60 protein-coding genes, 4 tRNA genes and 1 other RNA gene (2 of these 65 cut by a window edge) are annotated in these 55,655 nt (G+C 63.3%); 31 read left to right on the top strand and 34 right to left on the bottom strand.

The features are described 5' to 3' along the window. Nucleotides 1-129: the 5' end (the start) of an NAD(+) kinase gene (locus DXY04_RS06430; RefSeq protein WP_006851915.1), read on the bottom strand. The gene continues 780 nt to the left of window position 1, outside the view; only the first 129 of its 909 coding nucleotides appear in the window; the start codon lies at nt 127-129; the stop codon falls past the left edge of the window. Nucleotides 130-209: 80 nt separating this feature from the next. After that, nucleotides 210-1,217 (bottom strand): phenylalanine--tRNA ligase subunit alpha, encoded by a 1,008-nt coding sequence (gene pheS, locus DXY04_RS06425; RefSeq protein ID WP_115081995.1) that lies wholly within the window; start codon nt 1,215-1,217, stop codon nt 210-212. 71 nt (nt 1,218-1,288) lie between these two features. Between pheS and surE the strand changes: the two genes are divergently transcribed. Next, on the top strand, nt 1,289-2,098 hold the full coding sequence (gene surE, locus DXY04_RS06420; RefSeq protein ID WP_115081994.1) for a 5'/3'-nucleotidase SurE: 810 nt from the start codon (nt 1,289-1,291) through the stop codon (nt 2,096-2,098). Here the strand turns inward: surE and DXY04_RS06415 are convergent. Further along, complete coding sequence (locus DXY04_RS06415) at nt 2,083-2,643, bottom strand: DUF3611 family protein (protein ID WP_115161450.1); 561 nt, start codon at nt 2,641-2,643, stop codon at nt 2,083-2,085. The two genes, surE and DXY04_RS06415, sit on opposite strands and share 16 nt — an antisense overlap. A gap of 54 nt (nt 2,644-2,697) precedes the next feature. On the opposite strand from DXY04_RS06415, the gene DXY04_RS06410 reads away from it, so the two are divergent. From DXY04_RS06410 to DXY04_RS12090, 5 genes are all read left to right on the top strand, one after another. Then, entirely contained in the window at nt 2,698-3,639 is a 942-nt protein-coding gene (locus DXY04_RS06410) for a bifunctional riboflavin kinase/FAD synthetase (RefSeq protein WP_115161449.1), read from the top strand. Between the two features lie 134 nt (nt 3,640-3,773). Then, nucleotides 3,774-4,832 carry a thiamine phosphate synthase gene (locus DXY04_RS06405; RefSeq protein ID WP_115161448.1) on the top strand — a complete coding sequence of 353 codons (1,059 nt, stop codon included), beginning with the start codon at nt 3,774-3,776 and terminating at the stop codon, nt 4,830-4,832. A gap of 3 nt (nt 4,833-4,835) precedes the next feature. Then, the gene (gene thiS / locus DXY04_RS06400) at nt 4,836-5,054 is read left to right on the top strand and encodes a sulfur carrier protein ThiS (protein WP_115161447.1); all 219 of its coding nucleotides are present in this window, start codon (nt 4,836-4,838) and stop codon (nt 5,052-5,054) included. Nucleotides 5,055-5,072: 18 nt separating this feature from the next. After that, nucleotides 5,073-6,017, top strand: coding sequence for a DUF1517 domain-containing protein (locus DXY04_RS06395; protein WP_115161446.1), 945 nt, complete (start codon nt 5,073-5,075; stop codon nt 6,015-6,017). Nucleotides 6,018-6,115: 98 nt separating this feature from the next. Then, nucleotides 6,116-6,274, top strand: coding sequence for a hypothetical protein (locus tag DXY04_RS12090; protein ID WP_170951347.1), 159 nt, complete (start codon nt 6,116-6,118; stop codon nt 6,272-6,274). A gap of 4 nt (nt 6,275-6,278) precedes the next feature. Here DXY04_RS12090 and larB read toward each other — a convergent pair whose 3' ends face one another. The 5 genes from larB to era all read right to left on the bottom strand — a co-directional run bounded on the left by larB (nt 6,279) and on the right by era (nt 10,040). Next, nucleotides 6,279-6,953: a nickel pincer cofactor biosynthesis protein LarB gene (gene larB, locus DXY04_RS06390; protein WP_115161445.1), complete on the bottom strand. Its 675-nt coding sequence runs from the start codon at nt 6,951-6,953 to the stop codon at nt 6,279-6,281. After that, the gene (locus DXY04_RS06385; RefSeq protein ID WP_371634524.1) at nt 6,950-7,303 is read right to left on the bottom strand and encodes a TIGR03792 family protein; all 354 of its coding nucleotides are present in this window, start codon (nt 7,301-7,303) and stop codon (nt 6,950-6,952) included. Before DXY04_RS06385 ends, larB begins: the two co-directional genes overlap by 4 nt. Nucleotides 7,304-7,393: 90 nt before the next feature. Beyond that, on the bottom strand, nt 7,394-8,599 hold the full coding sequence (gene trmD / locus DXY04_RS06380; RefSeq protein WP_115161443.1) for a tRNA (guanosine(37)-N1)-methyltransferase TrmD: 1,206 nt from the start codon (nt 8,597-8,599) through the stop codon (nt 7,394-7,396). A 6-nt stretch (nt 8,600-8,605) separates the two neighbouring features. Then, entirely contained in the window at nt 8,606-9,067 is a 462-nt protein-coding gene (locus tag DXY04_RS06375) for a phycobiliprotein lyase (RefSeq protein ID WP_115161442.1), read from the bottom strand. Nucleotides 9,068-9,104: 37 nt separating this feature from the next. Next, complete coding sequence (gene era, locus DXY04_RS06370; RefSeq protein WP_115161441.1) at nt 9,105-10,040, bottom strand: GTPase Era; 936 nt, start codon at nt 10,038-10,040, stop codon at nt 9,105-9,107. An 88-nt stretch (nt 10,041-10,128) separates the two neighbouring features. Between era and DXY04_RS06365 the strand changes: the two genes are divergently transcribed. Next, nucleotides 10,129-10,650 (top strand): hypothetical protein, encoded by a 522-nt coding sequence (locus DXY04_RS06365; protein ID WP_115161440.1) that lies wholly within the window; start codon nt 10,129-10,131, stop codon nt 10,648-10,650. A gap of 58 nt (nt 10,651-10,708) precedes the next feature. Here the strand turns inward: DXY04_RS06365 and DXY04_RS06360 are convergent, their stop codons facing one another. The 5 genes from DXY04_RS06360 to DXY04_RS06340 form a co-directional block, all read right to left on the bottom strand. Then, nucleotides 10,709-11,440, bottom strand: a complete 732-nt coding sequence (locus DXY04_RS06360) for a Bax inhibitor-1 family protein (RefSeq protein WP_114988417.1) — start codon at nt 11,438-11,440, stop codon at nt 10,709-10,711. A gap of 68 nt (nt 11,441-11,508) precedes the next feature. Then, nucleotides 11,509-12,504: a PhoH family protein gene (locus DXY04_RS06355; RefSeq protein ID WP_115161439.1), complete on the bottom strand. Its 996-nt coding sequence runs from the start codon at nt 12,502-12,504 to the stop codon at nt 11,509-11,511. Between the two features lie 8 nt (nt 12,505-12,512). Further along, entirely contained in the window at nt 12,513-12,923 is a 411-nt protein-coding gene (rpsP, locus tag DXY04_RS06350; protein ID WP_115161438.1) for a 30S ribosomal protein S16, read from the bottom strand. 79 nt (nt 12,924-13,002) lie between these two features. Continuing rightward, entirely contained in the window at nt 13,003-14,454 is a 1,452-nt protein-coding gene (gene ffh / locus DXY04_RS06345) for a signal recognition particle protein (RefSeq protein WP_115161437.1), read from the bottom strand. 68 nt (nt 14,455-14,522) lie between these two features. After that, the gene (locus tag DXY04_RS06340; protein WP_115161436.1) at nt 14,523-16,538 is read right to left on the bottom strand and encodes an ARC6/PARC6 family protein; all 2,016 of its coding nucleotides are present in this window, start codon (nt 16,536-16,538) and stop codon (nt 14,523-14,525) included. A 100-nt stretch (nt 16,539-16,638) separates the two neighbouring features. Between DXY04_RS06340 and pdhA the strand changes: the two genes are divergently transcribed. Next, nucleotides 16,639-17,724, top strand: coding sequence for a pyruvate dehydrogenase (acetyl-transferring) E1 component subunit alpha (gene pdhA, locus DXY04_RS06335; protein ID WP_114988422.1), 1,086 nt, complete (start codon nt 16,639-16,641; stop codon nt 17,722-17,724). A gap of 45 nt (nt 17,725-17,769) precedes the next feature. Here pdhA and DXY04_RS06330 read toward each other — a convergent pair whose 3' ends face one another. Continuing rightward, nucleotides 17,770-18,708: an RpoD/SigA family RNA polymerase sigma factor gene (locus DXY04_RS06330; RefSeq protein WP_114988423.1), complete on the bottom strand. Its 939-nt coding sequence runs from the start codon at nt 18,706-18,708 to the stop codon at nt 17,770-17,772. Nucleotides 18,709-18,887: 179 nt separating this feature from the next. Beyond that, on the bottom strand, nt 18,888-20,411 hold the full coding sequence (locus DXY04_RS06325) for an NAD(P)H-hydrate dehydratase (RefSeq protein ID WP_115161435.1): 1,524 nt from the start codon (nt 20,409-20,411) through the stop codon (nt 18,888-18,890). A 50-nt stretch (nt 20,412-20,461) separates the two neighbouring features. Between DXY04_RS06325 and mnmA the strand changes: the two genes are divergently transcribed. Next, nucleotides 20,462-21,613 (top strand): tRNA 2-thiouridine(34) synthase MnmA, encoded by a 1,152-nt coding sequence (mnmA, locus tag DXY04_RS06320; protein WP_115161434.1) that lies wholly within the window; start codon nt 20,462-20,464, stop codon nt 21,611-21,613. Here the strand turns inward: mnmA and DXY04_RS06315 are convergent. Then, nucleotides 21,565-22,980 (bottom strand): apolipoprotein N-acyltransferase, encoded by a 1,416-nt coding sequence (locus DXY04_RS06315; RefSeq protein ID WP_115161433.1) that lies wholly within the window; start codon nt 22,978-22,980, stop codon nt 21,565-21,567. The genes mnmA and DXY04_RS06315 overlap by 49 nt on opposite strands. A 53-nt stretch (nt 22,981-23,033) precedes the next feature. Here DXY04_RS06315 and DXY04_RS06310 point away from each other — a divergent pair, with 53 nt between their 5' ends. The 4 genes from DXY04_RS06310 to sodX are packed head-to-tail and all read left to right on the top strand — an operon-like array spanning nt 23,034 to nt 24,913. Continuing rightward, on the top strand, nt 23,034-23,363 hold the full coding sequence (locus tag DXY04_RS06310; RefSeq protein WP_006850663.1) for a phasin family protein: 330 nt from the start codon (nt 23,034-23,036) through the stop codon (nt 23,361-23,363). Between the two features lie 51 nt (nt 23,364-23,414). Then, a complete protein-coding gene (locus DXY04_RS06305) occupies nt 23,415-24,014 on the top strand; it encodes an FKBP-type peptidyl-prolyl cis-trans isomerase (protein ID WP_115161432.1) in 600 nt (199 codons plus the stop codon). Between the two features lie 42 nt (nt 24,015-24,056). Next, a complete protein-coding gene (gene sodN / locus DXY04_RS06300; protein WP_115161431.1) occupies nt 24,057-24,530 on the top strand; it encodes a superoxide dismutase, Ni in 474 nt (157 codons plus the stop codon). 50 nt (nt 24,531-24,580) lie between these two features. Next, nucleotides 24,581-24,913, top strand: a complete 333-nt coding sequence (sodX, locus tag DXY04_RS06295) for a nickel-type superoxide dismutase maturation protease (RefSeq protein ID WP_115161430.1) — start codon at nt 24,581-24,583, stop codon at nt 24,911-24,913. Here sodX and DXY04_RS06290 read toward each other — a convergent pair. The 6 genes from DXY04_RS06290 to DXY04_RS06265 all read right to left on the bottom strand — a co-directional run bounded on the left by DXY04_RS06290 (nt 24,896) and on the right by DXY04_RS06265 (nt 29,208). After that, nucleotides 24,896-25,564, bottom strand: a complete 669-nt coding sequence (locus DXY04_RS06290) for a hydantoin utilization protein A (protein WP_115161429.1) — start codon at nt 25,562-25,564, stop codon at nt 24,896-24,898. The genes sodX and DXY04_RS06290 overlap by 18 nt on opposite strands. Before the next feature lie 53 nt (nt 25,565-25,617). After that, on the bottom strand, nt 25,618-26,505 hold the full coding sequence (gene trpC, locus DXY04_RS06285; RefSeq protein ID WP_115161428.1) for an indole-3-glycerol phosphate synthase TrpC: 888 nt from the start codon (nt 26,503-26,505) through the stop codon (nt 25,618-25,620). 39 nt (nt 26,506-26,544) lie between these two features. Continuing rightward, nucleotides 26,545-27,987, bottom strand: a complete 1,443-nt coding sequence (gene lpdA / locus DXY04_RS06280) for a dihydrolipoyl dehydrogenase (protein ID WP_115161427.1) — start codon at nt 27,985-27,987, stop codon at nt 26,545-26,547. Then, the gene (locus tag DXY04_RS06275) at nt 27,984-28,817 is read right to left on the bottom strand and encodes an RNA methyltransferase (RefSeq protein WP_115161426.1); all 834 of its coding nucleotides are present in this window, start codon (nt 28,815-28,817) and stop codon (nt 27,984-27,986) included. The genes lpdA and DXY04_RS06275 overlap by 4 nt, the downstream gene beginning before the upstream one ends. A gap of 26 nt (nt 28,818-28,843) precedes the next feature. Next, nucleotides 28,844-29,092 (bottom strand): hypothetical protein, encoded by a 249-nt coding sequence (locus tag DXY04_RS06270; RefSeq protein ID WP_115161425.1) that lies wholly within the window; start codon nt 29,090-29,092, stop codon nt 28,844-28,846. A 32-nt stretch (nt 29,093-29,124) separates the two neighbouring features. Next, nucleotides 29,125-29,208, bottom strand: a tRNA-Leu gene (locus DXY04_RS06265). A 149-nt stretch (nt 29,209-29,357) separates the two neighbouring features. Between DXY04_RS06265 and murA the strand changes: the two genes are divergently transcribed. The 5 genes from murA to DXY04_RS06245 all read left to right on the top strand — a co-directional run bounded on the left by murA (nt 29,358) and on the right by DXY04_RS06245 (nt 33,727). Beyond that, complete coding sequence (gene murA, locus DXY04_RS06260) at nt 29,358-30,659, top strand: UDP-N-acetylglucosamine 1-carboxyvinyltransferase (protein WP_115161424.1); 1,302 nt, start codon at nt 29,358-29,360, stop codon at nt 30,657-30,659. 33 nt (nt 30,660-30,692) lie between these two features. Further along, a tRNA-Leu gene (locus DXY04_RS06255) sits at nt 30,693-30,775 on the top strand. Nucleotides 30,776-30,788: 13 nt separating this feature from the next. Next, complete coding sequence (locus DXY04_RS12315) at nt 30,789-31,970, top strand: aspartate aminotransferase family protein (protein WP_179948483.1); 1,182 nt, start codon at nt 30,789-30,791, stop codon at nt 31,968-31,970. After that, nucleotides 31,971-33,185, top strand: coding sequence for a folylpolyglutamate synthase/dihydrofolate synthase family protein (locus tag DXY04_RS12310; RefSeq protein ID WP_179948482.1), 1,215 nt, complete (start codon nt 31,971-31,973; stop codon nt 33,183-33,185). A gap of 68 nt (nt 33,186-33,253) precedes the next feature. After that, nucleotides 33,254-33,727 (top strand): pentapeptide repeat-containing protein, encoded by a 474-nt coding sequence (locus DXY04_RS06245; RefSeq protein ID WP_244278601.1) that lies wholly within the window; start codon nt 33,254-33,256, stop codon nt 33,725-33,727. A 3-nt stretch (nt 33,728-33,730) separates the two neighbouring features. Here the strand turns inward: DXY04_RS06245 and DXY04_RS06240 are convergent, their stop codons facing one another. Genes DXY04_RS06240 through DXY04_RS06230 form a run of 3 tightly spaced genes read right to left on the bottom strand, consistent with a single transcriptional unit; the run spans nt 33,731 to nt 36,765 of the window. Next, a complete protein-coding gene (locus tag DXY04_RS06240) occupies nt 33,731-35,080 on the bottom strand; it encodes an FAD-binding oxidoreductase (RefSeq protein ID WP_115161422.1) in 1,350 nt (449 codons plus the stop codon). 18 nt (nt 35,081-35,098) lie between these two features. Continuing rightward, nucleotides 35,099-36,376, bottom strand: coding sequence for an amidohydrolase family protein (locus DXY04_RS06235; protein ID WP_115161421.1), 1,278 nt, complete (start codon nt 36,374-36,376; stop codon nt 35,099-35,101). Next, nucleotides 36,376-36,765 carry a DUF4359 domain-containing protein gene (locus tag DXY04_RS06230; RefSeq protein WP_115161420.1) on the bottom strand — a complete coding sequence of 130 codons (390 nt, stop codon included), beginning with the start codon at nt 36,763-36,765 and terminating at the stop codon, nt 36,376-36,378. The genes DXY04_RS06235 and DXY04_RS06230 overlap by 1 nt, the downstream gene beginning before the upstream one ends. Before the next feature lie 84 nt (nt 36,766-36,849). Here DXY04_RS06230 and DXY04_RS06225 point away from each other — a divergent pair. Beyond that, nucleotides 36,850-36,922 (top strand) — tRNA-His (locus DXY04_RS06225). Nucleotides 36,923-36,925: 3 nt separating this feature from the next. On the opposite strand, the gene DXY04_RS06220 is transcribed toward DXY04_RS06225, so the two are convergent. Then, complete coding sequence (locus DXY04_RS06220) at nt 36,926-38,008, bottom strand: DUF1611 domain-containing protein (protein WP_115161419.1); 1,083 nt, start codon at nt 38,006-38,008, stop codon at nt 36,926-36,928. Beyond that, a complete protein-coding gene (locus DXY04_RS06215; RefSeq protein WP_170951356.1) occupies nt 38,008-39,096 on the bottom strand; it encodes a dipeptide epimerase in 1,089 nt (362 codons plus the stop codon). Before DXY04_RS06215 ends, DXY04_RS06220 begins: the two co-directional genes overlap by 1 nt. 74 nt (nt 39,097-39,170) lie before the next feature. Between DXY04_RS06215 and miaB the strand changes: the two genes are divergently transcribed. From miaB to ftsZ, 5 genes are all read left to right on the top strand, one after another. Then, nucleotides 39,171-40,565, top strand: a complete 1,395-nt coding sequence (miaB, locus tag DXY04_RS06210) for a tRNA (N6-isopentenyl adenosine(37)-C2)-methylthiotransferase MiaB (protein ID WP_115161417.1) — start codon at nt 39,171-39,173, stop codon at nt 40,563-40,565. A 51-nt stretch (nt 40,566-40,616) separates the two neighbouring features. Next, nucleotides 40,617-41,669: a D-alanine--D-alanine ligase family protein gene (locus tag DXY04_RS06205; protein ID WP_115161416.1), complete on the top strand. Its 1,053-nt coding sequence runs from the start codon at nt 40,617-40,619 to the stop codon at nt 41,667-41,669. Between the two features lie 23 nt (nt 41,670-41,692). Next, a complete protein-coding gene (locus DXY04_RS06200) occupies nt 41,693-42,103 on the top strand; it encodes a hypothetical protein (protein WP_114988446.1) in 411 nt (136 codons plus the stop codon). 68 nt (nt 42,104-42,171) lie between these two features. Next, entirely contained in the window at nt 42,172-42,936 is a 765-nt protein-coding gene (locus DXY04_RS06195; protein WP_244278600.1) for a cell division protein FtsQ/DivIB, read from the top strand. A gap of 117 nt (nt 42,937-43,053) precedes the next feature. Then, complete coding sequence (gene ftsZ, locus DXY04_RS06190; RefSeq protein WP_115008739.1) at nt 43,054-44,163, top strand: cell division protein FtsZ; 1,110 nt, start codon at nt 43,054-43,056, stop codon at nt 44,161-44,163. Between the two features lie 40 nt (nt 44,164-44,203). On the opposite strand, the gene ffs is transcribed toward ftsZ, so the two are convergent. Continuing rightward, an RNA gene (gene ffs, locus DXY04_RS06185) (signal recognition particle sRNA small type) lies at nt 44,204-44,301 on the bottom strand. Nucleotides 44,302-44,344: 43 nt separating this feature from the next. Here ffs and panB point away from each other — a divergent pair. Further along, complete coding sequence (gene panB / locus DXY04_RS06180; protein ID WP_115008738.1) at nt 44,345-45,160, top strand: 3-methyl-2-oxobutanoate hydroxymethyltransferase; 816 nt, start codon at nt 44,345-44,347, stop codon at nt 45,158-45,160. Here the strand turns inward: panB and hemW are convergent. After that, nucleotides 45,072-46,277 (bottom strand): radical SAM family heme chaperone HemW, encoded by a 1,206-nt coding sequence (gene hemW, locus DXY04_RS06175; RefSeq protein ID WP_115161415.1) that lies wholly within the window; start codon nt 46,275-46,277, stop codon nt 45,072-45,074. The two genes, panB and hemW, sit on opposite strands and share 89 nt — an antisense overlap. Nucleotides 46,278-46,316: 39 nt before the next feature. On the opposite strand from hemW, the gene DXY04_RS06170 reads away from it, so the two are divergent. The 5 genes from DXY04_RS06170 to cbiB all read left to right on the top strand — a co-directional run bounded on the left by DXY04_RS06170 (nt 46,317) and on the right by cbiB (nt 51,020). Beyond that, a complete protein-coding gene (locus tag DXY04_RS06170) occupies nt 46,317-47,474 on the top strand; it encodes a PIN/TRAM domain-containing protein (RefSeq protein ID WP_115008736.1) in 1,158 nt (385 codons plus the stop codon). A 24-nt stretch (nt 47,475-47,498) separates the two neighbouring features. Continuing rightward, nucleotides 47,499-48,167, top strand: a complete 669-nt coding sequence (locus tag DXY04_RS06165) for an ATP-dependent Clp protease proteolytic subunit (protein WP_114988632.1) — start codon at nt 47,499-47,501, stop codon at nt 48,165-48,167. Nucleotides 48,168-48,220: 53 nt separating this feature from the next. Beyond that, complete coding sequence (locus DXY04_RS06160; RefSeq protein WP_006851781.1) at nt 48,221-48,823, top strand: ATP-dependent Clp protease proteolytic subunit; 603 nt, start codon at nt 48,221-48,223, stop codon at nt 48,821-48,823. Nucleotides 48,824-48,885: 62 nt separating this feature from the next. Then, on the top strand, nt 48,886-49,881 hold the full coding sequence (ilvC, locus tag DXY04_RS06155) for a ketol-acid reductoisomerase (RefSeq protein ID WP_115161414.1): 996 nt from the start codon (nt 48,886-48,888) through the stop codon (nt 49,879-49,881). A gap of 119 nt (nt 49,882-50,000) precedes the next feature. Beyond that, nucleotides 50,001-51,020 carry an adenosylcobinamide-phosphate synthase CbiB gene (cbiB, locus tag DXY04_RS06150; protein WP_115161413.1) on the top strand — a complete coding sequence of 340 codons (1,020 nt, stop codon included), beginning with the start codon at nt 50,001-50,003 and terminating at the stop codon, nt 51,018-51,020. Nucleotides 51,021-51,027: 7 nt separating this feature from the next. Here cbiB and DXY04_RS06145 read toward each other — a convergent pair whose 3' ends face one another. After that, nucleotides 51,028-51,786 carry a sugar transferase gene (locus DXY04_RS06145; protein WP_115161412.1) on the bottom strand — a complete coding sequence of 253 codons (759 nt, stop codon included), beginning with the start codon at nt 51,784-51,786 and terminating at the stop codon, nt 51,028-51,030. Nucleotides 51,787-51,817: 31 nt separating this feature from the next. Further along, on the bottom strand, nt 51,818-53,047 hold the full coding sequence (locus DXY04_RS06140; RefSeq protein ID WP_115161411.1) for a glycosyltransferase: 1,230 nt from the start codon (nt 53,045-53,047) through the stop codon (nt 51,818-51,820). Between the two features lie 65 nt (nt 53,048-53,112). Here DXY04_RS06140 and DXY04_RS06135 point away from each other — a divergent pair, with 65 nt between their 5' ends. Beyond that, nucleotides 53,113-53,382, top strand: a complete 270-nt coding sequence (locus DXY04_RS06135; protein ID WP_115161479.1) for a hypothetical protein — start codon at nt 53,113-53,115, stop codon at nt 53,380-53,382. 130 nt (nt 53,383-53,512) lie between these two features. Here DXY04_RS06135 and DXY04_RS06130 read toward each other — a convergent pair. The 3 genes from DXY04_RS06130 to glyQ all read right to left on the bottom strand — a co-directional run. Beyond that, nucleotides 53,513-53,599, bottom strand: a tRNA-Ser gene (locus DXY04_RS06130). Between the two features lie 25 nt (nt 53,600-53,624). Beyond that, the gene (locus tag DXY04_RS06125) at nt 53,625-55,520 is read right to left on the bottom strand and encodes a ComEC/Rec2 family competence protein (protein WP_115161410.1); all 1,896 of its coding nucleotides are present in this window, start codon (nt 55,518-55,520) and stop codon (nt 53,625-53,627) included. Between the two features lie 6 nt (nt 55,521-55,526). Next, nucleotides 55,527-55,655, bottom strand: partial view of a glycine--tRNA ligase subunit alpha gene (gene glyQ / locus DXY04_RS06120; protein ID WP_115161409.1) — the 3' portion only. The gene runs 762 nt beyond the window's last position; 129 of the gene's 891 nt are visible here — the last part of the coding sequence; the start codon falls outside the window, past its right edge; the stop codon is at nt 55,527-55,529.

Below are 55,655 nucleotides of genomic sequence, written 5' to 3'. Positions count from 1 at the left end.
CACCATGCCCCCGGAACTGCTGGCCCGCTCCACGGCATGGCCGGCAGCCTCCAGGCGCTGCTGAATCGTGTCCGCCGTCTGCACCGCCAGCGGCTTGCCGTCATTGACGATCAGTCCGATCCGGGGCACTGATCCACGACGGGTAGAGGTCAGCCTCAGCCTATGGGACGCGCGAGAACAGAACGCCGCTCAGTAACGAAGGTTCCCGATCAGAACTGCTCGAGGAAGCGCAGATCGCTGGTGTACAGCCGGCGGATGTCGTCAATGCCATGGCGCACCATGCAGAAGCGCTCCACCCCAAGGCCCGCGGCAAAACCGCTGTAGCGCTCCGGATCGAGGCCCAGCCCTTCCAGCACGGCGGGATCCACCATGCCGCAGCCCATCACCTCCAGCCAGCGGCCGCGCCACTGCACATCCACCTCGGCGGAGGGCTCGGTGAAGGGGAAATAACTGGCCCGGAAACGCACCGGCAGGTCACCGAAGAAGGCCTTGAGGAAAGCCATCACCGTGCCGCGCAGGTGGCTGAAATCGAGCCCTTCATCAATGGCCAGCACCTCCACCTGGTGGAACACCGGCGAGTGGGTGGCATCAACGGCATCACGGCGATACACCCGTCCGGGAGCCACGATCCGCACCGGCGGCGGGTTCTCTTCGAGGTGACGGATCTGCACCGGGGAGGTGTGGGTCCGCATCAGCAGATCACCACCTAGATAAAAGGTGTCCTGCATGTCCCGGGCTGGATGGTCCTCGGGGATGTTCAGCGCAGTGAAGTTGTAGTGGTCCCGCTCCACCTCAGGCCCCTCGGCCACGCTGTAGCCGAGGCCCAGGAACAGATCGACGATCTCTTCAGTGGTGGTGATCAGGGGATGGCGATGCCCCATCGGCACCCCGGAAGCCGGGGCGGTGACATCGAGGCTCTCTCTGGCGATGCGCTCCGCCATGGCCGCCTGCTTCACGGCCTGGAGCCGTTCTCCCAACAGCGACTGCACCTGCGTTTTCAGCACGTTGGCGCGCTGACCCACCAGGGGACGCTCCTCACCGGGCAACTTGCCCATCGCCCCGAGCACACCGGAGATGCGGCCCTTCTTGCCCAGCAGCCCGACCCTCAGTTGCTCCAGCGCAGCGGCATCGGCCGCCTCGGCGATCTCCGCCGCGGCCTGCTGCTCGAGGGCATCGAGTTGATCGGTGAGCTGCTGCAGGGTGACCGGTGCGCTCACAGGGATGGAACAGACAGCTGCTGACTGTAAGCAGCCGTGCCGCTTAGGTTCACCTCAGTGCGTATGACCCCATGGCCCCACTGCGGATCCTGATCAGCAATGACGATGGGGTCTTCGCCGACGGCATCCGAACCCTGGCCGCCGCAGCGGCAGCCCGCGGCCATGAGGTAACGGTGGTCTGCCCGGATCAGGAACGGTCGGCCACAGGCCATGGCCTCACCCTGCAGACCCCCATCCGCGCCGAGCGGGCCGATGAACTGTTCGCCCCAGGGGTCACCGCCTGGGCCTGCAGTGGCACCCCCGCCGACTGCATGAAGCTGGCCTTGTTCGAACTGGTGAAGGAGAAGCCAGACCTGGTGCTCTCCGGCATCAATCACGGCCCCAACCTGGGAACAGATGTGTTCTGCTCCGGCACCGTTGCCGCAGCGATGGAAGGCACCCTTGAGGGCATTCGTTCCCTGGCGGTGAGCAGCGCCTGCTTCCAGTGGCGTCAGTTTCAGGCGGCCGCCGACCTTGCCCTTGAGGTGAGTGAACAGGCCATCGCCGACCAGTGGCCCGACAACCTGCTGCTCAACCTCAACATCCCCCCCTGTGCCCGGGAGGAGATGGGAGCACTGCGCTGGACCCGTCTCTCGATCCGGCGCTACGACGAGCAATTCAGCCGTCGGGAAGACCCCCGTGGCCGCGCCTACTACTGGCTGGCCGGAGAAGCCGTGCAGGATCTGGAATCAGCCGGAGAAGGCCCAAGGGATTGGCCCAGTGATGTGGCTCAGATCCACGCCAATTCCCCCTCACTCACACCGATCCAGCCCGACCTGTTCTGGCGGGGCCCCCTCAGCGGACTGCCGCAGCTCAAGCTCAAGGATCAACTGGTGCGGTAAACCCGCTGCAGCAACCAAAGGGAGAACAACACCCCGATTAGGTGGGCGAACAGCACCTGGGTGTTGCTGAGCACAGACAGCATTTCCAGGGAGGTGATCGCCAGGTTGTCGGCCATGCCGCGGCCGCCGATGGCAATTCCGGGAGTCTGCATTGAGGCCTGCACGAACAGGCTGCCAGCGAGGGCCTGATAGCCAATGGTGGCGAAGGTGAGACCCAGAAGATCCGCCAACAGCCCCCGTTTGATCAGCCGCGCCACCTCGCCCCGACTGGGACGGGCCGCGCTGTCGATGGCCCGACCGGCCCGAACGATCAGCCAGCCCTGCCAGAGGCTGAACAGCAGCACGAGGAAGGCCAGTGATGTGAGCGAAAGGCCAGGCCCCAGACCCACGGCACGTTCGGAATTGCGGGCCAGGCTGCCGCCGATGTTGTTGAACAGCAGAACGCCCACCACAACGATGCCAAGGACCACCTGGATCCAGAACCGGATCCATCCCATCCGACGCACGCCGAACGACAACTTCTGGAAATCGAGGCGGTCTGGCATGCCCTGGTGCTCGGTCGTTCAAACTTGCCACCAAAGCGCCCCTTCTGCACCTCTTTGATTCCGCTCTGCTCTCCAGAGGAAGCCCGTCGGCCCACTGCCCTGGCGCTGGGGAGTTTCGATGGCCTGCATGCCGGCCATCGCCGCGTGATCGCCGAGGCCATCCAGGACAGCCCGGACGATGCCGTTGCCTCGGTGGTGAGCTTCTGGCCGCATCCCCGTGAGGTGCTATTCGGGGAGGCACGCCTGAGGCTGGATCTACCCAGCGAAAAACTCGCTCTGCTGGAACCGCTTGGGATCCAGCAGCTCGTGCTGGTGCCCTTCACCCGCGAGTTGGCTCAGCTGAGTGCGGAGGACTTCGTCACCAGCGTGCTGCTGAACACACTTCAGGCCCGGCGCATTGCCGTGGGCACCAACTTCCGCTTCGGTCATCAGCGGCGCGGTGACGCCGAAATGCTGGAACGGCTGGCGGCTCGCAGCGGCGTTGAGGTGAAGGTGGTGCCGATCGTTGAAGACCAAGAGGGCCGGATGAGCAGCAGCCGCATCCGCGCGGCCCTCGACCAGGCCGACCTCACCACCGCCAAAGCCTTGCTGGGTCGGGCCTACCGCTTTCAGGGACGGGTGGTGCGGGGCCGAGGCCTGGGGCGTGAACTGGGCTGGCCCACCGCCAATCTCCAGGTGGATGGCCGTAAGGCCTTGCCAGGGCTTGGCGTCTACGCCGCCTGGGCCCAACTGGATGGGGATGGCGATCGGCTGCCAGCCGTGATGAACCTCGGGCCCCAACCCACGATCGATCCCACGTCCCCTTCAGCCGTGGAGGTGCACCTTCTGGATCAGAGCCTGGAACTGGAAGGCCGGCAGCTGGGCGTCGAGCCGGTGCAGCGCTTGCGCGGCCAGACCAAATTCAGCGGCCTCGAGGAGCTCAGCAGCCAGATCGGCCGCGACGCAGCCCAGGCCCGCGAAATTCTTCAGACCGGCTCTCAGGCCACGGTCGGATAGGCATTCACCAGCCCCCAGACGATGAACACGCCGATGCCGCCGAGAAGGACGATTCCCCAGACCAGAACGTGCATGGTGCTCTCAGAACCACCGTTCTCCATGACCGACGCCGAAACCGTTGCCCACAGGGTGCCATGAATCCAACCCCAAGCGAGACATCACTGGATCCACGGGTGGCACGCCTGATCGACGCCAACCTCGACCGTGCCCGGGAAGGCCTGAGGGTGGTTGAGGACTGGTGCCGCTTCGGGCTGGAGCAACAGGATCTGGTGGTGCGCCTCAAGGACTGGCGTCAACGCCTGGGTCGACTCCATCACGACAGCTACAAGCAGGCCCGCTCCACCAGCACCGACACCGGCGCCGGACTGGAGCATCCGGCCCAACTCGATCGCCACAGCCCCGACCACGTGGTGGCGGCCAACTGCGCCCGGGTGCAGGAGGCGTTGCGGGTGCTGGAGGAGTACGGCCGCTCCATCGATCCTGCGCTGGCCGCTGAAGCCGCAGCGATCCGCTATGAGCTTTACGACCTGGAGGTGACCTGCCTCAACGCCACCCTGGGAGCACGGCGACGCAACAAACTCAAGGACGCTCGCCTCTGCCTGATCACGACCCCCTGCGATGACCTGACCGATCGGGTGGAGGCCGCCCTGCGGAACGGCGTGGGGATGGTGCAGTACCGCTGCAAAGCGGGGAACGACCGCGAACGCCTGCGGGAAGCTCAGCAGCTCAGGCAGCTCTGCAACCGCTTCGGGGCGCTGTTGTTCATCAATGACCGTGTGGACCTGGCCCTGGCGGTGGATGCGGATGGGGTGCACCTGGGCCAGGACGACATGCCCAGCGAGGTGGCCCGCGATCTGTTGGGCGTTGATCGTCTGCTGGGCCGCAGCACCCACAGCATCGATCAGGTTCATCAGGCTCAGCAGGAGCCAATCGACTATCTCGGATTTGGCCCGATCCATTGCACGGCCGTCAAACCCGAGCGGAAGCCTGTGGGTGTGGAGCTCCTGGCGCAGGCCACTGCGATCAGCCAACGCCCCGTCTTCGCCATCGGTGGAATCACCTCGGCCAACCTGCCGGCACTGCTCACGGCAGGTGGCCAGCGCGCGGCCGTGATCGGCGCGATCATGCACGCAGATGACAGCGGTCTGGCCTCGCGGCAACTGCTCCAGCAGCTGGACCACGCCACGTTCTGAGCCATGCCTCTCACCCTGATGGTCAACGGTGAAGCCCGCGTGCTGGATCCAGCACCGGATCCCGCCAGCCTGGCGGCGGTTGTTGCCTTGCTGGCCAACAACCCCCAGCTGGTGGTGGCCGAGCACAATGGCGTGATAGCACCCCGCAGCCGCTGGGACAGCATCGTGGTGAAGGATGACGACACCCTTGAGATCGTCACCATCGTTGGTGGTGGTTCCTAGAGTCGTCGGATCAATGCTGTGGGCGCTGCTGTGGCCACTCCCCGACTGTTGACACGATCCCGACGACTGCTCGCATCGCTCTTGTTGCCGCTGGTGATTGTGGGGCTCTGCCTGTTCCAGGCACAGCCGGCTGATGCCGCCCGCGGTGGGCGCATGGGAGGGGGCAGTTTCCGCGCTCCTTCGATGCCGCGATCCGGTGGGAGTTACCGGGGTGGCAGCTACGGCGGTGGCTACCGCGGCGGCGGGATGGGCTTCCCCTTCCTCATCCCCATCTTCGGCTTCGGTGGGGGCGGGCTGTTTGGTCTGCTGATCCTGATGGCGGTCGCAGGCGTGTTGGTGAACGCCCTTCGTGGCGTTGGCAATGCCCCCTCGATCGGTGGTGCTGCTGCAGCGCCGGCCATGCCGCGCAACGTGAACATGATTCAGGTGCAGGTGGGCCTGCTGGCCAGTGCCAAATCCCTGCAGGACGATCTGCGCTCCTTGGCCGCCTCTTCAGACACCAGCAGTTCCTCAGGTCTGCAGAGACTGCTGCAGGAGACAACCCTGGCCCTGCTGCGCCAACCGGACCTCTGGGTTTACGCCAATGCCGAGAGCGGCAGTGTTCCCTTCAGTTCGGCTGAATCGACGTTCAATCGCCTCTCGATGAACGAGCGCAGCAAGCTGGACGCTGAGCTCACCAGCAACGTCGGCGGACAGCGGACCACGGACACGAGCAACAGCACTGGAGACGCTGATGCCACCAACGAATTCATCGTTGTGACCTTGCTGGTGGCCTCCACGGCATCGGCCAAGCTCGCCGGAGCCGACACCGGAGAAGATCTGCGCCAGACCCTGCGCATTCTTGGTTCCACAGCCTCCAGTGAACTCATGGCCCTCGAAGTGATCTGGCAACCGGAAGGTCGCGGAGATGTGCTGAGCGCCAATGACCTGGTGACGGCTTACCCCAACCTCCAACACCTCTGAGATGCCAGAGCCATTCGTGGCTCATCTACAGGTTTTCTGAGTATTTCTCCCCAGCAATCAGGCCTAGCTTGGCATGATCAGATTGCGCACCTCCAGCGTTGGCTCCCGACCCCCGCTCCATGCAATGGCAACAGGACGGTGAGCTGGCGCGGGCTGATCTGGATGCTCTTGTACATGCGCTTCAGCAGGTGGAGTGCGATCACAACAGTGCTGAGCTGCAGCGTCTCGGCCAGATCGATCCTTCCGCTGCGGCCTGAAGCCTCAGCTTGAAGCATCCGGGGCACAGCCCCTGAGCATCCGCAATGCAGCCATGGCTGCGCCGTAGCCGTTGTCGATATTCACAACCGTCAAGCCTGGAGCACAGCTGGCGAGCATGCCTTCCAAAGCGGTTCGTCCCCCTGCGCTGATTCCATAGCCAACCGAAACCGGGACGCCGATCACCGGTTGCGGCACCAGACCAGCCAGCACCGTTGGCAACGCACCCTCCATTCCCGCGCAGGCGATCAGGATCCGCGCCGTGGCCAGACGGGGCAGTTGATCCAGCAAGCGGTGCAATCCAGCCACCCCCACATCCATCACAGGATCCACGCCGATGCCGTGGCAACGCAGGGCCAAGCTGACCTCCGCCACCACCGTGCGATCACTGCTGCCTCCACTGAGCACCGCCACCGCAGCCGGTGACGCAGGCACAGGAGGCAGTGCACCCAGGGTGAGGCAGCGAGCATCGGTATGCAGTTCCACCGCCGGCAACGCCTCACACACCCGTGCCGCCTTTTCGGGATCCACCCGGGTCACCAGACCCAGTTCTCCTGCTGCGGCAAAGCTTTCAAGGATGGCGATGATCTGATCGGCTGTCTTGTGCTCCCCCCACACGGCCTCGACCATGCCCAAGCGCTGGCGGCGCCGCAGATCGAGGCGAGCATCCGGCGTGGTCACTGCGGCAACAGTTCCCCTTCAAACACCAGCGGAAACGGGTTGCCCTGGCGCTGTCCTGTTTGCTCGCGGGCCAAGGTCTCGAAGCGCTCCTGAACCGTCTCCACCTCGGCCATGGAGATCGATTTCCATGCCTTACGACTGCTCCAACGAATCAGCAACGTTCCCTCTTCGGTGGCCGGATCCCAGAACAGATCACGGCCCAGAAAACCCGGCTGTTGCTTCAGCCAGGGCTCCCAGCTGCCGCGTTCCGCCGCCATCCACTGCTCACGGCTCTCCCGGGGGACCTGCAGCCGCAGGTGCTCCACCACAGCCACCACGTCAACACGTATCGGGTCGGACTCTGCCCGCACCTCTGTCTCCGAAAGCCCGCCCAACAAGAGAACCAGCGCCAAACAAGGTGCGATGACCCTAAGCAACACAGACCGGAGGAGATGCACGGTTCAGCTCCGCTGCAGCAGGGCCACAGCCTGGCAACTGATGCCCTCTTCCCGTCCCTCCGGACCCAAGCCTTCATTGGTGGTGGCCTTCACACCGACGGCATCGGGGGCGATGCCGATCGCAGACGCCATCCGGCTGCTCATCTCGGTGATGTGCGGCTTGAGCTTGGGGCGCTCAGCGATCACCACCGCATCGATGTTCACCACCGACCAGCCGCGCTCCTTCACCAGCTTCACCACCTGATCCAGCAGCTTCAAGCTGTCGGCCCCTTTCCATTGGGGATCGGTGGGGGGGAAATACTTGCCGATGTCACCGAGGGCGAGGGCCCCGAGCAGCGCATCCATCACCGCATGCACAAGCACATCGGCATCGCTGTGGCCATCCAGGCCAAGACCATCGGGATGGTCCAGGGTCACACCCCCGAGGATGAGGGCCCGTCCGGGCACCAGCCGATGGATGTCGTATCCGTTGCCGATGCGCAGCTCCATGCCGGGATCTGAAGGGGCATTCATTGTCGCGGTCTGCCAGCGGGCAAACAGATCGGGCCGCCGCTCGCGGGTGCGCTGCTCCCGCTGCTCCTGGCGCCACCGGGCGATGGCACCATGGTCGCCACTGCGCAGCACATCCGGAACGGTCATGCCGCGGAAGTCGGCAGGGCGGGTGTAATGCGGGTGTTCCAGGAGGAGTGCACTGTGGCTTTCCTCCACCAGGGAATCGGCGGTCCCCACCGTGCCGGGCAGCAGGCGCACCACACCATTGATCACCGTCATCGCCGGCAGCTCACCACCGGTGAGGACGAAATCACCCACCGACACCTCCTCATCGGCCAGGCCGCGAATCCGCTCGTCGAAGCCCTCGTAGTGACCGCAGAGGAAAACCAGTTGATCGTGGTCACTGGACCAACGCTGCAGATCCGCCTGCTGCAGGGGACGCCCCTGCGGTGACATCAACAGCACCCGGCTGCGGGGACTGCGGGGAATCGCCTCCATCGCGGCGAACACCGGCTCGGGCTTGAGCACCATGCCGGCACCGCCCCCGTAGGGCTCGTCGTCCACCTTGCGATGGCGATCCGTGGCGAAGTCCCTGGGGTTGTGCAGATGCAACTCGGCAATGCCCGCGTTGAAGGCACGACCGATCACCCCCAGCTCCTGCAGAGGAGCAAACGCCTGCGGCGCCAGGCTCACCACATCAAGGCGGTAGGGGGCCATGCCGCCTCAGGCCGCGGGTTTGGACACCCTGCGGATGTCCGTGCAGAAACTGCCCTGCACCGGTGTTCCCTGGGCATCCACCGCCGTGGTGCTGCGCAGGCGCAGGTTGGCCCGCGTGAACCAGATCCGCTCCTGAACCTGCACGCCGTCAGCCCGGCTGAGGTTCAACTCCATGCTGCCGTCAGGCCAGAACCTCCAGTTGCCTGGGGAATCACCATCGAGGATCAGCTGTCCATCAGCGGAGAAGGTAAGGGTGCTGCTGGTTCCACCAGGGGCCTGCACCTGCAGTTGGCCGAGAGCTCCCTGCTCGCTCACGCAGCGAACGGTGAGTTCACCCCGTTCACTGCTGTGCCACTCGTCATCACCACCGGCAGCCAGCTCAAAGCAACTGCGAAGGCTCATCCACTCCCCGTCGCAGAGGCTCAGAAAGGAGCCAGGGTCTTCCGGGGGAAAGGCTTGTTCACTCATGCGCCCATCCTCTCAGCCGTGGGGCAGGCACTTCTTGTTATTGATCCCCTGTGTAACCCAGCTCAGCCAAGCGGGCTGGTTTGCTGCGCCAATCAGGCACCACCTTGACGAACAGCTCTAGATACACCGGGCCATCAATCAGCACCTGCATCTGCAGCCGCGCCCCCTGGCCGATCGTCTTGAGCATCGCCCCGCCTTTGCCGATCAGGATCCCCTTCTGACTCTTCCGTTCCACCAGAACCGTTGCCAGGACGGCCGTTCGACCCGAACCCTTGCCCTTGGCCGGCAACTCCTCAACGCGATCAATGGTGACGGCAACGCTGTGGGGCACCTCCTCCCGCGTGTGCAGAAGCACCTGCTCGCGAATGAGTTCCCCCAGCAGCACCCGCTCCGGTTGATCACTCACCATCTCAGGCGGATACAGCTGTGGCCCCAAGGGCAACTGAGCCGCCATCGCTGCTGTGAGCTCTGCGCAGCCTTCGCCTGACAGGGCGCTGCAGCGGTGCACCGGCCAATTCGTCTCCTGCAGCAGGGCGGCATAGGCCTCTTCCGCTTCAGAGCGGTGCTCCTCCGCCAGCTTGTCCCACTTGTTCAGGGCCACCAGCACCGGCAGGGACTGCTGCTGCAGCAGATTCACGATGAAGGCATCACCGCGCCCCGGGCGCTCGCAGCCCTCCAACAGCAACACCACCAGGTCCACTTCACCGATGGCGCTGCGGGCACTCTTCACCAGCCGTTCCCCCAGCAAGTGGTGGGGTTTGTGGATGCCAGGCGTGTCCACCAGAACCATCTGGGCCACCTCCGTGGTGAGGATGGCCCGCAGGCGGTTGCGGGTGGTCTGGGCCACGGGCGATGTGATGGCCACCTTCTCCCCCACCAGCTGATTCACCAGCGTGGATTTGCCCACGTTCGGGCGACCGATCAGTGCGATGAAGCCAGAGCGGTAATTCTCTGGCAGGGGAGTTGCATGCATGCTCTAAGTCTGCGCCGCCATTGGATCGACCCGTCGAATCGGCCCGTTGAATCGACCCATAGCCTTAGGGCAGGAATTGAACAGGTCCATGGCGGATCAGCAACCCACCTTCCAGCAGGCCATGGAAATCACAGCGGCCTGGCTGCAGCAGTGGGACAACGAGGAGATCAGCGATGAGGTGCTGGCCGACCGCATCGGTGAAATGGTGGCCAGCCGCGATGGTGCCCGGGGATTTTTCGTGGTGAGCCTGGTGGGCGAGAGCGTGCTGATGGATCGTTTGCCCGATGCCGTCGTGGGGCAACTGCGGGGCGCCGGGGCTGGCGTTGTGGATCTGAGCGTCCGCAATCTGGCCATGAGCACCGCCATGGCCGTGCATCACCGGCGGTCGGGAGATGAGGCCCAGCAGGCCGGCTCGGAGCGGGTCAGCAGCCGTTGCATTGAACTGCTCAGACTGCTGGAACCAGCAGAGGTGAAGGAGCGCCTGGAGCAACTGCTGGCCGCAGCCCTCGACAACCGCGGTGAGGACGTCGCCTTCCTGGAGAAATGGGGGTACGACACCGAGCAGAAACAAGCCATCGGAGACAGCGTCTATGCCGTGGCTGAGGGCTAAGCCATAAAAAATCCCCGGACAGGCCGGGGCTAGGGGTGATTCGATTGCGTTGGCTTCGTCAGTCGCGACGACCGCCACCGTTGAGCACGATGATCAGGCGCAGGATGAAGATGAACAGGTTGATGTAGGTGAGGTACATGCTCAGGGCACCTGCCAGGTATTGGTCATCCCGGTAGGAGCGGGGCATCGTGTAGAAGTCGACGAAGGCGGCGCCCACGAAGAGAACGGTGCCGAATCCGGCGATCATCAGCTCGAAGCTGGTGCCATGGAACATGGCAGGGGCAAAGATGCCGCCGATGAACTGGACGACCATCGCCAGGATCAAGCCGATCAATCCAAGACCCACCACTCCGGAGAGCGCCTGGCCAACGGAATCGCTCATGCGACGGCCAACGATCGAGGCAATCACGAAGGTGATTCCGGTGGCCAGTGCGGCGGTGCCGACTGCACCCACACCCGCAACGGCTCCCGCCAAAGCCACGAGACCACTCAGGGTGAAACCGGTGATCAGGCTGTAGACCGACAGCAGCGGCAAGGCTGTGGCGTTGTTGCCCTTCAAAGCGACGTTCTGCGCCACGAAGAACAGCACCAGGTTGCCGATCACAGCCACCCAGAACAGGGGCATGAACAGCGGTGTGGCCATCATCGAAAGACCACCAATCACCCCGATTGAGGTGAGCACCATGCCGCCGCCGACGTAGGGCAGCGCTTTATTGACGACGTTGGGGCCGACGAGGGCGCTCGATTGCGCCTCGCGGATCGCCTCCTGGAAATTGCTGCTTGCTGGCATGTCGACCAGGTCACCAAAGACTCATCACATCCTGCCAGCGGTGACAAGGGATTGGGGTGTGGATCTCCCTATCGACGCTGAACTTTGGGCGTTTTGCGTTCGTCCCGGCGGGCATAGGCCTCCACCACCCGCTGCACGAGGGGATGGCGCACCACATCCGCAGCGGTGAGGCGGCAGACCGAAACCCCTTCAACGCCCTCCAACACCTCGGACGCCTCCACCAAACCGCTCTGCACGGTGGACGGAAGATCCACCTGGGTGATGTCTCCGGTCACCACCATTCGCGAACGCTCCCCCAGGCGGGTGAGCACCATGCGCATCTGAGCCGGCGTGGTGTTCTGAGCCTCATCCAGGATCACAAAGGCATCGCTCAGGGTGCGGCCTCGCATGTAAGCCAGGGGAGCGACCTCGATCACGCCCTTCTCCAACAGCACAGTGGTTTTCTCCGCTCCGAGCAGGGAGTGCAAAGCGTCGTAGAGCGGACGCAGATAGGGGTCCACCTTCTGCTGCAGGTCGCCCGGCAGGAAGCCCAGGCGCTCCCCGGCTTCAACAGCCGGCCGGGTGAGAATCAGGCGCTCCACCTTGCGTTCGGTGAGCATCCGAACCGCGAGAACGGTGGCGAGAAAGGTTTTGCCGGTGCCGGCAGGACCGAGGGCAAAGGTGAGGTCGTGGCGCTCCATGGCGTCCACGTATTTTTTCTGGCGCAGGGTGCGCGGGCGGAGCAGGTTGCCCTTCTGGCTTTTCGCCAACACCTGCTCGCCCATGGCGGCATGGTCATCGCCGCGGCCGGTGTTGAGTGCTCCCAGCGCCGACTGGAGGTCCACCGGTGACACCGACTGGCCGTCCTGCCAGATCGGGCGCACCAATTCCACAACCGCAGCAGCCCTCTCAATCTGCGTTGGCCGCCCGGTGATCACCAGTTGAAGACCCCGCAACACCATGGAGGCTCCGGTCAGAGCTTCCAGGCGATGCAGGGTTGTTTCGGCTTCACCGGCGAGGGCCAGTGCAGCATCGGGATCAGGCAGGTCGAGAACGAAACGGCCGCGTTCGCCGTCGTCAGACACCGGAATGATCAGCCCTCGGTGGATTCGGATTCTGCGGAATCAGAAGCTTCAGCTTCTGCAGCCTTCTCCTCAGCAGCTGCTGCAGCCTTGGCCTCAGCAGCCTCCTTGGCGGCTTGCTTGGCATCAGCTTCACGCTTGGCCGCTTGCTTGGCCTTGCCCACGGTCTCTGCAGGACGCACGGTCTTTTCCAGAAGACCGCCGCGCTCGAGCAGCGTGCGAACCACATCGGTGGGTTGGGCACCCTGACCCAGACGCTCACGGATGGCCTCGGTATCGAGGCGCGTTTCCTTCGTCCGCGGGTTGTAGAAGCCCAGCTCCTGCAGGGGACGACCGTCCCGACGTGAGGTGCTGTTGCAGGCCACGAGGCGGAAGCTCGCTTCCCGCTTCTTGCCAAACCGCTTCAGGCGGAGCTTGATCATCGTGGCCCTGGAATGAAGGAAAAGAGGTGGTCCGGCGACGCCCAAAGGCCCGCCAAACAACCACCATACCGTTCCGCCCTCATAGATCCCCGAAGCCCTTCTTCTTCTTGGCGGGTCGCTGCCGCTTCGGTGGTCCACCGCGACCGGGACGACCTCCACCTCCGGGCATGCCACCCATTCCAGGCATTCCTGGCATTCCGCCCATCCCAGGCATGCCTCCCATGCCGGGCATGTTGCCCTGGCTCATCTGCTGCATGAAGCCGCGCATTTTCTGGAAGTCGGCCAGCACCTTGTCCACATCTGCGGCCTGATGGCCGCTGCCGCTGGCAATCCGGCGACGCCTTGAGGGTTGACTCGCCAGGAGGTCGGGATTTTCCCGCTCCTGCTGGGTCATCGAGCCGATCATGGCCTCGATGCGCTTGAGCTGCTGCTCCCCCTGCTTGAGCATGCCGTCATCGATCTTGTTCATGCCCGGGATCATTTTCATCAGACCCCCCAGCGAGCCCATGCGCTTGATCAAGCGCATCTGCTTCACGAAGTCCGAGAAATCAAACGTCGCCTCCTGCAGCTTCTTCTGCATCTTTTCGACGTCGGCGAGTTCGACCTCCTTCTGGGCCTTCTCCACCAGCGTCAGCACATCACCCATGCCGAGGATGCGGCTGGCCATCCGTTCGGGATGGAACGGCTGCAGGGCCTCCACCTTCTCTCCGGTGCCGATGAACTTGATCGGCTGACCGCTCACCTTGCGGATCGAAAGGGCGGCACCACCGCGGGAATCACCATCAAGCTTGGTGAGCACCGCTCCGGTGATGCCCACCTGGTCGTGGAAGGCGCGGGTGAGTTCGGCCGCTTCCTGACCGATCATCGAATCCACAACCAGCAGCACCTCATCGGGCTGCACAGCGGTGCGGATCCGCACCATCTCCTCCATCATCTCGGTGTCGATCTGGAGGCGACCGGCGGTGTCGACCAGGAGCGTGTCGAAGCCTTCCTCTTTCGCCTTGGCCAGACCAGCAGCTGCAATGTCTTCCGGTTTGGCCTCAGCACCGAGGCTGAACACCTCCACATCGATCTGAGCACCGAGCGTTTTCAACTGCTCGATGGCGGCTGGTCGGTAAACGTCGGCGCCGACCATCAGGGCTCGTCGACCCTGATCCTTGAGGTGGAGGCCCAACTTGGCCGTTGCGGTGGTTTTACCGGCACCCTGAAGACCGGCCATCAACACGACGGTGGGAGCTTCAGCCGCCTTGGCCAGAGGAGCGTTATCACCCCCCATGACCTCCACGAGCTGTTCATGGACCACCTGGATGAACTTCTGATCCGGGCTGACCCCGCGCACCACCTCCGCACCAACGGCTTTGTCGCGGACCTCAGCCACGAACTCCTTCACCACCGGCAGGCTGACGTCAGCTTCCAGCAAGGCCCGACGGACGTCCTTCAGGGCTCCATCGACGTTGGTTTCGCTGATGCTGTCTTGGCCACGCAGCCCCTTGACCGCATCCTCAAAACGGGCTGAAAGCTCGTCGAACATCGGCGTTACGCCCCTGGATCAATGTGGTGATCGTAAAAAGCGACGGTCAAGCAACCCGGTCAAGCAACTCAGGAGCCCGGGATGTAGTCGTGCAAACGCCATTGGGTTCCATCTCTGCCGAGCACGTAGGTCACGCTGAAATCAGTCGGTGCCGTCTCATCAATGACGGTTCCATCAGCAGCCTGAAGGCGATCGCTGTAGGCCACCTGGGCCAGCAGTTCAATCCTCTGAGGCTTGCGGTCGACCACCTCGATGCTGGTGATGGAGGCATCAATCGACTTGGATCGCCCTGCAGCCTGATCAGCTTCCCGCTCAAGCTCCACGCGCTTCACCAGGGGCTCCCTCGCCACGACGGAAAGATCAGCCGGCTCACCGGAGAGCATCAACGCCTTGGCATCAAGCCATCCCTGGAGCAAAGCCTGAAGCTCAGCTTGGGTGGGGGCCTCACTGAGCAGTGGTTCTGTGGGCGCTGAAGGCTCAAGGTCGGGCTTCAGGCTGGCGATGGGCGCGTCATCCACCAGCGCGTCATTCACCGGAGACGAAGCAACATCGAGCTCCTGCGTCTCGTCAACCTCGTCGCCTGCCTGCTGCTCAGCGGAGAGTGAAGCGGTTTCCGGCAACACCGGCGCAGGATCCCAGCTGCGTCGAACCAGGCCGAAACCCGCAACGGTGATCCCAACCAGGGCCACAGCGGCAGCAGCGGGGCGGAACCAACTTTGCTGGCAGAAACGTTGCTGCCAGAAAAGTTGTTGCCAGAACGGCGTGGCATCCGCGTCTTCGGAGTCAACGCCCTGGTCTGATTCAGCTGCGCCGCTCGAGGCCGCAAGGGATGCATCGCCTGCCGTTGCCCAGGCCAAGCTGATCTCTTCAGCACCGATCTGGCGCGACGCCTTGCGATCGAGACGATCGACAAAACCCTGCACGTCACGATCAGCGAACCAGGCATCCAGATCAGCACCGGAGGCATCGACGTCGCGATATCCCGGCAACACATCGCGTTCAAGCCAAGCCCGGCAGTACTCGCATTGCGCGGCCAACCGATCACCGGGGTGGTTCAAAAACCAGGCCTGAAGATCCGGATCTCTCAGAACGGCGAAATGCCGATCCGCATCCTTGACGTTGCCCAACAGCAGATCCAGGCAGCCAAGCAGCGGCATGGGATCGAGGTCGGCATTGGCAAGCGTCTGCAGCCGGTCGCGGGCCTGCTCGAGGAATTCAGGCTTGCGCCGCGAGAACCCCGCTGCGGTTAGCGCCAGAACCGTGAGGAAACCGGCATCGGCTGCGCCCCCCTCAAACCAGCGGCTGAACAGATCGATCTGCTCCTGAACGGTCAGGAAGCGGCGGATCTGATGGAAGAACGATTCGAAATCCTCCTGGCTGAGGCTGCCGGGCTGATCACCATCAGCATCGGCGGCCTCCAAACCACCACGGGCCACAACCAGCTCATCCAACAGCGTCAACCCCCGTTGATGGGAGTCCTGATCGCCGAGATCACGGCTGAGCAGATCCAGAATCCTGAAGGGAGTCAGCCCCTGCAAGGCGTCTTCCAGCTGGCGTTGCTGGTCGGGCAGCTTGCCCATCCGCTGTTGCAGCTCAATGCCGTCGATCAAAAGTTGGGCCGCCGACTCATAGCGCCGTTGGTCATGTTCCTCCAAAGCAGCATCGCGGCAGGCCAGGGCGGCCAGGAGCGTCAGGTCCGCTTCACGGCCACTGCCGAGGGCGGGAGCCTGAGGGGGCTGGAGACCCTGCCGCGCCAACTGAAAGGCCTCGAGAGCGCCATTGGCCTCCCAGAGCAGCATCAGGCCCGCCACCTCACTGCTGGTGGGAAGGTCCAGGCCCACCGTTCCGTTGGGATGGGATTCACTGAGGCGCAACAGGGCTGCTTCGTACTCGGCCCTGTCGGCGGGATCGGTCAGCAGATCGGCGGAGCGGCGCAGCAGATCGGCCCTTAGGAGCAGAACCTCGTGGGTGAAGCCCTGATCCGGAGGACTGTCACAGCGGGTTTCCAAGCGGCGCAGAATCGCCTCTGGCGCTGCCGATGGACTGACGCCCAGAAGTCGGAAATGATCGATGGGCAGATCCAACAGCGCCGCTGCGAGGAGACGCGGATCTTAGTCAGTGTCAGGGGTTTTGCCCATCGCTCGTCGGTTGGCCCTTAAAGTTGATTGCAATCCTTAGGTGGACATGGGTCAGGACCTCGCTGTCGATTCCGCTCCGATTGGCACTGCGACTGCTGGTCCCCATGCCGAACGGCTCTCCAAATTGGTGACGGCACAACGGGCCAGCGTGGACCGGGAGACCGGTCTGGAGCTGTACCGGGACATGACCCTGGGCCGGCGCTTCGAGGACAAATGCGCCGAGATGTACTACCGGGGCAAGATGTTTGGCTTCGTGCACCTCTACAACGGTCAGGAAGCGGTGAGCACCGGTGTGATCGGTGCGATGAAGCGTCAGCACGACTGGTTCTGCAGCACCTACCGCGACCACGTGCATGCCTTGAGTGCCGGCGTGCCGGCCCGCGAAGTGATGAGCGAACTCTTCGGCAAGGAGACCGGTTGCAGCAAGGGTCGTGGCGGCTCAATGCACCTGTTCTCCAAGGAGCATCACCTTCTTGGCGGCTTTGCCTTCATCGCTGAGGGCATTCCCGTGGCACTCGGCTCTGCCTTCACCAGCCGCTACAAGCGCGACGCCCTCGGTGATGCCTCCAGCAACGCCGTGACAGCAGCGTTCTTCGGCGATGGAACCTGCAACAACGGTCAGTTCTTCGAGTGCATGAACATGGCGCAGCTGTGGAAGCTGCCGATCATTTTCGTGGTCGAAAACAACAAATGGGCCATTGGCATGGCCCACGACCGGGCCACCAGTGACCCGGAGATCTGGCGCAAGGCCAGCTCCTTCGGCATGGCCGGAGAAGAAGTGGATGGCATGGACGTTCTGGCGGTGCGGGCAGCGGCCCAACGCGCCGTGGAACGGGCCAGGGCGGGTGAAGGTCCGACCTTGCTGGAGTGCCTCACCTATCGCTTCCGCGGTCATTCCCTGGCCGACCCGGACGAACTGCGGGCGGAGGAAGAAAAGCAGTTCTGGGCCAAGCGTGATCCCCTCAAAGCCCTCGAGCGGGACCTGACCCAAGCGGGTCTGGTGAACAGCGAAGAGCTGCGCGCCATCGAAAAGGAGATCGACGGCATCGTTCAGGACTGCGTTGACTTCGCCCTCTCGGCACCCGAGCCAGATCCCGCAGAACTCACGCGCTACATCTGGGCGGAAGACTGATTCAACCGAACGGGATCCGTTGAAACCAACGTCTCGCGAGGCGGCTCAAATGCCGCTCGGGAGACGGCGGGTCAGGTTGCGCAGCTTGCGCAGCGCCTTGAGTTCAACCTGACGCACCCGCTCGCGAGACACCTCCATCAGGCGTCCGATTTCAGCCAGGGTGTGACGCTCGTTGCCCTCAAGCCCGAAGCGCATGCGCAGCACGTGCTGCTCCTGTTCGCTGAGGTGACTCAACCAGCGGCCCAGCTGCTCGTGATGAATCCGCTGTTCCACGATCTCGAGCGGTTCATCGAGGGATGAGTCGGCGATCAGATCCCCAAGGAAGCTGCGCCCCTCCTCACCGTTGACGGGCGCATCCAGGCTGCTGGTGGTGAGCGCCTGACGCAGCAGCGAATCCAGCTCATCCAAGGGGATGTCCATGGCTTCGGCAATCTCCACACGGCTGGGCATGGCGCCGAGCTTGTGGGCCAGATCAAGACTCACCTTGCGGATCGTGGTGAGCCGCTCACTGAGATGAACAGGGAGCCGGATCGTGCGCGACTGGCAGGCAATGGCGCGGGTCATGCTCTGGCGGATCCACCAGAAGGCATAGGTGGAGAACTTGTACCCCCGGGTGGGATCGAACTTCTCGACAGCACGCTCCAGGCCGAGGGAGCCCTCCTGAATCAGGTCGAGCAATTCCAGACCTTTGCCTTGATATTTCTTGGCAACGCTGACCACAAGACGAAGATTGGCCTTCATCATCCGCTCTTTGGCGCGGCGACCGATTCTCAGGAGACGGCGCTGTGCCGTGGTGAGTTCTCCATCCTCGAACTCACGGGAACCGTCTTCGGTGAGGGCCATCATGGCCTGCACCTGATTGCCCAACTCAATTTCTTCAGCTGGGGTGAGGAGTGGAATTCTGCCGATGGTGGCGAGATACCAACTGACGGGGTCGCTGCTGCGCCGGCGTTGCGTCTCCAGCGGCTTGGAAGCTGTGGACACCTTGGGTGCTGCGGAAGTGAGTTGACTTTCCTACGAACAGAAAGAATGTCGAAGTGTTTTCAGCAACCCTTCAGATTCAGAACAGCAAACCGCAACATTTCAGATTTACGAAAGATTCAAAAACCAAGAGAAGCTCTTTTAGGACCTGCCAGCCGAAGCAATCAAAACGAATCATTTGTTCAGACTTCGTTGAACATCGTTGTTTGCTTTTTCTGACACCGCGCTGTATTGATTTTCAAACAATCCGCAATCGCAGAAGCTTCACTGGAGCGAGCACGAACGGCCGCCAAACCGTGCAAAGCCGCAGCGGCAGTGAAGCTTTCCAGCCCAGGCTGCTGCTGTGCCGCAACCGCCTGAGCGCCCCAACCGGTGGCAAAACCGGCCAGCACGTCACCCAGGCCGGTGCGGGCCACCCGTGGGGTCGTGCCGGTCAGCACCACGGCTGCACCCGATGGATCCGCCAGCACCGAATGCGCCCCCTTCAGCAAAATGCAGCAACCGCTGCAGCGGGCTGCGGACATCGCCCTTTCCAGCGCGTCACCTGCTCCACAGTCTGGAAACAACCGTGCAAACTCGGCCGCATGGGGCGTGAGCCAGGTGGGCCCCCGCCGCTTCAACAACCAACGCCACCCCTCCGGACTGGCCGCCAGACCGTTGATGCCATCGGCATCGAGCACCAGCAAACCAGCGACGCTGAGCATCTGCTCCGACCACTGGCTCCACCAATGGCTGGACTCCCCAAGACCGGGACCGACCAAAACCGCATCCAGCCGCTCTGGAATCACCGCGTCCTCCAGTTGCATCACCTCCGGCAACACCTGCCACAAGCCGGATTGCAGACGGGGCGGCACAACGGCCTGAACACATCCGCAGCCACTGGCCATGGCCCCCCGCAGCGCCAGATGTGCTGCGCCGGGATAACGATCACTGCCCGCCACCACCAGGCAGCGGCCGCGTTCGTACTTCATCGCCGTGGGCGGCAGCGGCGGTAACGGGGCCGAGCAGGCCTCTGTCACCGGCAGGCGGCGCGGCAAGACCGCAGCGGCGTTGCTCATCACCGAAGGCGGCAAGCCCAGATCGATCCGCACCAGCGCACCCACCCAGGGACGGGCCGGGTCCAGACACAACCCGCGCTTGATCCAGCCAACGCTGAGGGTGACCGAGGCACAGGCTGCCTGCTCGCCCAGCACGGTTCCTTGGTCGGAACAAAGGCCTGACGGCAGATCCAGACTGATCAACGACCCAGGCTGCAGCTGCTGCCGACGCCGGAACAAATCCGCCAAGAACTCAGGCAGCGGCCGACTCTGGCCGAGACCGAACACCGCATCAAGCCAAAGTGCGGCTCCGCCTGGTTCGGGCTCGTCAGCCAGGCGGTGCAGACCAAGCCACTCGCCATGGCGCAGATGTTCAGCGGTGAGGGGCTTGCGAATCGGCAGGGGACACCACAAGGACACCTCAACGCCAGCCAGTTGCAACTCCCGAGCCACCACCAAACCATCGCCACCGTTGTGACCGGGCCCCACGAGGACAACCACGCCATGGCGCAGCAGATCCCGGCGCGCCAGCAGCCAAGCCGCCATGGCCAGCCCCACCTTCTCCATCAAGGCCGCAACAGGCATGCCGCTGTCGAACAACCTCTGTTCGCAGGCGGCCATGGACGCGGCATCCAGAAGCAGATGATCAGAATCAGCGGGAGGCCACACCAGTTGCGGTTGCCGGGACCTCACTATGGAGAGAACTCCCTGCGCCGCCCATGGCCGTTGGATCCACCACAACCCGCGCTGGAGAGGCTGCTCTTGAGCGCCTGCGGCAATGGCCCGGGGAGCACCGCGTGGCCGTTGGTCTCTCTGGAGGCGTCGACAGTTCCCTGACGGCGGCACTGCTGGTGGAAGCGGGCTGGCAGGTGGAAGGCCTGACCCTCTGGCTGATGAGCGGGAAAGGGGCCTGTTGCGCCGAGGGGCTTGTGGATGCAGCCGGCATCTGTGAGCAGCTCGGCATTCCCCATCACGTGGTGGACACACGGGAGACGTTCCAGCAGGAGATCGTGCAACGGCTGGTGGATGGTTATCGCGATGGGATCACGCCATTGCCCTGCTCCCAGTGCAATCGATCGGTGAAATTCGGACCGATGCTTGATTGGGCCCTGCAGGAACGCAAGCTGCCCCGCATCGCCACCGGCCACTACGCCCGGATCCGCCATGGCGGCGATCAAGGGCGCCATCAGCTGTTGCGGGGCCTCGATACCCGCAAGGACCAGAGCTATTTCCTGTACGACCTGCCCCAGGAGGTTCTGGGGCGCATCGTTTTTCCCTTGGGGGAACTGACCAAACCCGACACAAGGCTCGAAGCCGCCCGCCACGGTCTGCGCACCGCAGAAAAACCGGAAAGCCAGGATCTTTGCCTGGCCGACCACCACGGATCGATGCGGGCGTTCCTGGATGCCTATCTTCCCCCGCGGCAGGGGGAAATCGTGCTTTCGGACGGGACTGTTGTGGGCGAGCACGACGGCATCGAACACTTCACCATCGGCCAACGCAAAGGGCTCGGTGTGGCCTGGCGCGAACCGCTTCACGTCATCCGCCTTGACGCTGCGATGAATCGAGTGGTCGTCGCACCCCGGGCTGAAGCCGGCCGAGACAGCTGCGTGGTGGGTGCGGTGAACTGGGTGTCGATTGACCCGATCGATGCGCCGCGAACCGTTGAGGTGCAAGTGCGCTACCGCAGTGCGCCGGTGCGTGCGGAGCTTTCACCCCTCCCAGCCACCGAGGCCGATCAGCAGCGGCAGCGGCCCCACCGCTGCCACCTCAGGTTTGAGGAGGAGCAGTTCTCGATCACGCCAGGCCAGGCGGCGGTCTTCTACGACGGCGACACCGTTCTGGGTGGGGGGCTGATCCAACGGGAATAGGGCGTGACGCGCTGGCGCACCTGAACGAGGGCCTCAGCGACGCCTGGAGCCTCAGGTGCAAGCAACCAAAGCACCGACCCGTTGGCCGAAATCAGCGCCGTGGGGCCCGTGTTGCCGACGCTGAGCAGATCCCGTCCTGTCTCGATCGCCCGTAACTGCGCCAGGGCAAGAAACTGCTTCTGCAGCTGCAGCGGGTAGGGGTCGAGATTGGCAATGGCCAGAAGCCAGGTGGCGCCATCGGCAGCGGCACGGGCAAGAGCCACACCATCGGCGATCTCGTAGCAGATCGCGACGGCCGCAGGAGGTTCAACAACCGCCATCGTTCTCGGGGCCGGACCGGGGGTCAACCCACCAACCGCAGACAGTCCTGCCGTCAGCCCGGCGGGCAGGGGCGGAATCCATTCCCCGATCGGCACCAGACGGTGCTTGTCAGCCAAGGGAACAGGAAAGCGGGCCGGCGGCTCGTACAGCAACAGAGAACTGCGTTGCTGACCCCGCACCCAACGAAATCCGCCACTGATCAGAGGAATGGCTGGAGCCTCAACCGGCAGCTGAAAACGCGCCGGCAGCGCTCCTTCCGGAGCCACCACAGCAGCCGGACTGGTGGGCTCCAGCTGACGCATCGCCTCCACCAGAGCTTGGGGAAGCGCCTGTTGACGCTCCAGATCGAACTTTTCTCGCGTGGGAACAGCGGGTTGCCAAACCCCCAGAGCAACGGAACCGACCGGCGGCGGCGGCGCCAACAACAGCCAGCTGCCCAAACCATGGGCCAGAAGCACACTGGCCAATCCGAGCAAGCCCCAGCGACGCCAGGCTGCGGGTTGCTCGAACAGCGCCAGCAGGCAGCAGCCCCAGCACAACTGCAGCCAGGTCAGCCCTCCGGAACCGAACCAGCGGGCCAATCCCGCCAGGGGGCGGTCCCAGGGAAGGGTTGTGCCGCCAACGCCGATCCAGAACAACGGCGACCCCGACAGCACCAGTTCAGCCAGGGCCCAGATCCCGGCCAGCAGCATCAGCCGCACTGGACGCGGCCAACGGCGAGGCAGACGCCGCGACAGAACAGACCATCCGGCCAGGAGCAGAGCGGCAAGGCTCCCGCAGGCCAACCAGAGGGCCAGTGCCACAGGCAGGCTGAGCCAGGCGGGAACGCCCATCCAGGTGAGTGGATGCAGGGCCAGCAACCAGCGGTGGCTGATCAAAACGGCCAGCAGTCCCCAGGCCGCCGACCAGCGGGGACGCTCAACCACGGACCAGAGCAGCGCCAGGGCAGGGACCATCAGCAGGGGGCCGCCGAGGGATGGAGCCACGCCAGCCAGGACGCCGCCCAACAGGGCCCGCGATCCGGCCTGCAGTTGGTGATTGCCCATGGTCAGCAGTCCCGGCCAAAGGCATCCTGGATCGGACCCGCCCACCTGTCGCCATGGATGCCGCGAATCCTCTTCAGCAACTGCTGCTCCGCGGCCTGGGCACCACCACCCTCGTTGCTGAGCGTCTGCGCGGCGTCACCCAGAACTGGGTGAGCAGTGGCCGGCTGGATCCGAACGAAGCGTCCGCATTGGTGGACGACGTGCTCAAGGCCCTGCGCGGGGAAACCCCCGAACTGGAACAGCAGATGGGGCGCAACCTGGAACGCAACCGCGACAACCTTCTCCAGGACTTCGGCGTTCCAAGCCAGAAGGAAGTGGATGAGCTGCGCGGCCGCATTGATCGCCTCGAGCAACAGCTGCGGCAGATGAACCGGCCTGAATGAACGCCGACGCCGCGGACCGGAGGTCAGAATCAGCGCAACAGAAGCCTTTCCGTGCGCGACATCATCATCAGCACAACGGTCTGTGTGGCCTGCCTGCTCCTGGCCCTGGTCAGCCAGATCGTGGCCCCCTCCACCGTTTCCGCAGCACCGGCGCAGCCTGCTGCCGTTCGCAGCGAGGCTTCGAAACCCCAGAAGGCGTTGAGCTTCGAACTCGACCCTGACGACCCCAACCCGACTCTTTTCGCCATGGCCAACGATTCCGCTCCTGCCGACGCCTCAGCCCTCGGCGGCCCCCTCGATGCACCAGACACCACCATCACCGCCAGTGGTCTGAAAATCATCGAGCTGGAGGTGGGCAGCGGCGACGAGGCCAACCCCGGCCAAACGGTGGTGGTGCACTACCGCGGCACCCTGGAAGATGGGCAGCAGTTCGATGCCAGCTACGACCGGGGAACCCCCTTCAGCTTCCCCCTCGGGGCTGGCCGGGTGATCAAGGGTTGGGATGAAGGCGTCGCCGGGATGAAAGTGGGCGGCAAGCGCAAGCTGGTGATCCCTTCCGACCTCGCCTACGGAAGCCGTGGCGCCGGTGGTGTGATTCCCCCCAACGCAACCTTGATCTTCGAGGTGGAACTGCTCGACGTGAAGAAGTAAGCGGAAGCTAGGCTCATCTCAAGCCAATTCCGCTCTGAACCGATGCTGAGCTCGGCCCTTTCCTCCCTTGCATGTGCCCTCCCTGCCCCCGTGGCAGAAGCCCACTGCGATGGTCCTTGTGGCGTGTACGACCCGGCTTCCGCTCGCGTGGCAGCCGAAGCCGTGCTTTCGATGACCAAAAAGATGAAGGCGATGGAAGCTCCCGCAGCTGGTGACGCCGCTGCCCTGGCTGCTTACAACAACACCTTCGGCCGCTACGTGGCCATCAAGGAAGAGGAAGCACAGAAGACCAAGAAAGAGCTGTTGATCCTCTGGACCGACTACTTCAAGCCCGATCACCTGGCCACCTTCCCCGACCTGCATGACACCTTCTGGAAAGCAGCCAAGCTCTGCAGCGCCTGCAAGGTGAATATCGATCAGGCCAAGGCTGAGGAACTGATGGCCGCCGTTGAAAAAATCCACGGCATGTTCTGGCAGTCCAAGGGCCGTTCCGACGCCTGGGTCACCGCATCCTGAGTTCAAACAGAACCAATCCTCCCATCGCAGCAGCAGGTCTTCGCGACCTGTTGCTGCTTTTTTGTGGGCGACGTCTGCTGCTGCGCATCGAAGGACGATCGATGCAACCCACCCTTGAACCGGGAGACCGGGTTTTGGTCAGACGGCTGGGACAGAAGGCCGCACCCAGCCTGGGATCCGTGGTCGTGACCTGGCATCCCCAGCGAAGCGAGCTGCGCCTGATCAAGCGCCTCAGCCGAGTGGACAGCACAGGACTTTGGTTGCTGGGAGACAACCCCGCTGAAAGCACCGACAGCCGCCAACTCGGAGCGGTGCCAGCCAACCTGTTGATTGGTGAGGTGGTGGGCCGGCTCCCGCTCGGGGAATCAGAACAGAGCCGGTGAGGTCTTCTGCAGCCAGATGGCCCCGGTGATGATTGAGAGAGCACCCGCACCGCCCACGAGGAAGGGCATCAGCCGGGCACCGCTGCGGAGGGTGAGAAACGAGACAACCGACACAACGGCCACCATGGCGCCGATGGATCCAAGCAAGTAAGCCACGAGGTAGCCCACAGCGGCATGGGGAGGCAGGGCCAAAGCAGGGATCACAGCCAGCAGGTGACTGGCCCCCGCCAGTCCATGCAGCAAGCCCAGGCCCGAGGAGGCATGGACGTGGCGACGGTGGTTGCTGGCGCCGCGCACATGCAGATGGAGATGACGATGCTCGGCGGCACCATCGTGGCGGTGCTCATGGGTGTGCAGTTCCAGCCCGAACGCCGTGCGCACGGCCAGAGCACCCACCACAAGCAGGGCCACGCCCACGAGGAATTCCGCCCAAGACGACATGGCCTCCACATGGGCCAGGTCTTTCAGACCGATGGCGATCAACGCCAGAACCACAACTCCTGTGGAATGACCAACGCCCCAAGCCAGGGCATGACGAAAGGCGGCCCATGGCTTGCTCAGGGAGAAGGGCGCCATTGCCACCAGGTGATCAGCACCACCCACCACATGAACGGCCCCGGCTGCAACACCGGTCAAAACGCTAATCAGCACAAAGAACCGCCTGAATGTTGCAATTGTGCATCAGCAGTGGAAGAGGAACGGCCTTAACCGGGCTGGATCAACTGCACCAAACCAGCTTCAACATCCGGCTGCCGCATCAGGGCTTCCCCCACCAGCACAGCCCCGGCACCGGCGGCTTGCACGCGGTCGAGATCAGCCCGACTGAACAGACCCGATTCACTCACCAGCAGCACCCCCTGTTGGTTCAACCGGTCGTTGAAGTCGACCAGCAGCCGTTCGGTCGTGGCCAGATCCGTCTCGAAGCTGGTGAGATCACGGTTGTTGATTCCAATCAGGGGGAAGCCACCAATGCTCAGCACACGGTCCATTTCGGTAGCGTCGTGAACCTCCACCAACACGGTGAGGCCCAGAGCCGCCGCAGCCTTGTTGAGATAACGAAGATCCTGATCCGAAAGGATGGCAGCAATCAGCAGCACCGCGTCAGCCCCGGCCGCCCTGGCCTGGAACAGCTGATAGGGGCTCAGCACAAACTCCTTGCAGAGCAGAGGTAGGTCTACGGCCTGACGCACCTGCACCAGGACATCAAAGCCACCCTGGAAGAAGGTTTTGTCGGTGAGCACCGAGAGGCAGCTTGCACCGCCAGCGGCGTAGGCCTTGGCGATCGCCACCGGGTCGAAATCCTCACGGATCACCCCTTTGCTGGGGCTCGCTTTTTTCACCTCAGCGATCACCGCAGGTTTCGTGGCGGCCGCCTGAAGCGCCCCCAGGAAATCCTTGGTGGGTGGAAGCTTGGCAATCTGCTGCTTCAGGTTGTCGAGGGGAACCTTGTCGCGGGCGGCATCGATCTCACGATCTTTTTCCCAGACAATCTTCTCGAGGATGTGACGCGGTTCCTCGTCGTCGTGGGGCACCGCATATTCGAGATGGGCCACCCGCACCTTGGGGTTGGGGGGACGACGGCGGATCTCCATGGAAGAGGGAAAAGACTGGAACGAAAAATTGGGACGGGATCAGGCGGCCAGCTGGGCGGCAGCTTGCTTGTAAGCGACCTCCACCACCTCGCTGAGGGTCGGGTGGGTGTGCACTTCGGTGGCGAGCTGACGCACGCTCTGGCGCCGGGCAACGGCATTGGCCACCTCCTGGATCAGGTCGGCGGCGTGAAGTCCATAGATGTGGGCGCCAAGCACTTCACCACTGGTTTTGTTGAACAGCAGCTTCATCAGGCCATCGCTGTCCAGCTCAGCAAGAGCTTTGGAATTGGCCTTGAAGTAGCTGCGAACGGAACCAAGCTGGAAGCCATCCTTCTCCGCCAAAGTTTTGGCATCCGCCTCAGTCAGGCCAACAGAGCTGATCTCGGGATGGGTGAAGGTGGCTGCCGGAATGCTGCGGTAATCGATCTCGCGCGCATGGCCAAGGATGTTGTCCACCGCAACGGTGCCTTGGGCAGCAGCCGTGTGGGCCAGCATCAGCTTGCCGGTCACATCGCCGACGGCCCAGAGATGGGGAACAGGTTGGCCGTTCACCAGAACGCGCATGGCGTCGTCGATCGGGACGAAGCCACGGTTCGTCTCCACATTGAGCGACTCCAGATTGAGGCCCTTGCTGCTGGGAACACGCCCTGTGGCCACCAGAACGGCATCCACCTCAAGGGTCTCCACCAGTTCACGGCTGTTGAAATCAGCCAGTTCGACCTGCACGGGACAGCCCGGGGTGACCTTGCGGGCCAGCAGACCGGAACGCGCATCGATATCGCGACCATCAATCAGATGACGCCCAGCGATCTTGGCGATGTCGGGATCAAAGGTGGGCATCACCTTGTCCATGGCCTCGATCATCGTCACCTCGCAACCGAGGGCGGTGTACACATCAGCGAATTCAAGGCCGATGTAACCGCTGCCGATGATGGCGATCCAACGGGGCAGCCATTCCAGGTTGATGGCTTCGTCGCTGGTGAACACCGTGCGGCCATCGGTTTCGATGCCCGGCGGCACAAAGGGATCAGACCCCGTGGCGATGATCACATCCTTAGCGGTCAGCACCCTGTCCACCCCGCTGGGCTCCCGCAGCCCCACCTTCTGGCTGCCCTCCAGACGGCCGTGGCCTCGGAGGATCGTCACCCCTGCCCGCTCAAGGGTTTTGGTGAGGTTGGTGCGAATGGTCTGAACTAGCTGATTGGCGTGATCAGCGATCTTCTGCCGCTCGAACCGCACAGGAGCAGCATGAATTCCAAAGCTCGCGAGGTGCTTGTCGTCTGCCAGTTCCCGCACTTTTCCACTGGCAGCCAGCAGCGCCTTGGAGGGAACACAGCCCCTGTTCACACAGGTGCCACCCATATCTCGGGATTCAACGATCGCCGTCTTCAGGCCGTGTTCGGCGGCATGTTTGGCAGCGTCGAAGCCGCCGTAGCCGGCTCCAATAACAATGACGTCGAAGTCGAAGCTGGCGTCGCTCACCCGAACTGCTGCGATGTGGCGGTCATTGTCGCTCTTCGCCGCTCCAGAAGGAGAGGAACAGCGGCAGACGCCACATTCAGGGATTCCACCCGTGCGCTGTGGGGGAGCGTGACGGCATGGGTGCAGCAGGCTTGCAGGTCCGGATGCAGACCTGCCCCCTCGGTTCCCAGCACCAGCGCCGTCGGCAGCGTCCAGTCGAGATCCCAGTAGGGAACAGGGGGGTCAGCCTTGGTCGCATCGGGCACAAGGGTGGCCACCACCTGCACACCCAAGGCCACCAGCTGCTTTAGTTCCTGCTGAAGCTGTGAAATCGCCATCGCTTCGCTCGGGCCAAAGCGTTGATGCGGCAGCTGAAGCAGAGCACCGGCAGAGGCCCGCAACACCTTCGTGCCGAGGGGATCAACACCAGCTCCCATCCAGACCGCATTGACGTCAGCCGCGAGGGCTGTGCGCAGCAATGTGCCCAGATTTCCAGGATCCTGAATCCGATCCAGGACAAGGAGAAAATCCAGCTCTGGAGGGACAGTGGGCAGTCGATCCAGGGGGCTCAGGCAGGCAACACCATCGGGTGTGACTGTTGTGAGCGCAGCCCGCAACACCTCATCGGTGACGATCCGCCATCGCGCCTGAGAACAACGTGCAGCCAGGGCCGAATGACCTTGCAACCAGGCTTCGGTCGCGATGATTTCCTCGGGCGCGTTGCCCTGCCTGAGAACTTCCTGCAACAGGTGGGTGCCCTCAAGAAGCATCAGCCCCTCGGCCTCTCGCCCCGCACGGGTGGCCAGGGTTCGCAGCCGTTTGACCAGGGGATTGCGTCGGCTGCTGATCAGGGGAGAGGAGGAATCCAGGGAACGACTCAGAACGCTGCGTGTTTACGCACGTTCAGGCCTTTGTGGACGCTCAGATTTTCGCCTTCCAACTCAAGGCCGTTGATGGCTGCGATCTCCCCCTTGATTCCCTCCGCCGCAAGGTTTTCGATGATCTTCTTGATCACTTGATCCTCAACGGTGGTGTGATCGATGGAATCAGGAGTGAGCAGCTCAAGGAACTTGCCAACCTTGGAAGCAACAACTTCCGAAGCATTGGAGATCTTGAGAACGATCATGGTTGTCGAGAGCTGCTACCCGACAAAGTTAGTGCGGATGGGGAGACTTGAACTCCCACGATGTTGCCACCACTAGTACCTGAAACTAGCGCGTCTACCAATTCCGCCACATCCGCTGGCGTGTCGTGTTCGACCGGACGAACATAGGGCATCGCCGGTCCGTGGCTGCCCCGGCCCCGCAACAAACTGTCCAGTTTGGACGCCGGCCGTCTAGACGGTCTCAAAGACTGTTGCCAAAATCCGGACATAGGGGATCAGCTCATTGATGATGGCCGTTGCAGAAGCGTCTCAGGAGAGTCTCAAGCAACGCCTCAATGTCAGCGGCGGACACGCCTTGAAGGGAACGCTTCGCGTCAGCGGTGCGAAGAACTCCGCCCTGGTGCTGATGACAGCCAGCCTCCTGAGTGAGGAGACCATTGAGCTGACCAACATTCCCTCTCTCACAGACATCGATGGCATGAGCGCCATCCTCGAAGCTTTGGGGGTTCAGGTCGACAGGCAGTCGGACTGCATTCGCCTCACCGCCGCCGAGCTCAGTGGCTCGGCCCCTCCCTACGAGCTGGTCAACAGCCTTCGCGCCAGTTTTTTCAGTATTGGCCCCCTGCTCGGACGCCTGGGACACGCGCGGGTCCCCCTTCCAGGGGGTTGCCGCATCGGGGCTCGTCCCGTTGTCGAACACATCCGCGGTCTGAAAGCCCTCGGTGCCGTCGTCAACGTGGAGCACGGAATTGTCACGGCCTCAGTACCCGGCAGCAAAAAACGCCTGACAGGCGCCCAGATCGTGCTCGACTGCCCCAGCGTTGGCGCCACCGAAACCATTCTGATGGCAGCGGTGCTGGCCGATGGGGTCTCCACCATCGAAAACGCTGCTCAGGAACCTGAAGTGCAGGACCTGGCCAACCTGCTCAACAGCATGGGAGCCCAGGTGAGCGGCGCTGGCGGCCCGGTAATCACCGTTCAAGGGGTGGAGCGGCTCCGTGGTTGCACCAAATATTCGGTGATCCCGGATCGCATCGAAGCCGGAACGTTCCTGATGGCGGCCGCCATCACGCGCTCACCACTGGTGGTGGAGCCCGTGATTCCCGAGCATCTCAGCGCTGTGATCCAAAAGCTTCGCGATTGCGGCTGCTCCATCGAGATCAAGGGGAGAGCCGTGACGATCACCCCCGGCGAGATCACGGCCGTGGACATCACCACCCAACCGTTTCCCGGGTTTCCAACCGATCTTCAGGCACCGTTCATGGCCCTGATGTGCACCGCGAAGGGCATCAGCGTGATCAGCGAGAAGATCTATGAAAACCGGCTGCAACATGTGGCCGAGCTGCAGCGCATGGGGGCATCGATTCGGCTCAAGGGCAGCACAGCCATCGTTGAAGGCGTGGCTCAGCTGAGCGCGGCGCCCGTCATCGGCACCGACCTCCGTGCAGCCGCTGCCATGGTGCTGGCTGGCCTCTCCGCCAAAGGAATCACCGAAGTAGCTGGTCTGAAGCACCTTGATCGGGGCTACGACGACCTCGAAGCCAAGCTCAGCGCTGCCGGCGCTGAGGTGAAGCGCAACATCCTCTGAAGAGGGTCCCTTCAATCAATACAATCCCTGAGCGGGAGCCTGGCGGAATTGGTAGACGCAGCTGACTCAAAATCAGCCGGCCACTGGTCTTGGGGGTTCAAGTCCCCCGGCTCCCATCCCTCCGCCGTCATGAACACCTACGGCCGTTTCCCTTTGGCTCTGGCCAAGGGAAAGGGCTGCTGGGTCAAGGACACCCAAGGGCGGCGCTACCTGGATGCTGTTGCTGGCATTGCCACCTGCACCCTGGGCCACAGCGACATGGCCATGCAGCGGGCTCTGCGCAAGCAGCTGGGACGGCTTCAGCATGTGTCCAACCTCTATCAGATTCCGGAACAGGAAGAGCTGGCCAGCTGGCTGGTGCGCAACAGCTGTGCCGACAGCGTCTTCTTCTGCAATTCCGGCGCCGAAGCCAATGAGGCCGCGATCAAGCTGGCGCGCAAGCACGGCCATCAACGGCGCGACATCGAACAGCCGGTGATCCTCACGGCAGCAGCCAGCTTCCATGGCCGCACGCTCGCGGCGGTCACCGCCACCGGTCAACCCAAGTACCACAAGGGTTTTGAGCCCATGGTGACCGGATTTGATTATTTCCCCTACAACGATCTGAAGGCCCTCGAAGCCCTAATCAACCGCTACGAACAGTCCGGTCCCTCGATCGCGGCCGTTCTGGTTGAACCCCTGCAAGGAGAGGGTGGCGTCAACCCTGGAGACCGCACTTTCTTCTCACGCCTGCGCGAGATCTGCACGGAGCGAAACATCCTGCTGATCCTTGATGAGGTTCAGGTGGGCATGGGGCGGAGTGGCCGCCTCTGGGGTTATGAGCAACTGGGGATCACCCCTGACGCCTTCACCCTGGCCAAGGGCCTAGGCGGTGGTCATGCCATTGGTGCCCTGCTGGTGAACGCGTCAGCTGATGTGTTTGAACCCGGCGACCATGCCAGCACCTTCGGTGGGAATCCCTTTGCCTGCCGGGCGGGGTTGACGGTGGCCACCGAAATCGAACGACGAGATCTGCTGACCAACGTCACAGCCCGAGGCGAACAACTGCGCGACGGGCTCCAGGAGCTTGTGAACTGTTTCCCCGAGCACCTGCAAGGCGTGCGGGGCTGGGGCCTGCTGCAGGGCATCGTGATCCGGGAGGGCAGCAGTTGGACGGCCCCCGCGCTGGCGAAAGCCGCCATCGACCACGGTCTGCTGCTGGTGGCGGCCGGCCCCTCGGTGCTGCGCATGGTGCCCCCACTGACCATCAACAAGCGCGAGGTGCGCGAGCTGCTGCGCCGTCTGGCGGCAACCCTCTCCAGCCTCAGCTGAGTGGACGAGCTGTCTGATCTGATCCCACGCTTCGACCTGCGTGGCATGGATCTGCAGTTGGATCGCATGGATGCGGCCCTGCACGAGCTCAACCATCCCTGTCGGACGATTCCCGCGATTCAGGTGCTGGGGACCAACGGGAAGGGATCCATCGTCAGCTTTCTGGAATCAGCCCTCTGTGCCGCCGGCCTCCGCTGCGGGGTCACCACCTCCCCTCACCTGGTGAGCTGGTGTGAACGCATCCGGATCCAGGGGACCCCCATTGCGATTGAAACCCTGCGCAGCCGGTTGCAGGCGCTCCAGCCCCTGAACGAACGGCATCGGCTCACCCCGTTTGAACTGCTGGTGACCGCCGCCCTGCTGGAGTTCCACCGGCACGCCTGCGACCTGCTGGTGCTGGAAGTGGGGCTGGGGGGACGGCTTGATGCCACCACGGCCCATCCCTGCCGTCCTGTGGTGGCCGTCGCCAGCATTGGGATGGACCACTGCGAGCACCTGGGACACAGCCTCACCGCCATCGCAAACGAAAAAGCGGCAGCGATCCCGCCTCAGGCCACCGTTATCAGTGGCGCCCAAGCCCCTGAAGTGCAGGAAGTCCTGGAAACAACCTGCCGCACTCAGCAGGCCACGCTCCACTGGGTGAAGCCGCTGAATTCAAGCTGGCAACTGGGCTTGCCCGGCGCCATTCAGCGCAGCAACGCCGCTGTGGCCCTCGGTGCCTTGCAAGCCCTCTCGGGCCTGGGCTGGTCGTTGCCTGAGGCGATGATTCAGGAGGGCTTCGCCACCGCCCACTGGCCAGGTCGCCTGCAAACCGTGCATTGGGGCGTCCACACGCTTCGCCTCGATGGAGCCCACAATCCACCAGCCGCAGTGCAGCTGGCCGAAGAACGCAGCCAGTGGAGTGGTGCCTGCAACGGTGTTGTTTGGATCCTGGCGATTCAGGCCCATAAGGACGCTGTCGCCATGCTCCAGACGCTGCTGCAACCCCAGGACCAGGCCTGGATCATTCCGGTGCCGAGCCACAGGAGCTGGAGCCGGTCGGCCCTCCTCCAGGCACTGCCCCAGCTCGAGCACCAGCTGCAGGAGGCCGACGGCCTCGAAAGCGTGCTGCACCAGCTCAGCAGCAATGGATGGCCGACACCTATGCCGATTGTTGCCGGATCGCTGTATCTGATCGGTGACCTGTTCGCTCGCGGCGTTGTAACGGCAGAGTAAGCACAGCTTGGGCGTGAACTGTGCTGCGAATCTCCCGGTTGCTGGGCCTTCTCCTGTCCCTCCTGCTCATGGCAACGCCGGCCCCGGCCCTGGACACCTCAGCTGGGGTGGGACTGCAGGATCGTGCCCTGTTCCAGGAAAAGGTGGACTACACGCTCACCAACCAGAGCAACGGCGACTTCGAGGGGCAGAACCTGGCCAACACATCCTTCGCCGGAGCCGTGGGCCGCGGAGCGAACTTCCGGGGCGCCAACCTGCATGGCGCGATCCTCACCCAAGGGGCCTTTGCCGAAGCTGATTTCCAGGGAGCTGACCTCTCCGACGCCCTGATGGATCGCGCCGACTTCGTCGCCACCGATCTACGCAATGCCGTGCTGACGGGGATCATTGCGTCGGGCAGCAGCTTCAGCAACGCTCAGATCGAGGGGGCCGATTTCACGGATGCCCTGCTCGATCGTGATGATCAACGCCGGCTGTGCAGCGAGGCCGATGGCATCAACCCCAGCACCGGAGTTTCCACCTTCGACAGCTTGGGCTGCTGATCCTCAGGAGCGCTCCTCCCAACCTCGAAGCTTTCCGGGATTGAGCAGGCCCTCGGGATCAAAGCGCTGCTTGGCCGCCACCTGATCGGCATCGATGACGCCAAGGCCGCCGTCTTCCACGGTGATCACGTGGGGGTTGAACAAGACGGCACCCGCGGCCCTGCAGTCGTCCATCAACCGGTTCAGCTGATCTGCCCCCTGCCAATGCACGAGCGGCAGAGCCGCCAGCCGAGGACAGCCCTGCTGACGCACAAGCTCGAGATGCCAGAGCAGGGCATCACCCCAGCGCTGCTTCAAGGCCGCCATCGCTGGGGCCTCCGGTTGCGGCAACAACATCTGCAGGTAGGTCCATCCCGGCTCTGAAGCCCGCACATGCAGGGTGGTGTGGTTCCAGCTCAGCTCGCGCAAGCCATTGCCGCCGGAAAGATCCTCAGGGCCGAGATCCCGCAGGATGGCGCCAGCTGACTGCGCCATCCGTTGCAGGCTGTTGAGCCCATCGGGGGCAACGAGCAACAGCAGCCGGTGCGCCGAGACGGCAGGACCACCCCAGCTGGGCATCCGGGGCAACAGCGGCTGTTCCAGCAGGCTCGCCAAATGGAGATCCAAGGCCGAGGCAGCGATCCGTTGCATCAGCTCAATCGCCTGCTCCCAGTGCTCGCAGTCCACGCTCACCTGGTGCCAGTTGACCGCTGGAGCTGTGGCCAGGCTGAGGGCCGTGATGATGCCGTTGGTGCCGTAGGCGTGATTCAAAGCCTCCGCATCCATCTCGCCGAGTTGATGGCGCCGGGCATCGGGGCGTAGCGGCACGATCTCCAACCCGAGCAGATGACCTGGATCCCGCAGGAAGCCCCAGCGCAGGGAACCGATGCCCCCAGAGCCCCCTGCCACAAAGCCGCCAATGGTGGCGCTGCGCCAGGTGCTGGGCATCAAGCGCAGCTGGCGTCCATGGCGGCGCAACTCCTGATCCAGATCGCGCATCACACAGCCCGGTTCCACGGTCACCACCCCGGTAATCGGATCAATCAAGCGGATCTGCCGCAGGGCCGTGGTGAGCATCACCACGCCGCCCTGCAGAGGCACACACTGGCCGTAGTTCCCTGTCCCAGAGCCGCGCAGGGTTAAGGGAACCTGGTGCTCGGCGCAGGCCGAAGCCAGCCGTTCAACGGCATCCACCGTGCGCGGACGCACCACCAACTCAGCACGGCAGGCCTCCAGCCGCGGCGTCAGCACGGGGGAGTACTCAAAGGCGTCCCGGGAATGGCGCTGCAGCTCCCCCGGTTCATCCAACAACTCCAGTTCCGGATCAACGCTGAGGGCTTGCCGCAGGGCAATCAAGGCTTCGGCGCGACCCATGGCGTGGCGGAACACTGGTCAGGGTCTAGCGCCTGGCGACGACTGCCAGTGGCCGTCCACGAGAACCTGACGCTGCGGAGCAGAACGGATCAGGTCCGACCATCCCTGGCCCTCCATGCTGATCAGATCGGCAGGAGCGCCGGCCCGCAGCACCCCATCCCATTCCAGTTGAAGAATGGCCGGCGGTGCCGTGGTGAAAGGGGCCAGGCCCAGACGCTGCCAGGGCAACAACTGAGTCAACGGAATCGATGCAGCCAGCAGGGCCAAGGGGTCGAAGTCGCCTCCCGGGAACCAGGGATCGGCCACGTTGTCACCCGCCACCGCCACAGGAACACCGGAACGTTGCAACTGACGGATCGGGGCCTGCGGACGCTGGAGGGGGGTGGCATCGTCCGCCCGTGCGAGCAACCAGGCATTGGTCAGGGGCAGGGCAATCACACTGAGCTGCGCTGCTGCCATGCGCTCTGCCAACCGCGCCAGAGAGGACGCCGGCAGAAGGGAAAGACTGCTGGCATGGCTGCAGGTGACGGGAACCTGCACCGGCACGCGCTGCAGGGCCTTCAACAGCTGAACCATGCCCTGCGCCGCACCGTGATCCGCCTCATCGATGTGGAGATCGACGCCGCAGTTGTGGCGATCAGCCAGGCGCAACAACACCTCCAACTGCTCCGTGACCACGGCCGATCCACAAGGAGGTGTCAGAACACCACCAAGGCAGCCGCCACTGGCGGCCACACGACGCGCCAGAGCATCCGCTTCAGCTGAACACCAGAATTCCAAGGGCACCAGCGCCACCAGCTGCAAGTCGATGCGGCGGCGCCAGCGCTGCTGCAGGGTGAGCAAGGCATCCCAGCTGGGCTCAGCGCCAGGGCCACCACTGTCCACATGGCTGCGCATGGCCCGCAGCCCATGGGCGAATGCTCTCTCCATGGCGCGTTCTCCGCGTTGAAGCACGCAGGCCACGGTTCGGGAGCTGTGCTCCCGCAGGTTGGCCTCCAGGGCACCCCCGTAGCTGCCGCTGAGGTTGGGATGCTCCTGCCAGGTGTAGGCCTTGTCCAGATGGACATGGCAGTCGACCAAGCGCGGCAACACCATTCGAGACGGTGGCACGCGTTCGGCAGACAGGGGCTGGGGCTCCCGCAGACGCCCCTGCTCCCAGGCCAGGCACACGGGCGTCAGCCCTTGCTTCTCAACCTCCGGCAAGGACGTTGAAGGGGCGAAATCCAGCAGTCCCAGGGGCGCCCAGGCCTCAAGGACGCCACTCCCCGGCTTGGACTCAAGCGACGGGACGTCCATCACCGCTCAGCACCGTTGCTGGCATCGGTGCTGAGGACCACGAAACGACCGGCCACACCAAGGCTGAGCACTTCAAAACCAGGCAGGCGCAGACCGGGCAGCATCTCCTTCCTTTCCATCCGGGTGGAATACAGACTGGCCACCAACAAGTTTCGACGGGTGGTGAACTGACCCGCCAACGCTGCCAGTGCATCCCGCTGGGAGGCAATCAGCTCAGGGCAATTGCGAATCCAGAGACGCAGCACCATCGGCAGGGTCGGCTCGTCGCACAGTTCCTTGGTGCCGAACCGGACCAGCTGATCACCAGCGTGAGCTTGATAGTCCTCCAATGACGGGTTGGACACCACCAGCGAGAGCACCCCGACCGCTGCAATCTTCCCCGCCAACATCGCCAGAGCAGACCGACCTTGCGGACGCGATGAAGGGGACACCAGGCAGGCTGCAGCTCGTGTTGGTAGATTCTCACGGACGCGGCGGGCGTCGCCAAGTGGTTAAGGCAGCGGCTTGTGGCGCCGCTATTCGGGGGTTCGAATCCCCTCGCTCGCCCTCTCAACAACTCAACAAAGCCCTGAGAAGCGGTTCTGCTCCCCAGCGGATCGGATCTGTGCAGGGCAGACCCAGCGTCTGGCGGATGCGCTCTACCTCGTCTCGAGCCTGAGCCTCATCAAGGCAGGCGGTGTTGAGGGCGACAGCGGCCACCTTGGCTGGCTCAGCAGCCCCATCAGGCCGCGCCCAGCTCGCCAGGGATTCGGTGGTGGCCACCAAGGCCTCAAGGCTTGGAAGCGGGATCTGAGGCAGTCGATCGATGGTCTGCTGTGCTGCTCGATGCACGAGCAACAGGGCCGTCGGCTGCGTGCCCCGCAACAGGGGCAACGTGGCCGTGGAGGCCGGATGGCAGAGCGATCCCTGACCCTCCACCAGCACAAGACCCTGCTCCGGCAGAACCGCCGCCGCGCGAAGCACCGCCGCCTCCACCGCACCGGCGGCGTAATCGACGCGCACAGCATCCAGGGCGACCCCTTCTCCGCTGATCAGAATTCCGGCCTGCCCTGTGCCCACAAAGCGCGCGGGGATCCCGGAGCGCTGGGCTGCCTCCAGGAGAGACAGGCATGCGCTCATCTTGCCGACAGCCATATCGGTGCCAATCGCCAGAAGGCGCCGGCAGGGAAGCTCTGCGGCGCGTGCCTGGCCAACGTTGAGGCCTTCCGGCTCCCGGCGCAGATCCCAGATCCAACGGTCGCGCCAGCAGGCGTCTGCCAGTTCGGGATCATCGGCCAGGCGGGTGTGGAGCCCGCTGGCGAGATGAAGGCCTGCGCGCAGCGCCGCCAAGGCGTCGTGGCGAACAGGATCAGGCAGCCGCCCCCCCGAAGGAGCCAGGCCCACCACAGCAACCTCAGGCTCGTAGGGCAGAGCAGCAGACAAGTCCGCCACCACCGGCACATCACGCTCGATGCCGGTGACGCGTTGCAGAGATTGGCCCGCATGGTCGGGGTCGATCACCGCGACGATCGGTCCAGCACGGTGTCGGAGCATGGCCAGACCGGTCTTGCCGGTGAGGCTGGCCAAACCACCGTGCTGGAGCAGCACCAACCGCATCTCCCGAAATCCCGACGGCGCTTGAGTCCCGCTCATCACGCTGCAGTGCTTCCTGCCTGGCGGATCCCCAATCCAGCCATCGCCGAAGGCCGCAGACGATCGTCCTGCAACTCAAGGCCAACAAAGGGGTCATCCACCATGTTGAGATGGCTGTCGAGATCCGGCCAACGAATCAGAGGCAAGATCTGGGCCGCTGCACCGTTCAACAACGAACTGTCGGAGTAGCAACCCACCATCAGGTCCAGCCCCTTCTTCTGCGCCACTTGGGCCATTAGCAAGGCCTGACTGAGCCCCCCGGTCTTGAGCAGCTTGAGATTCACGCCATCCACCACTGGGGCCAGGCGCAGCAGATCCTCCAGATCCCAGCAACTTTCATCCGCCACCAAGGCCATCGGACAGTGCGGGTGCAGCGCCGCGAATCCCGCTGTGTCCTGCGTGGGATCCAGGTCTGGAGCCAGAGGCTGCTCCAGCAGCACCACCTGGTGTGCGGCCAGGGGCTCCAGCATTTGCCGGGCCTGAGTCACGGTCCATCCGCCATTGGCATCCACCTGCAGTTCGATGGCCACACCCTGCCGCTGGGATCGATCCGTGATGGCCTGAGCCACCGCCCCCAACAGGCTGAGGTCGTGGTCCAAGCCGTCGGGGCTACCCAGCTTGAGCTTCACCCGCGTCGCCGGCAGCTGCGTCCACCAGCGTTCGAGACGATCCAACACGGCATCCACCGAAGCCAGTCCCAGGGTGACGCTGGTGGCCACACCCTCGGCTGGGTCCAATCCCCAGAGCCGCCACAGCGGATGGCCGAGCCGTTGCCCATGCCAGTCCCACAAGGCCAGGTCGATGGCACAACGGGCCGGGGGACTCAGGGATGCAAGCAGGGGCTCAAACCGTTGCGGACGGTGGGGATCCAGAGCTTCCAGTTGCGGCAAAAGCCCCAGCAGTTCCTGTTCCACAGCCTCAAGGGCAAAGGCTCGGTGGCCGGTCTCAAATCCCCCGGTCTCGCCGCGGCCCACCAGCCCATCACGTTCCAACCTGAGCTCCAACCGCACCACGGCAGCTGTGGTACCCCTGCTGATCGTGAGGGGCACGGCCTTGGTGAGCGAAAACCGTGTGAGGGCCCAGCCCATCGCCATCCGGCTGTCAATCTCCAAACTGACACAACACCGCTGTGACTCACACTGAGAAGGCTTGAGCCAGAGATTTGGTCGCCTCCGCCCCCCTCGCCACTGACGCCACCGCCAACCCCCAGCGCGGCAGCTACTGGATCACCACGTTCGGCTGCCAGATGAACAAGGCGGACTCCGAACGGATGGCGGGAATCCTGGAGGCCATGGGCTATCGGGAGGCGTCAGCCGAACTGGATGCCGATCTGGTGCTCTACAACACCTGCACCATCCGGGACAACGCCGAGCAGAAGGTTTACAGCTACCTCGGCAGACAGGCCCAGAGGAAACGCAGCAACCCCAATCTCACCCTGGTGGTGGCGGGCTGCGTTGCTCAGCAGGAGGGCGAGTCCCTGCTCCGGCGGGTGCCGGAGCTGGATCTGGTGATGGGACCGCAACACGCCAATCGGCTTGAAACCCTTCTGCTGCAGGTGGACAGCGGTCAGCAGGTGGTCGCCACCGAAGACCACCACATCCTTGAAGACATCACCACGGCCCGCCGGGACAGCAGCATCTGTGGCTGGGTGAACGTGATCTACGGCTGCAACGAACGTTGCACCTACTGCGTGGTGCCCTCCGTGCGCGGCAAGGAACAATCACGGCTGCCCCAGGCGATCAAGCTGGAAATGGAGGGTCTTGCCGCCCAGGGCTACAAGGAGATCACTCTGCTCGGCCAGAACATTGATGCCTACGGCCGCGATCTGCCGGGCATCACGCCGGAGGGTCGCCGCCAACACACCCTCACGGATCTGCTCCATCAGGTCCACGACGTGGAGGGCATTGAACGGATCCGTTTTGCCACCAGCCATCCGCGCTACTTCACCGAGCGGCTGATCGATGCCTGTGCCGACCTGCCCAAGCTCTGCGAACACTTCCACATTCCGTTTCAGAGCGGGGACAACGACGTGTTGCAGGCCATGGCCCGGGGCTACACCGTTGAGCGCTACCGGCGGATCATCGACCGCATCCGTGAGCGCATGCCCGATGCCTCCCTCAGTGCCGATGTGATCGTTGCCTTCCCTGGCGAAACCGATGCGCAGTACCGCCGCACCCTCGATCTGATCGAAGAGATCGGTTTCGATCAGGTGAACACAGCGGCCTATTCACCCCGGCCCAATACCCCTGCAGCCCATTGGGACAACCAGCTGCCGGAGGAGGTAAAGGTGGAACGCCTGCGCGAAATCAATGCCCTGGTGGAACGCTGCGCCCGCAAGGCCAATGCCCGCTACGAGGGGCGCACGGAAGAAGTGCTGGCAGAGGGCATCAACCCCAAGGACCCATCGCAGCTGATGGGGCGAACCCGCACCAATCGCCTGACCTTCTTCAGCTCCACCGGAGCGGATGGTCGTGCCTACGAAGCGGGCGATCTCGTGCCGGTGCGCATCGATGCGGTGCGCTCCTTTTCACTCAGCGGCAGCCCCCTGCCCCACTGAGCACAACGCTGATACCTTTGGCGCTCCCACCGCTCAGGGGTCGCCGCATTCATGCCGTCCAGTCCCATCACGGTCGGGCTCGTCTTTGGAGGCCGCTCTGGAGAGCACGACGTGTCGATCCGATCTGCGGCGACCGTCGTCCGAGGCCTGCGCAGCGGGCAGAACCGAGAGCGATACACGGTGCAGCCGATCTACATCGACCGTGATGGTCGCTGGTGGGGAACATATCTGTCCGAGGCAACCCTGGCCTCCGAAACCGCACCGGAGCTCAACTCACCTCTGCCCCCATCAGGATTCCAGAGGTTCCCGGAGGGATGTGATGCGGTCGAACTCTGGTACCCGGTGCTGCATGGTCCCAATGGAGAAGACGGCACCATTCAGGGGTTGTTCCAGCTGACCGGCAAACCGTTCGTTGGTGCCGGCGTGCTCGGCTCAGCCGTCAGCATGGACAAGCAGGCGATGAAATCTGCTTTCGCCAGCGCCGGGCTGTCCCAGGTGCCCTATGTGGCCCTGCACGCATCCGAACTCGAGAACGCGATCAGCCGATCGGCCCTCATGGATCGGATTGAACGCGAACTGAACTACCCCTGCTTTGTGAAGCCCGCCAATCTCGGCTCCTCGGTGGGCATCAGCAAGGTGCGTTCCCGCCAAGAACTGGAAGCAGGCCTCAATCAGGCTGCAGCGCTCGATCCAAGGCTGGTGGTGGAGCAGGGCGTCAACGCCCGAGAGGTGGAATGCGCCGTCCTGGGGGGACGCATGCTCGAAGCGTCGGTGATCGGTGAGGTTCGTTTTGATGCGGACTGGTACGACTACGAGACGAAATACACCGCAGGGCGCAGCACCACGTTGATTCCCGCTCCACTACCCGATGAAGTGGCTGACCGCATCCGCGCCCAGGCCCTGCAGGCCTGCGCTGCCGTGGGCGTCAACGGCATGGGTCGGGTGGATTTCTTCTACGACGACGCCAACGATCAGCTCTGGATCAACGAAATCAACACCCTGCCTGGTTTCACGGCCCAGAGCATGTTCCCGATGCTCTGGGCGGCCAGCGGCGTAACACTCGAACAGTTGGTGCACAAACTGATCCAAACCGCAGGAGAATGAACGCAGCGTCCTTCGCCTAACCCATGAGCCACGGACTGCTCTGGTTTCCTCTGCTGCTGGCCTTTGTGCTGCTGGCTTCGCTCGGATGGCTGGAACGGCGGCGCCAAAACCTGTTTCGCACCTGGGCCGAAGGCTCCGAACTCGCCAAGCTCGATGGTTGTGGTGGTGCCCGTCTGAAAGACGGTGAACTGCACTGGAGCAGCTTCGAGGCGGGAAGTTTTCAGGATCAGGGCTCGTTTGACGTCTGCAAACTCGAGCTTGTGGAGCTGATGTCGCTGGCATCCGGTGATGCGCCCCTCACCGACGAATCCCAGGGGCGTTGTCGGCTGCGCCTCATCGGGAAAGATCTGCAGATGGATGTGCCCTTCTCTGATGCCGACCGTGCGCGCAGCTGGGGTGAGCAGCTGATGGCAAGGGCCCGATGCGACCTGTGAGCCGGGTCTCGACCAACAACAAATCCTCCCAAAGGCCGGTTTCCGCGCAGGTCGCCCGGCGCCGGGACTTGCGCCGACAGCGCCGCCAGACCCTGTTGCTTCAGCTCTGGCGCTTTGTGGCCTTGCTGCTGCTCAGTGGCGGATTCAGCTGGATCTTGCTGCGCCATGGCTGGACGCTGCGGAGCCCTGAGGCAGTGATCCTGACCGGTGGTGCTGACCTTGAAACCAATCAGGTGATCGAGGCGGCCAAGCTTCGCTTTCCCTCACCCCTGCTGGAGGTCAGTCCGAGGGAGCTGGAACAACAGCTGGTCGGGGTCTTACCGGTTCACAGCGCTCACGTGCAGCGCCGGATGTTCCCCGCTCGCCTCGTCATCAGCCTGAAGCCGGAGATTCCCATCGCACGCGCTGAGCGTCGGGGACCCGCTGGACGGGAACGGGGGCTGCTCAACGCCGCAGGTGAATGGATTCCCCTGAGCGACGCCGTAGCAGATCCGCTCACGGAGATCATGGTGCGCGGCTGGAATAGCACGCAACGCGATCAGGTCGCTGCGCTGCTGCAACAACGGAATCGCTTCGCCGGGATGCTGAAAGCCATCGTGCTTGATCCCGACGGCAACATCAGTCTGATCACCACCGAGCTTGGCCGGATTGATCTCGGTGGCGAACCGGCCCTCTTAAACACCCAGATCGAAACGATCCTCCATCTGAACCGGACGTTGCCAAAGCACCTGCGCGGGGCCCATCACAGCAGCCTTGATCTCAGCAATCCGGACCGCCCGGAACTGCAACTGCCGGCGCCACCCGCCCCCAAGCAGCCCAAAACTGAACCCTGAAACCTTCGGGTGGAAAATCTGGAGACCACAACCTCAGCTCCTGGTTTGTGATCTGTTGAAGCCGAGACAAGGCTTCAGGGACATAATGCAACGCAACCACACGGTTCTGCCTCGACGATGGAGATGGTGAGCGGCTCAGGGTCTTTCACGGCAGCTGGTATCCAGCCCAGCCAGTCCGCCCGCATCGAGGTCATCGGCGTTGGGGGTGGCGGCAGCAATGCCGTCAACCGAATGATCCTCAGCGACCTTGAGGGGGTTGGATACCGCGTTCTCAACACCGATGCCCAGGCCCTGATCCAGTCGCAGGCCCAGCAACGGCTGCAGTTGGGGCAGACCCTGACCCGCGGACTGGGTGCCGGCGGCAACCCCACCATCGGCCAGAAGGCAGCTGAAGAATCCCGCACGGATCTGCACGATGCACTGCAGGGCTCAGATCTGGTGTTCATTGCCGCTGGCATGGGCGGTGGAACGGGGACTGGTGCAGCACCAGTGGTGGCCGAAGTGGCCCGTGAAGTCGGTGCTCTCACCGTGGGCATCGTGACCAAGCCGTTCAGCTTCGAGGGCCGTCGTCGCATGCGTCAGGCTGACGAAGGCATCGCTCGGTTGGCGGAACACGTTGACACCCTGATCGTGATCCCCAACGACCGCCTGCGTGATGCCATCGGCGGAGCTCCCCTTCAGGAAGCCTTCCGGAGTGCGGACGACGTCCTGCGCATGGGCGTCAAAGGCATCAGCGACATCATCACCTGCCCGGGCCTGGTGAACGTTGACTTTGCTGACGTTCGCTCCGTGATGACCGAAGCAGGCACAGCACTGCTGGGCATTGGCATCGGTTCCGGTCGCTCAAGAGCAGTGGAAGCAGCCCAAGCCGCGATTGCAAGCCCGCTGCTAGAAACCGAGCGCATCGATGGCGCCAAGGGCTGTGTGATCAACATCAGCGGTGGTAAGGACATGACCCTGGAGGACATGACCACTGCTTCCGAGGTGATTTACGACGTTGTCGATCCCGAAGCCAACATCATCGTGGGCGCTGTGGTGGATGAGGCCCTCGAAGGGGAGATCCACGTGACGGTGATCGCTACAGGCTTCGAGAACAAGCAGCCGTACCGCAGCGAGCGCAGCCGCTCCGTGCCCGGAATGCTGAATCGTGGGGAGCCCGAAGAGAACGGCGCCCGCATTCCTGAGTTCCTGCGTCGCCGTCAGCAACAGGACAACGGAAGCTTGTGAGATCGCTGTCAGACCCCCGGTCTGACAGCTCATTTGAATGTGGTGACCCGGAACCCACGCCTGCCCTGAGCATCCCGTGTGGCTGCTCCCTTCCGGTCCTGACCAGATTTGGGCGTCAGAGCCGCATGGGCCCGAATCGGCCGAATGCTAGCAATGAGCCCCCGAGGGGTTCTGAAGCTGCATGCGTCCTTCTGATCTGACCCGCTTCAAGCAGAAGGGCCAACCCATCGCCGTGCTCACCGCTTGGGACAGCCTCTCTGCAGCTCTGGCCGAGGCCGCCGGTGCAGACGTGCTGCTGATCGGTGATTCACTGGCGATGGTGGCGCTGGGCCATGCCACAACACTCCCGGTGAGCCTGGACCAGATGCTCCATCACACCCAGGCAGTCGCCAGGGGATTGACGGCCATGCCGGCCGATCAGCCCCTGCTGGTCTGTGACCTGCCCTTTCTCAGCTACCAGTGCGGCGAAGACCGCGCCGTGGCGGCTGCAGGGCGTTTATTGAAGGAGTCCAGCGCAGCGGCGGTGAAATTGGAGGGGGCGGAACCCGAGGTTGTCGCCGTAATCGACCGTCTTGTGCGCATGGGCATTCCCGTGATGGGGCATCTGGGCCTCACCCCGCAGGCCGTGCATCGCCTGGGGTACAGGCGCCAGGCCACGGACGCCATCAGCCAGGAACGCCTGGTCGATCAGGCGCGCACCCTCGAGCAGAAGGGCTGCTTCTCGCTGGTGCTGGAACATGTTCCTGCCGAGCTGGCGTGCCGGGTGCAGCAGGCCCTGACCATCCCGGTGATCGGCATCGGGGCAGGTGACGGCTGCGACGGCCAGGTGCGCGTCACCGCAGACCTGCTGGGGCTCACCGCCAAACAACCTCCCTTCAGCCCAGCGCTGGTGGATGGCCGCCGCCTGTTCATCGACGCGTTGAAGGGTTGGGTCCAGCAGACCCGGAACAACACTCTTCCCACCACAGAATCACCTCAATCAGCACCTGATTGCTGAGGGCCATGCCCTCGGGGTCGGTGAGGCACCAACGGCCTGCCCGCTGCTGCAGCCATCCACGCTCAACGAACGGTTGCCAGCGGCGCACCAGGGCATCGGCATCAAGACCTTGAAGGGTCACCCCTTCCCGGCGCCGCAGACCCACCAGCAATTGATCATCCAGGGGGAGTCCAGCCTCGGCGACTGATTCCTCAGGAGGATGATCCAGCCATTCCGCGTAGGCGGCGCGGGTGCGGGGTCGCGCCAAACGCACCCCCCAGGGTGCTGATGTCGCTCCCATGCCAAAACCCCACCAGCCGGCACCGCTCCAGTACACCCGGTTGTGACGGGAGGCATGGCCCGGACGGGCGTGGTTGGAAATCTCGTAGCGGCTGAGTCCAGCAGCCGACAGCCGTTGTGTGGTCCGCTCCATCAAGGCAACGGCCAGGTCGTCCTCCGGCAACTGCAACAGGCCAAGCGTTCGTTGGCGATCAAACACCGTGCCCGGCTCCACCGAGAGGTCGTAAATCGAGAGATGGGGAGCCTGACTGGCAATGGCCTGATCCAACTGCGCATCCCACCCGGCCAGGGTCTGGCCCGGGAGGTTCTGGATGAGATCGAGACTCCAGGACCGAAGCGCGCCATCGCGCCAGGCCTGAACCAGCCAGTCGATCGCCGCATGGAGGTCACTCTGGCGATGCCGACGCCCCAGCTGCTCGAGCACCGCATCATCAAAGCTCTGCCCCCCCAGGCTGATGCGGTTCACGCCATGGGCCAGAACGGAGGCCAACTGCGCGGCATCAAAGGTGGCCGGATCCATCTCCAGGGTGATTTCCGCACCCGGTTGAAGACCGAATTTGTTGGCCAAGGCATCGATCAGTGCTCCGATCTGATCGGGGCACAACAGCGATGGCGTTCCCCCGCCGATGTACACGGTGGATAAGGGAGGACCCCCTGGGGCAGAGGCGATTTCCCGATGCAGCAGGCTGAGGTACTCACGGATCGAGCGACTGCCAGGCCCATCCTCGGCGCGGGCTTGGTCCCCCAGGGGAACCACGGCGAAATCGCAGTAGTAACAGCGCCGGTGGCAGAAGGGAATGTGGAGGTAGGCGCTGCGGGGCGGGATGGGATAAGGCATGCTTCTGGCATCCGGATCGAGCTGCCACGACCTGAACCCATGGTGGATCCGCTCATCCTGCTTCTGTTTGTGGTTTCCGGTGCAGCTGCCGGGTGGATGGGGATTCACTTGCTGCCCGACGGCCTGGTGAGTGCAACCACCAATGCTGAACAGTTGCGTCTCCAGCTCAGCGGAGCTGGCGGTGGCATTGGCTTGATCGCAGGCCTGGTGTTCAAAAAGCTGCGGGTGCGCCTGATGCAACAGGTGCGCACCATGCCCACTGATCTGCTGGTGAGCCGGGCTGTCGGCCTGATCCTGGGGTTGCTGGTGGCCAACCTGCTGCTGCTGCCTGTTCTGCTGCTTCCGTTCTCCGGAGGAATTGTTCTGCTCAAACCCCTTCTGGCGGTGGTGAGCAATGTCTTTTTTGGCATTCTCGGAAGCAACCTGGCGGAAGTTCACGGCCGCACGCTGCTGCGCCTGTTCAATCCCGCGAGCACGGAGGCGCTGCTGGTGGCTGATGGGGTGCTGACCCCCGCCACGGCCAAGATCCTGGACACGAGCGTGATCATCGATGGCCGGATCCGCGGCATGCTCGCCTGCGGATTGCTGGAAGGGCAGGTGATCGTTGCCGAATCGGTGATCGATGAAATGCAGCAGCTGTCGGATTCCACCAACATCGAAAAGCGGGCCAAGGGCCGACGTGGCCTGAAGCTTCTGAAGGATCTGCGGGAAACCTACGGGCGGCGGTTGGTGATCAACAGCACCCGTTACGACGGCAAGGGAACGGACGACCGATTGCTGCAGTTGGCATCCGATACCGGCGGCACGCTGGTGACCGCAGACTTCAACCTCGCGCAGGTGGCCCAGGTCAAAGACCTGAAGGTGATGAATCTGAGTGAGCTGGTGATCGCGTTGAGGCCTGAAGTGCAACCCGGCGACGAGCTCAAACTCAAGATCGTGCGAGAGGGCAAGGAGGACAGCCAGGGTGTCGGCTACCTCGATGACGGAACGATGGTGGTGGTCAACGAGGCGAAATCGCTGATCGGCCAACGCAAACCTGTGGTGGTGACCGGTGCCCTGCAAACCCCAACCGGCCGCATGGTGTTTGCACGGTTGGACGAGAACGATGCATCAACCGACACCAAGCCCTCATCCAAATCGAAAAGTCAGGGAAAACCGGCCAAAACCAGCAACCGCAAGCCCGCTGACCCCGGCTAGGCTCGCCCCACCGCGATGGTGGAGATGACAACTTCGGCCCCGTACTACGGCGACAGCGCCGTGATGCGCACACCACCTCCTGACCTTCCCTCACTCCTGCTCAAGGAGCGAATCGTCTACCTGGGCTTGCCCCTGTTCTCTGACGACGACGCCAAGCGTCAGATGGGCATTGACGTGACTGAGCTGATCATTGCTCAGCTGCTTTATCTGGAGTTCGACAACCCAGAGAAGCCGATTTACTTCTATATCAACTCCACTGGTACCAGCTGGTACTCGGGTGATGCGATCGGATTCGAGACCGAAGCCTTCGCCATCTGCGACACCCTCCGCTACGTGAAGCCTCCGGTGCACACCATCTGCATCGGCCAGGCCATGGGCACCGCGGCAGTGATTCTTTCGGCAGGGACCAAAGGTCAACGGGCCGCACTGCCTCACTCCTCCATTGTTCTGCACCAGCCCCGCAGCGGCGCCCGCGGCCAGGCGACGGACATCCAGATCCGGGCCAAAGAAGTGCTGCACAACAAGCAGGCGATGCTCGAGATCCTCTCCACCAACACAGGTCGTTCTGTGGAGGAGCTGAGCAAGGACTCCGATCGGATGAGCTACCTCACCCCTCAACAAGCCGTTGAGTACGGACTGATCGACCGCGTGCTCAGCAGCCGCAAGGACCTGCCTGGCAATCCCCCCGTCTGACCGACGGCATCAGACCCAACCCTCCTGCCCTTCCTTCATCAACGTTCTGAACCATGCCGATCGGTACCCCCAGCGTTCCCTACCGCCTGCCCGGCAGCCAGATGGAGCGCTGGGTCGACATCTACACCCGTCTCGGGGTGGAGAGGATCCTCTTCCTTGGCTCTGAGGTCAACGACGGCATCGCCAACAGCCTGGTGGCCCAGATGCTCTATCTGGACTCGGAAGACAGCAGCAAGCCGATCTACCTGTACATCAACTCCCCCGGTGGCTCCGTCACGGCTGGACTGGCGATCTACGACACCATCCAGTACGTCAAGAGCGAGGTGGTGACCATCTGCGTTGGCCTTGCTGCATCCATGGGTGCCTTCCTTCTCGCGGCTGGCACCAAAGGCAAGCGGGTCGCCCTGCCCCACAGCCGGATCATGATTCACCAGCCCCTCGGCGGCACCAGCCGTCGCCAGGCCAGTGACATCGAGATCGAAGCACGGGAGATCCTGCGGATGAAGGAAATGCTCAACCGCTCCCTGGCCGACATGAGTGGCCAGAGCTTCGAGAAGATCGAGAAGGACACCGACCGGGACTACTTCCTCAGCGCCGAAGAAGCCAAGGAATACGGCCTGATCGACCGTGTCATCTCCCATCCGAACGAGGCCTGAACCGAACGGGGCAGGCCGCTGCGTAAGCTCGTCCACTGCAGTGTTCCGCAAGCCCGCCCCGGATGGCCCAGCTCTTTTACGACTCCGACGCCGATCTCGGTCTGCTGAACGGCAAGACCGTGGCCATCATTGGTTATGGCTCCCAGGGTCATGCCCACGCTCTGAACCTGAAGGATTCAGGCGTGAACGTGGTGGTGGGCCTCTATGACGGCAGCCGCTCCGCCGAAAAAGCCAAGGCGGACGGCCTTGAAGTGCTGAGCGTGGCCGATGCCTCAGCCAAGGCCGACTGGATCATGGTCTTGCTGCCCGACGAATTCCAGAAGGACGTCTACGAGAAGGAAATCGCACCCCACCTGAGTGCAGGCAAGGTGCTCAGCTTCGCCCACGGCTTCAACATCCGTTTCGAGCTGATCAAGCCCCCCGCCGATGTGGATGTGGTGATGATCGCCCCGAAGGGCCCTGGCCACACCGTGCGTTGGGAGTACCAGAACGGCCAGGGCGTGCCCGCCTTGTTCGCCATCGAACAGGACGCCTCCGGCAACGCCCGCGGCATGGCAATGGCCTATGCCAAGGGAATCGGTGGCACCCGTGCCGGCATTCTGGAGACCAACTTCAAGGAAGAGACCGAAACCGACCTGTTCGGTGAGCAGGCTGTGCTGTGTGGCGGTCTGTCTGAACTCGTGAAGGCTGGTTTCGAGACCCTGGTGGAAGCGGGCTACCAGCCCGAATTGGCTTACTTCGAGTGCCTGCACGAAGTGAAGCTGATTGTGGATCTGATGGTGAAGGGAGGACTGACCTCCATGCGCGATTCGATCTCCAACACCGCGGAGTACGGCGACTACGTCAGCGGCCCCCGTCTGATCACCGCCGACACCAAGGCCGAGATGAAGCGCGTTCTGGTAGACATCCAGGACGGCACCTTCGCCAGGAACTTCGTGGCCGAATGCGAAGCCGGCAAGCCGGAAATGAAGAAGGTTCGCGACCGTGATTCCCAGCATCCGATCGAGAAAGTGGGCAAAGGTCTGCGCTCGATGTTCAGCTGGCTGAAGGACGCCTGATCCAGCGCAAGCGCTGAACAGCCGGTGGCATCAGACACCATCACTCAGCTCACCCCCCGCTCTGTTGCCCTAACGGTGCAGAGCGGGGATTTTTGTTGGTTTCTGGCCACTCCCATCCCATGAGTTCAGAAGCGTTGGGAGGCCTGCTGGTGATCGGGGCAGCCGTGATTGATCGGCTGATCGGTGACCCGCGCCGGTGGCTCCACCCCGTGGTGGTGATGGGGTGGAGCATTCAGCAGTTGCGCCATTGGGTCGAGCGATGGGCGGGGGACCATCCGATCAAGCTGCGGATCGGGGGAGGCTTGATCAGCCTGACCCTTGTGCTTGGCAGCGTTCTGACGGGCTGGTGTCTGGAGCGGCTGCTGTGGCTTCCCTCCCCATGGGGATGGCTCAGCATTCCGGTACTGACCTTGAGCCTCGCCAGCGCCCTGGCGGCTCGCAGCCTCAAGGACAGTGTGCTCGCCGTGGTGGATGCACTTCCCTCAGCAGCGGAGGGGGATCTCGAACCAGCCCGCCGGAACTTGAGCTGGATCGTTGGACGCGACGTTCAGAGTCTGGATCGCACGGGACTGCTCAGAGCCGCAGCTGAAACAGCCTCAGAGAATGCCGTGGATGGCGTCTTCGCACCACTGTTCTGGATGGGGATCGGTGCCCTGCTGTGGATGGTCCTGCCCTTTGGCCCTGGTCCGCTGGCTCTGGCCTGGGGCTTCAAGGCCAGCAGCACGCTGGATTCCATGCTCGGGTACCGCAGCGGCCGGCTGCGCTGGTTGGGGACAGCCGGCGCTCGCCTCGATGATCTCCTCACCTGGCTGCCCTGCCGTCTGGTCATGCTGACGCTGCCCTTGGTCTGCCCACCCTGGACGCAATGGGTGCAACGGGTGCAGGCGGCAGAGCTGGATGGCTCTTCGGATCCATCCCCCAATGCAGGTCGTTCAGAAGCGATCTACGCCCACTGCATCGGGATCCAACTTGGCGGCGAGAACAGGTATAGAGAGCGCTTGGTGCAGAAACCTGTGCTTGGGGCCGGCCAACCAACGGCAAACGGGTCTCTGGTTAGAGCTGTTCTGAAGGCATCAAGCCGACTGGAGATCGTCTGGCTGAGTGGTCTTGGGATCATCCAATGGGCAATGAGCCGCTGAGCAAAAGTCAGTAAGCACCTCGATCCATCGGCAGGAGCAACACACCAAATGTGCGCAGGATGATGGCAAAGTCCAGGCCGAACGAACGACCACGGGCATAGGCCAGATCAAGCTTGACCCGCTTCTTGTAACTCAAGTTGTTTCTGCCACTCACTTGCCAAAGGCCGGTCAACCCAGGGCGGACTGAGGCAACTTCATCCATGTAGGGGCCATAACGAACCAGTTCTTTCTCAACGATTGGGCGTGGACCGACCACGCTCATCTCCCCACGCAGAACATTCAAGAACTGTGGAAGCTCATCAAGACTCGAGCGGCGCAGGAAACGGCCCAGGGGAGTGATCCGGGGATCACGTTTCAACTTGAAGTCGCGCTCGAACTCAGCACGCAGTGAGGAATCTGCCTCCAGAACACGCGCAAGAACGGCATCCGCATCGGCCCGCATGGTGCGGAACTTGATGCAGCCAAAACGTTGGTAGCTCCGGCCCACCCGACGCTGAACGTAAAACACAGGCCCCGGTGAACTGAGCTTCACCAACCCCGCCAGAAGCAGCAACACCGGTGAACCGATGCTGAGTACGGCCAGAGAAAAAACAATGTCTCCGGTGCGCTTGAAGACTCGGCCCCAACGGTTCTGATGGCGAATCAGCGTGCCGGTCGACAGATCCGATGGCGGAGCTGAGATCAGCGCAAGGTGCAGCTTGTACTTGCCACGGCGAGCTGCACGCCCTGCGGACTGAATCAAGGATGGCCGGGAGGCCGAGGTCAAAGGCTCAACCTGGGACTCACCACACTCAACGTCACAGGTGCAGCCCTGACATCTCCGCAGGGTCACTCGCTGTAACGGCACAGCCCCGCTGATGGTCGCTCCAGGCTGTTCGCAGAGCCGATTCAAAGCGCGCCGCAAAGGCTTCCGGCCTGAAGCGCTCGGCCCACGCATGAATGGCCTCTGCATCCAGAGAACGCCAAATACGTTCTTGTTCAAACCACTCCACGGCCTGCACCAACGACTCGACGCTTTGTTCCGGGAACAGCACCCCAGTGGGATCAGGAATCCCGGCAGCCGCACAACGCACTGTGTCCAACAAACCACCCCGCCCCAACCCAATCACCGGAGCCCCGGACGCCATTGCTTCCACCGGAGCAATGCCGAAGTCCTCCAAGCCGGCATACACAAATGCCCGACAACGGGCCATGAGCTCTTCCACCTGCTGCTGGGACTGACGGCCGAGCAAGGTGACCGTGGGGCCAGCCAGAGCCTCCAATCGCGCCTTCTCCGGACCATCCCCCACCACAAGCAGGGGTAGACCCAAGCGGTTGAAGGCGTCCACCACAAGATCCACCCGCTTGTACGGAACCAAACGACACAGACAGAGGTAGACGTCGTCTCGATCGGCATTCCAGCGAAAGCGCTCCACCTCCACGGGGGGATGGATCACGCGGGCCTCCCGCCCCCAGTACTTGCGAATTCGACGCGCCGTGAAACGGGAGTTGGCAATGAGGTGGTCCACCCGCTGAGCACTGAGTTGGTCCCATTGCCGCAGAGCATGCAACTGCCAGCGAATCAAAGGGCCTAGACCACGCCGAGCCAGCGCCGAACGCTGCAGATAAGCGTGCATCTGGTCCCAGGCGTAACGCACGGGTGTGTGCACATAACTGATGTGCAGCTGGTCCGGAGACGTCAGCACACCCTTGGCAACCAGGTGGCTGCTGCTGATCACCAGCTCAGCAGCACCAAGATCGATCTGTTCGATAGCAAAGGGCAGCAGCGGCAGGTACTGCTGCACATGGCTGCGCCCCCATGGCAGGCGCTGAATCGGGCTGGTGAGGATGGAGCGTCCGTGCAACCAACTGCCCGGCCGTCGAGATTCGGCGTCGATCAGGGCCGCCATCTGCGGCTCGCAGCCGAGGCTGCGCAGAAGGGAATCAACCTCTTGAACAACCTGTTCTGCTCCACCGACAGAACGAGGCGAGAACCACTCATGAACCAGAGCGATGCGCTGAGGAAGGTGATCCGAAGCCGAGGCCATCCCTCTGGAGCGGGGCGAACGCTACGAAGTCTCTCAGCTCATTGCAGGAGCAGGCCAAGATCACGATGCTGGTGCACATGTCCAGCACGAACATCACCATCAACATCCTCCTGGAGGAGGCGTTGAATGAACCGGACATCGGCACAACGAGCCGATTCCGTTGGCATGCCACAGCTATTGGAATAGCGGCACTTTGGATTGACAGCGCTCCGCCATCAACACCGCCCTTTGAGGACGCACTCAAAGAAGGGCTCAATGTTGGGCTCGACCTCAGCCGGGAGGAACGAGAATTTCATCAAGTGGAGCAGGGGCTGGTTCTGCTGTTTCATTCATAAAAACAACACAGAGATACCCTTTAAAGACCCAATCAATAAGTACGAAGCTCAAGTAGTTGCAATCAGCCGCTAGAGACATTGATTCATCAACTCTTAATCAAGCAATCTCTTTATTCGACGGTCAACAAAACGGAGAGGGTGGGATTCGAACCCACGAGGGTGTTACCCCTACACGATTTCGAGTCGTGCGCGATCAACCGGACTCTGCCACCTCTCCACACGCCCTTAGGCGTACCGCCAGTTTAAAGGCCGACGAACCGGGCACCTGCTCCATGCTTCAGAAGCCAACGGCGCTGGGGTGCGGAAGGCTTAAACCCCAGCCAGGTTCCGGTGATCAGCTGCCGGGGTTCTGATCGCTGCCGCTGCTTCAGTGCCCACAAGGCCTGAGGGCTTGGGACCAGCTGCCAGCGCTGATGCCCCACCCGCATCACCAGTGCTCCAGAGCGAGACTGCAGGCGCTGCACCGAGAGGCCATCGCTACGCAGCACCTGGCCGATGGCGATGGGAGCTTGGCCTTGCTGGGGAGCCTCAACGCGGTGGGCCAGCGCTTGCCAGCAGGCCAGCACGTCTGTGGCCTCAGGATCCAAAAGCAGCACCCAGTCCAAACGGGCGTGGCCGTGCACAGCGGCGAGCTTCTTGGCCATCTGGCAACTGCGCGCATCGCCATGGGTGCTCACCAGAGCGGCACGCCCACGATGGCGAGCCAGCAACCAGTGACGATCAGAGCGCTCCACCGTCAACAAACCATCGCTCAACTGCACGAGGCCGTGGACGAGTAGGGCGGTTGACAGGGGGATCATCGACCAGCAGCGGCGGAAGAGCCCTGCCTCCAGCAACCAGGGCAGCAAGCCCAGCACCAGCAAGGCAACCACCCACACCTGGGGACGTCCGGTGAGCAGTTGAGCCCCAGGCCAGTGGCTGATCCAGCTGGCCATGGTGATCATCAGGCCCGACAACTGATGAACAGGCCACAGCAGCAGGGGCAGCACAGCCGTAGGCCCCACGAGAACCAAAAGTGCCGAAAGCATGGCCAGCAGCGTGAGCGGCGCCAGCAGCGGGGCAACAAGAAGATTCGCAACCAGGGCGTACAACGGCATGGCACCGAAATGGAGCAACTGCAGCGGCAGTGTCCAGAGCAAGGCCGCCACAGGGATGGACAACGCTGCTGCCAGGCCCTGGCAGCGATCCGGCAACCACGCTTGAACAGCCTTCTCGAGGCGAGGAGCCGTCAGGATCAGTCCAGCGGTGGCCGCCGCACTGAGTTGAAAACCAATCGATAGGGCCCAGGCCGGTCGCAACAGCAACATGCCGCTGAGCGTCAACACCAACACACTGACGGGACGGCTGTGATGACCTGCCTCACGAATCAGCAAGGCCATCGCAGCCATCAGCACCGCCCGCACCACCGATGGCTGAGCTCCGGCAAGACAGAGAAACAGCAGCAGCGCCATGGCCGCCAGTGAAAGCCGCAGGCCAGGAGGCCAGCGGCGGGCCAGCATCAGCACACTGCCGAGCAGTACGGAGAGGTGAAAACCCGATGCCGCCAGGGCATGGGACAAGCCGGCCATGCGGAACGCCGCTCGGATGTCTTCCGGGAGCTGCACCTGGGCGCTGCCCAGCACCAGTGCAGCCAGGAAACCTCCCCGCCGCGGCCCCATGGCCTGTTGCAGCCGTTGAGCAACATCGCGCCGCAGATCAGCCAACGGCGTCCATGGACGCTGCAGCACTTCGATGCTCTCGACCCGCAGCTGACTCCAACTGCCTTGGCGGGCCAAACGTTCTGCCGATCCCGGCAACAGCGGGTGTACCGCTGGCAGCGGACGCCTCAGCACCCCCGTGGCCTGGACACGCCAGCCCTGCAAAAGGGGTGCAGGGCACTCAGGAAACTGCAGCTCGGTTCGTCCCTCAACCCCGCGAGCCTCTACCCGATCCACCTCCAACAGACCGGAACACCCCGTGGGAAAACGGCGCACATCGGCAAGCAAGCGCCCGCTGATCGCCACGGTCGCCGGTGGCGCCTGGATCAGGCGAGATGGATCGGCTCGGCTCGGCGTCGGCGCCCCCCACAACACCCCTCGAAGCACAAGGAGCGCCAGGAGACAGAGGGCAATGGCATCAGCAGAACGACGTCGACGCAGAAACCATCAGGCCGCTGTCTCGAGAGTTCCCCCTTTCAAGAGCGGGAAACCAAGGGCCTCCCGTTCCGCCAGCCAGGCCTCGGCCACCTTGCGGGCCAGGTTGCGGATCCGACCGATGGTGGCGGTGCGCTCCGT

The organism is Synechococcus sp. UW86 (assembly GCF_900474085.1).
In the GTDB taxonomy this organism is placed as follows: domain Bacteria; phylum Cyanobacteriota; class Cyanobacteriia; order PCC-6307; family Cyanobiaceae; genus Parasynechococcus.
Note: the sequence above shows the minus strand (reverse complement) of the source record. Positions and strands in the feature narration are given on the sequence as shown.

Bases quoted from the DNA above. Each gene is read 5' to 3' on its own strand.
- surE (WP_115081994.1), top strand. From the start codon at position 1,289: ATGGCCCCACTGCGGATCCTGATCAGCAATGACGATGGGGTCTTCGCC.
- DXY04_RS06415 (WP_115161450.1), bottom strand. From the start codon at position 2,643: ATGCCAGACCGCCTCGATTTCCAGAAGTTGTCGTTCGGCGTGCGTCGG.
- DXY04_RS06405 (WP_115161448.1), top strand. From the start codon at position 3,774: ATGAATCCAACCCCAAGCGAGACATCACTGGATCCACGGGTGGCACGC.
- thiS (WP_115161447.1), top strand. From the start codon at position 4,836: ATGCCTCTCACCCTGATGGTCAACGGTGAAGCCCGCGTGCTGGATCCA.
- trmD (WP_115161443.1), bottom strand. From the start codon at position 8,599: ATGGCCCCCTACCGCCTTGATGTGGTGAGCCTGGCGCCGCAGGCGTTT.
- DXY04_RS06375 (WP_115161442.1), bottom strand. From the start codon at position 9,067: ATGAGTGAACAAGCCTTTCCCCCGGAAGACCCTGGCTCCTTTCTGAGC.
- era (WP_115161441.1), bottom strand. From the start codon at position 10,040: ATGCATGCAACTCCCCTGCCAGAGAATTACCGCTCTGGCTTCATCGCA.
- DXY04_RS06365 (WP_115161440.1), top strand. From the start codon at position 10,129: ATGGCGGATCAGCAACCCACCTTCCAGCAGGCCATGGAAATCACAGCG.
- DXY04_RS06360 (WP_114988417.1), bottom strand. From the start codon at position 11,440: ATGCCAGCAAGCAGCAATTTCCAGGAGGCGATCCGCGAGGCGCAATCG.
- rpsP (WP_115161438.1), bottom strand. From the start codon at position 12,923: ATGATCAAGCTCCGCCTGAAGCGGTTTGGCAAGAAGCGGGAAGCGAGC.
- ffh (WP_115161437.1), bottom strand. From the start codon at position 14,454: ATGTTCGACGAGCTTTCAGCCCGTTTTGAGGATGCGGTCAAGGGGCTG.
- pdhA (WP_114988422.1), top strand. From the start codon at position 16,639: ATGGGTCAGGACCTCGCTGTCGATTCCGCTCCGATTGGCACTGCGACT.
- mnmA (WP_115161434.1), top strand. From the start codon at position 20,462: ATGGCCGTTGGATCCACCACAACCCGCGCTGGAGAGGCTGCTCTTGAG.
- DXY04_RS06315 (WP_115161433.1), bottom strand. From the start codon at position 22,980: ATGGGCAATCACCAACTGCAGGCCGGATCGCGGGCCCTGTTGGGCGGC.
- DXY04_RS06310 (WP_006850663.1), top strand. From the start codon at position 23,034: ATGGATGCCGCGAATCCTCTTCAGCAACTGCTGCTCCGCGGCCTGGGC.
- sodN (WP_115161431.1), top strand. From the start codon at position 24,057: ATGCTGAGCTCGGCCCTTTCCTCCCTTGCATGTGCCCTCCCTGCCCCC.
- trpC (WP_115161428.1), bottom strand. From the start codon at position 26,505: ATGGAGATCCGCCGTCGTCCCCCCAACCCCAAGGTGCGGGTGGCCCAT.
- DXY04_RS06270 (WP_115161425.1), bottom strand. From the start codon at position 29,092: ATGATCGTTCTCAAGATCTCCAATGCTTCGGAAGTTGTTGCTTCCAAG.
- murA (WP_115161424.1), top strand. From the start codon at position 29,358: ATGATGGCCGTTGCAGAAGCGTCTCAGGAGAGTCTCAAGCAACGCCTC.
- DXY04_RS12315 (WP_179948483.1), top strand. From the start codon at position 30,789: ATGAACACCTACGGCCGTTTCCCTTTGGCTCTGGCCAAGGGAAAGGGC.
- DXY04_RS06245 (WP_244278601.1), top strand. From the start codon at position 33,254: ATGGCAACGCCGGCCCCGGCCCTGGACACCTCAGCTGGGGTGGGACTG.
- DXY04_RS06240 (WP_115161422.1), bottom strand. From the start codon at position 35,080: ATGGGTCGCGCCGAAGCCTTGATTGCCCTGCGGCAAGCCCTCAGCGTT.
- DXY04_RS06235 (WP_115161421.1), bottom strand. From the start codon at position 36,376: ATGGACGTCCCGTCGCTTGAGTCCAAGCCGGGGAGTGGCGTCCTTGAG.
- DXY04_RS06230 (WP_115161420.1), bottom strand. From the start codon at position 36,765: ATGTTGGCGGGGAAGATTGCAGCGGTCGGGGTGCTCTCGCTGGTGGTG.
- DXY04_RS06220 (WP_115161419.1), bottom strand. From the start codon at position 38,008: ATGAGCGGGACTCAAGCGCCGTCGGGATTTCGGGAGATGCGGTTGGTG.
- DXY04_RS06215 (WP_170951356.1), bottom strand. From the start codon at position 39,096: ATGGGCTGGGCCCTCACACGGTTTTCGCTCACCAAGGCCGTGCCCCTC.
- DXY04_RS06205 (WP_115161416.1), top strand. From the start codon at position 40,617: ATGCCGTCCAGTCCCATCACGGTCGGGCTCGTCTTTGGAGGCCGCTCT.
- DXY04_RS06200 (WP_114988446.1), top strand. From the start codon at position 41,693: ATGAGCCACGGACTGCTCTGGTTTCCTCTGCTGCTGGCCTTTGTGCTG.
- ftsZ (WP_115008739.1), top strand. From the start codon at position 43,054: ATGGAGATGGTGAGCGGCTCAGGGTCTTTCACGGCAGCTGGTATCCAG.
- panB (WP_115008738.1), top strand. From the start codon at position 44,345: ATGCGTCCTTCTGATCTGACCCGCTTCAAGCAGAAGGGCCAACCCATC.
- hemW (WP_115161415.1), bottom strand. From the start codon at position 46,277: ATGCCTTATCCCATCCCGCCCCGCAGCGCCTACCTCCACATTCCCTTC.
- DXY04_RS06170 (WP_115008736.1), top strand. From the start codon at position 46,317: ATGGTGGATCCGCTCATCCTGCTTCTGTTTGTGGTTTCCGGTGCAGCT.
- DXY04_RS06165 (WP_114988632.1), top strand. From the start codon at position 47,499: ATGACAACTTCGGCCCCGTACTACGGCGACAGCGCCGTGATGCGCACA.
- DXY04_RS06160 (WP_006851781.1), top strand. From the start codon at position 48,221: ATGCCGATCGGTACCCCCAGCGTTCCCTACCGCCTGCCCGGCAGCCAG.
- ilvC (WP_115161414.1), top strand. From the start codon at position 48,886: ATGGCCCAGCTCTTTTACGACTCCGACGCCGATCTCGGTCTGCTGAAC.
- cbiB (WP_115161413.1), top strand. From the start codon at position 50,001: ATGAGTTCAGAAGCGTTGGGAGGCCTGCTGGTGATCGGGGCAGCCGTG.
- DXY04_RS06140 (WP_115161411.1), bottom strand. From the start codon at position 53,047: ATGGCCTCGGCTTCGGATCACCTTCCTCAGCGCATCGCTCTGGTTCAT.
- DXY04_RS06135 (WP_115161479.1), top strand. From the start codon at position 53,113: ATGCTGGTGCACATGTCCAGCACGAACATCACCATCAACATCCTCCTG.